Genomic DNA, 57671 nt, shown 5'->3' with positions numbered 1-57671 from the left:
ATCACAGTCACCCTTTCTGGAGATCTTTTGGATATCTTTCTCTTAAAAAGGATACACGTTCCCCGCCCAAATGAATCATTTCGTAAAACGAGATCGTCCGACGTTCACAAAAGAAGCATTTACGCCTTGCGAACGAGATCGCACGCGCTGCGCTTCGCGTTGGGGATACCCACTCTTGAAAACGTGAAAAAAGGAACGAAAACGAATGAAAACGGCCTCAATCGGAGATTGCTAATTGGCGGCGAAATCCTTAAAGTAAAGCGGTAGATTCGCGGAACATGCTTTTTCGCACTTCGGATCTCGACCAATCCATCAATCGAAAAAGGAAGTTAACCGACATGACAGGCAAAATCAAAAGATTTCTGATCGGCAGACCGATGAAATCGAACGAACTTGAGGGCGAAAGACTCGGTAAGCTCAAAGCGCTCGCCATCCTCTCGTCGGACGCGCTGTCGTCCGTCGCGTACGGCACCGAACAAATTCTGCTCGTCCTCATCCTGGCGGGAGCCGCCGCTTTATGGTTCTCGCTGCCTATCGCGCTTGCGGTATTGGCTCTGCTGGCCATCCTGATCGTGTCTTACCGTCAGACGATTTTCGCCTATCCGGCAGGGGGCGGCGCGTACGTCGTCGCCAAAGACAACATCGGCAAGTTCTCCAGCCTGATCGCCGGAGGCTCGCTGCTCGTCGATTACATCCTGACCGTGGCCGTCAGCTCCTCGGCGGGAACGGACGCCATCACGTCGGCGTTCCCGATCCTGCACGACGAACGCGTCCTGATCGCGCTGGCGATGATCGTGTTCCTGACGCTTATGAATCTGCGCGGCGTCACGGAATCCGCTTCGGTGCTCGCGATTCCGATCTATGCGTTCGTCGTCTCGATCTTCCTGCTGATCGTGATCGGCACGATCAATTACCTGACCGGCGGAGCGCCGGCAGCCGCGCCGCAGATGGAAGCGGCCGTCTCGAACGTCAGCTTGTTCCTGCTGCTCAAAGCGTTCAGTTCCGGCTGTTCGGCGCTGACCGGCGTCGAAGCCGTCTCGAACGCCATTCCGAACTTCCGCGATCCGGCTCCCAAAAACGCGGCGGCGACGCTCGTGATGATGGGATTGATCCTCGGCGCGATGTTCACCGGCATCACGCTGCTCGCCTACTGGTACGGCATCCGTCCGGACGAGAAAGCGACGGTCATCTCCCAGATCGCGGAAGCGACATTCGGACGGAACTGGATGTACTTCGTTATTCAGGGCGTCACCGCGCTGATCCTGTTCCTGGCGGCCAATACGGCGTACTCCGCGTTTCCGCTGCTGGCGTTCATGCTGGCCAAAGACAAATACCTGCCGCATATGTTCATGGTGCGCGGCGACCGCCTCGGATTCTCGAACGGCATCATTTTCCTGAGCATCATGTCCGCCGTGCTCGTCGTGGCGTTCAAAGGCAATACGGAAAGCCTGATCCCGCTCTACGCCGTAGGCGTGTTCATTCCGTTCACGCTGTCGCAGCTCGGCATGATGATCCGCTGGATCAAGCACAAGCCCAAAGGCTGGCAGGGCAAGCTTGTCATCAACACGGTCGGGATGCTGACGACGCTGTCGATTACGCTGATCTTTATTTTCACCAAATTCGCGCAGGTCTGGGTCATCTTCGTGTTCCTGCCGATCGTCGTCTACCTGTTCGCCAAGATCTACCGCCATTACGCGAATACGGCCGATCAGCTGCGTATCGATCTTGCGGTCGACAAGCCGTGTATCAAAGGCAACACGGTCATCATCCCGGTATCGGGCATTACGCAGGTCGTGCGCAATACGGTCAGCTACGCCAAGACGCTGTCCGACAGCGTGGTGGCCGTCTATATCGGCTTCGACGACGAGTCGATCCGCAAAATGGAAGAAAAGTGGGCCGAGTGGGACCCCGGCGTCCGCCTGATCGTGCTCAAATCCCGCTATCGCAGCATCATGCGTCCGCTGCGCAAGTTCATCGAGACGGTCGAATGGAAAAAAGGCGAACACGACAACATCACCGTGCTTATTCCGCAGTTCATTACGAAGCATTGGTGGGAAGCGGTGCTGCATAACCAGACCAGCCTGATGATGCGCACGTACCTGCTGAACCACAAAGACGTCATCGTGACGACGGTGCCTTTCCATCTGCACAAGTGATGTCTTCATAGGAATGACCTGATCGAACCCACGATTCGAACCCCGATCCGCCTGCAGCCGCCGAACGAAATTCGGCGGTTTTTTTGTGCGGAAAAGGCGATTGTTCGCTTGAAAAGGAACTTATGTTCGCATATAATCAAGGTAACGAACAAATGTTCTTATTGGGAGGGAATCATATGCCGGTGAAATATGTGGGAGAAGTCGTCGAGATCGTATATATGGACAAGAACGGCCATCTGTCGCAGCGCAGAATCGAAGTTCACGGCATACGCGGCGGACGGGTCTATTCGACCTGCCTGACCAGCGGAGAACGCCGGACGTTTCTGCAGGAGCGGATACTGGCCTGCCGTCCGTCGCCGTTCCGCAGACGCGAGATGCCCAAGAACAAGCGGCTGCCGACGGTAGCGGCGAAGAAATAGCAGGGACTTATGATGATGCAGGCAGACATGACAAAAGGCCGTCCCGGAGGACGGCCTTTCTACCCGTGGCGCTATTTGCTTAACTTCCGTATCCCGCGCCATCGGACAATCTCTCTTTAGAGAGCTGCACCGATTCGGGTAAGGGACACGTTCAGCATGTCGTTACAGATGTGAACGCACCTCCTTTCTTTATTGAGGTTATAGTAGCACAGGCCGTCGCCGCTGCCAACCCTTTTTCGCATAAAAATTCCCAAGTCTTTATTCTCTACATTTAATAGTAAAAAGGTGAAAAATTCACAACAAAGATCCTTAAAGAGATAAGCCCCGACTAAGGTCAAATGAAATGCAGATAATTTTTTTCTAAAAAATTTGCAATTTTTGTCGATAAATAAGTTTGAAGCAACCAGAGACAGGAGAGAACAAGAAAATGAAGATTTCGATTCAGACCAAACTGTTAAGCGGGTTTTTGGGCGTCATCCTGCTGCTCGTCCTGATCAGCCTTGTGTCGCTCAGCAATCTCGACGGCATGGGCAGACAGGCCAAGGAAGTCAACACGAAGTGGATGCCGAGCGTGACGCTGCTGGGCACGATGAACGGAGACGTCTCGGACGTCGAACGCCTCGTACTGAACATGATCGTCGAAAACCGGTCGAGCCAGTTCGCTTCGATTCAGGAGAGCTACACGGCTTTGACGGCCAAAATCGAACAGGAACGCGTGCAGTACCAGCAGCTGATCCGTACCGAAGAAGAACAGCAGCTGTACGATCAGTTTTCGCAAAACTATGATGCTTTTATCGCCGAGCTGCCTCCGCTTATTCAGGCTGCGCAAAACAACCAGGCGGAGAGCGCGCGCGAACTGCATCGTCAAGCATACGAGACATGGAATACGGCGAACAGCAGCATCATGCAGCTGATCGAGCTGGATAACCGCGAAGCGAGCCTCAAGTCCGACGAAGCGGTCGACAAAGCCGGCTTTGCCACGGCGCTCGTGATCGGGCTGAGCGCAACCGCTATCGTGCTGGCGGTGCTGATTGCCGTTCTGCTCGGCCGGATGATCGCGATTCCGCTCAAGCGCGTGCAGAAAGCCGCGGAACGTATCGCCGCCGGCGATCTGACCGGCGAAGCGATCCGGGTTCGCGGCCGCGACGAGATCGGCGGGTTGGCGGAGTCCTTCAACGTCATGACGCTGAGCCTGCGCGAACTGATCGAGTCGGTCGCCGCTTCTTCGGAGCTGGTCGCCGCCTCTTCCGAGGAATTGACGGCAAGCGCCGAACAGAACAAGCTGGCGTCGGAGCAAATCGCCGCCACGGTGCAGGAGACGGCTGCCGGCACGATCCGCCAGGTCGATATCGCCGAGACGTCCGCGCAGGCGATGCAGGAGATGTCGATCGGCGCCGACCAGATCGCGACGCGGGCCCAGACGGTGTCCGAATCCGCGGCCGAAGCGTCGAACAAATCGCAGAGCGGTAACGAAGCGATCCGCGAAGCGATCGTCCAGATGGATTCGATTCGCGATTCGGTCGCGTCGATGAGCGGCGTCGTCAAGGAACTGGGTACGCGTTCGGAAGAGATCGGCACGATCACGAACGATATTACGGCCATTTCGTCGCAGACGAACCTGCTGGCGCTGAACGCCGCTATCGAAGCGGCCCGCGCCGGGGAAGCCGGCCGCGGCTTCGCCGTCGTCGCGGACGAAGTGCGCAAGCTGGCCGAGCAGTCTTCGGAATCGGCGAAGCGTATTACGGAACTGGTGTCGCTGATCCAGTCCGATACGCACAGCGCGATCACGGCGGCCGAGTCCAACGACCGCGAAGTGTACAAAGGCATCGAGCTGGTGTCGGCGGCGGGCAGCGCGTTCGAGAACATTCTCGAAGCGGTCGGCCAGGTCGCGAGCGATATCGAAGAAGTGTCGGCGGGCGCCGAACAGATGTCGGCCAGCACGACGGAAATTTTGCATTACGTACAGCAGAGTTCGACGATTGCCGGCGAAGCTTCGTCGGGCATGACCGAAGTCTCGGCCGCGACGCAGGAGCAGCTCGCTTCCATGGAAGAGATCGCTTCGTCTTCCTCTTCGCTGTCGGAGACGGCGGAGCAGCTGTACCAGAACGTCAACCGGTTCAAGATTTAATACATTCGACAGATTTCAATCGGCCTGAACCAAGCCGATCCTACTCCAAGCCCCGTTCCTCTCCGGAACGGGGCTTTCGGCTGTCGATCGCCGGGGTCGGGCAGACCGGGATTCGGCTCGCCGAATTGGCGAGTCGGTTATCATTGACACGGCAAATAAGGCCGTGCTATGATCTTTGAAGTCGGCAATATTTGGCGACCTAAGCCGGGGTGGTGGAATGGCAGACACAGCAGACTTAAAATCTGCCGGGAGCAGTCCCGTACCGGTTCGAGTCCGGTTCTCGGCATTCTCAGTTTTCAGGCGGGCGCCGTTTTTTCCTTTTGGGGAAAAAGCGGCGTCTTTTTTTGGCCTATTCGGTTCAACGTCATACAGCGCTGAATATGCCACGGCCTGTAAGCGCTTCAAATTTGATTGAAAAGGGTTACGGGCTGGCCTATAATAAGGCGGAGACGCGATAAGCGGACAGAAGATCGTCGAGCCGGTTCCCGGCCGCTGCCGCAGCGGCCGTTCGGGCGAAGATCGGCCAGCAAACGAATGGAGGAACGGCATGAACAACAACGGGATCGTGGAGCACGCAAGCAGGGAGACGCTGATCGGGGCATTGGAACGGGTAACGGATCAACTGATGCATTTGCAGCGTCCGGGCAACGAGCAGGAACTTCGGGCGCTTGAAGGCGAGGCGGAGCGCAGAGGTTATTTTGCCCGCGATTTCGGCATGGACGAATGGGATTGGCCGCAGGGCGTCGGTCTGTACGGCCTGGCGAAGATCGGTGCCTACTTCGGCGACGAGCGCTTCGCGGAGTATGCGCGGCCGTGGATGGCGGCGCGCTTCGAGCAGGGGCTGCCGAGCCGCAACATCAATACGACGGCTCCGCTGCTGTCGCTCATGGAGCTGGAAGAAGCGGAGGAGCTGAGCCTGGAGTGGGCGGAATGGCTCGCAAGCGGTCTGCCGCGTACGGAAGAGAACGGCTATCAGCACGTGACGACCGGCAGCACGTCGTCGGAATTGACGCTGAACGAGAACGAGATCTGGATCGATACGCTGTTTATGGCGATTCTGTTCACGGCGAAGATGGGCATCAAGCATGACCGCGAAGATTGGCGGCAGGCTTCGCTGCACCAACTGCTGTTACATATCAAATATTTGTACGACCGCAAAACGGGGCTGTTCTACCACGGTTGGCACTTTACCGGCCGGCATAACTTCAGCGAAGCGTTCTGGTGCCGGGGCAACGGTTGGTTCACGCTGGGCCTGCCGGAATATATCGACCTGATGCGTCCGTATCTGGACGAAGGCGTGCTGCTCTTTTTGACGCAGACGTTTCGTTCCCAGAGCGATGCGCTGCTGAGCCTTCAGCAGCCGGGCGGCCTGTGGCCGACACTGCTGGACGAACCGGACAGCTACACCGAGACGTCCGGCTCCGCGGCGATCGCGGCCGGTCTGCTGCTCGGCGTGCGGCGCGGCCTGCTGCCGGAACAATATGCCGAACCGGCCATGCGGACCGTGTCCGCGGTGCTGGAGCGGATCGATGCGGCCGGCGTCGTCGAAGGCGTCTCGGCCGGCACGCCGATCGGCAAGCTGCGCGGCGATTACGCGCGCATCGTCACTGCGCCGATGGCCTACGGCCAGGCACTGGCGATCGTGCTGCTGGGCGAAGCGCTGCACCGCAGCTAAGCCCGATCCGCGGCCGGCCCGGTTCTTGTGCTATAATTGCGGGAAATCGTGGAAGCGGGCGCTTCAATCGATCGCTTCGATCGCCTGCGTTCCCGGTCTGCCAAGCTTTATCCATCATGCCAGGCAGAGGCGCGCGGTAACGCGGCCGACTGCCCGGCGAACAGCGAGGAGGGAGTCACCCATTGTCGCGAACCTGGTATCGACGGCTGCTGCTGTCTTATTTTCCGATTTTTCTGCTGACCGTCACGATCCTGATTTTCACTTCGTTTGTCTTCGTCAACGATATTTCAAGGCAGGAAACGCAAAAAGCCGACCGGGCGGCTTCCCGCTATCTGGTGGACGAGGTGGACCGCGCGGTGCGCGAGACCGAAATGTCGGTGCTGGATACGGTGGAGAGCACGTCGGCGTACAAAGCTTATTTCGGCGGTGCCGAGATCGGCGACACGACGGATGTGTACACGATCGCGCGCAGCCTGCGCAATCTGACCGACGGTTCGCCTTATCTCGAATCGGTGTATCTGTACGACCGTAGAAACGACAGCGTGCTGACCCAGAGCGGGCGGACCGGCACGGACGGATTTTTCGATGCGGACTGGCTGGCCAGGATCGACTCGGACAAGCTTGCGCCGGGCTGGCAGCCGCTGCGGGAATACAAGCCCGACCTTTCCGCGCGCAATCCGGTGCGGGTGCTGACGATCAACAAAGACATGCCGCTGCCGTTCGGGTCGGAAGGGACGCTGGTCATCAACGTGAAGATGAGCGCGATCGAGCGGCTCGTCGACACCCGGGTGAACGAGAAGCTGTCGTTCCTGAACATTACGGGGCCCGGCGGAGCAGGGATCTATCAGGCGCATTCGGAACCTCCGGGCGAAGGCCGGGCGCTCAACGAGCTCAAGCTGGATCGCCTGAACTGGACGTTCCTGAGCGGCATCAAGGCCGGAAGCCTGTTCGGCTGGGTCTCGGTCATCTCTTACCTGTGGGTGGCGATCGCGGTCGGGACGGTCCTGTGCGCGATCGTGTACCTGATCTATATCACGCGCCGCAATTACAAGCCGGTGCAGGTCATCATGAACCGGATCGAAGCGCACCAGATTCGCACGATGGATCAGGGCGAAGCCCGGACCGACGAGCTGAAGATGATCGACGGCGTGCTGGAGAGCCTGATCCATCATACGCAGGATTACGAACAGAAGAGCCGGGAGAACCAGCTGCTTCAGCGCAGCCGGCTGTTCACCGAACTGCTGCGCAGCGAACGCACCGAACAGGCAGTCGAACGCCTGACGGCGCTGTCGCCGCTTGAAGGCGTCTCCGAATCGTCCCTTTTTGCCGTCGTCGTGCACGAAATCGAGAAATACGAGAGCGTGTTCCGCGACCGGTACACGCGCGGCGATCAAAATGCGCTCAAGTTCGCGCTGATGAACGTGTTCCAGGAGCTTGTGCGCGGGTCCGGCCTGCGCGCCTGGGCGGAATGGACCGGGGGCGACCGCCTCGCCGTCGTCTTCCTCGTCGAGGAAGAAGGCCCCGAGACGGCGGAAGCGCTGCGCAGCCTGGCCGAGAGCTATCAGACATGGGTGACGAGCCATCTTCGTCTGTCGCTGCGGTGCGGCATCGGTCCGGTGGTGCAGGGTCCGGAACAGATCCGCGCTTCGTTCGAAGCCGCGGAGTCGGTCATGCGGCACAAGCTGCTCATGAGCGGCGATATCGTGCTGGCCGGCGCGGAAGAATCGTCGCCGCGGCTGCTGGAGACATACAAATACCTGCAGACGATTGCCGAGCTGGTCAAGCAGTTCCGGATGTCGAACGGGCAGTGGAGAGATCAGCTGGAACGGCTGTTCGAGGAATTCGAGCGCGATTTCGTCCAGGACGAAGCGATCCGCTCGCTGATTCGGGCGCTGCTCCAAATGCTTCGCCGCGAAGTCGCCGTCATGTCCGATTCGCTGCAGGAGGCGCTGTCCGAAGAACAGACGGTAGTGTTCGAGCAGCGTCTGCTGGAAGCGGACACGCTGGACGAAGTCGGCGGCCTGCTGTCCGATTATTTGACGGATTTGTTCCGCTTGTACATTTCGGCCAGCGAAACGAAAAGCTACCGCGCAATGGTCAGCGAGATGAAAGCCTATATCGAAGAACATTTTGCCAATCCGGATCTGTCCCTGAAGCATCTGAGCGACCGGTTCCAGGTGTCGGGCAAGTACGCGAGTTATTTGTTCAAAACGGAATTCGGCATGAAATTCGTCGACTTTGTCACGGAGCTGCGCATGAAGGAAGCCGAGCGGCTGCTGCTGGAGTCGGAATGCCCGCTGCAGGATATTGCCCTCAAGGTCGGATACGCCAACGCCATTACGTTCGGCCGCGTGTTCAAGCGGATCTCCGGCATCACGCCGGGCGATTACCGCAGGCAGAAGCGCAATCTGCCGCCGGTCGAGAATTAACAACCGGCGTATTCGCCGCCCGGGCTTGCCCGCGGCGGCATTCGTCCGCTTGGCCGAATGAGGCCGATCGTGCACGAAGAAGACCCGAACCTCAGCCGCAGGCGCACGGACTTTCCCGTTTTCGGGAAGGACCCGGACGTCTGCGGCTTTTTTTGCGGAGAATAACTTGGATTAGGAAGGTTTGAAGTCGTTTTTCGACTGTAAAAGACGTGTACGAATCGGGGAGGTTGCACGAAAATGGTTTATAAATCGGGGTTTTTTAGGTTTTGTAAGCGATTTCTTGGCACTTTTTTATACGAAAACAGTCTTTTTGACGAAAAAAGAAGGTCGGATAAACCGAAAGGCGGTTTTTGGCGTCCTTTTCCAATCCGAAAGAGGTTTATTGCCAGTTCTAACTGCGATATGGAATACTGAGGTCACTCCGAAACGAGCGTCCGACAGTTTCCGACATGCTCGTCAAGGTCTACCAACGCTACAGAAAAATTGTCTGAACTACCGCCTTTTTTCTATAGGAGAGCGCGTTCGACAGAACAGAGCGCTCGACGTCACGGAAGATCCGGCGGTACCGTCACACCACAGAAAAAGGAGATGGGAACATGACAGGCAAAGCACGCAGAGGGGTCATTAAAAAAGCAATGGGAGCCGCAATCGCTACCGTAATGGGGGTCGGGCTGCTCTCCGGCTGCGGAGGCGGAGACGCTTCTACCAATGAAGGAGCGGCAGCCGGCGCGAACGGCGAACGGGTCACGTTGAAAGTGGAAGTGTTCGACCGCGGCAACAGCCCGTCTCCGTACACGATCACGAACAACTGGCTGACGCAGTACGTACAAAAAGAATTCGGCGATCCGAACAACATCGACGTGGAATTCGTTCCTGTCCAGCGTTCCGAAGAAACGACCAAGCTGAACGTGCTCATGGCCAGCGCCAGCGACGTGCCGGATATCGTGTTCGTCTACGATTCCAGCGTATTCTACCGATATGCGCAGCAGGGCGGGTTGACCGACGTGGGCGAGTTGATCAAGGAACACGGACCGAACCTGCAAAAGTATCTGGGCGACGAGACGTTGAAGTTCGGCCAGCTCGAAGGCAAACAGTTCGCGATTCCGGGCAAAAGAGCGATCACGGCCCGTTACAACTCGTACATCCGCCAGGACTGGCTGGACAAGGTCGGCATGAAAGCGCCGACGACGACAGACGAGCTGTACGAAACGTTGAAAGCGTTTAAAGAAAAAGATCCGGCCGGTCTCGGCTCCAAAAATATCCCGATGGGCATGGCGCTCGCGCCGGCTCAATACGAAACGCTCATCTATTCCTTCATCAAGCCGGTCGAAGGCGACCTGACATACAGCCAGCGCTACGAGCTGCCGCTGCACGAAGGCTTCAAAGATTCGATGCAGTTCCTGAACAAACTGTACAACGAAGGGCTGATCAGCCCCGACTTCAGTCTCGACGAAGAGAAAGAACAGCTCGTCAAAGACTTCCAGAACGGCAACGTCGGCTACATGTCGGAAGACGTGGGGCAGATCCTGTACGCGGACGGCATGCTGGACAACCTGACCAAAAACGTGCCGGACAGCAAAGTCGTGGCGCTTGACGCTTACACGAACGCCAACGCGGACGGCAAGCATATCAAATCGCGCTACGGTCCGAACGGCATGTACATCATGATTCCCCAAAGCAGCAAACGTTCGGTCGAAGCCGTCAAGTACCTGGATTGGATGACGTCCGAGAACAATCTGCTCACGATGTCGACAGGCGTGGAAGGCGAAAACTACGATCTCGTGGACGGCATTCCGGTCGTCAAGGAAGATGCGCCGCAGGAAACGAAAGATCGCGTCTACAACGGCGGCGACATGGCGATCATGGCCAACGGCAAAGTGATCGGCGATCAGGAAATGAACGAAAAAGCATGGATTGCCGGCTTCCCGAAAAACAATCAGGAGCTGATGAGACAATCGATCGATATCGCGAACACCGATACGGTCGGCCCGATCGTGTTCGATCGTCCGATCGAAGCGGAATCGAAATACGGTACGGCGCTGAACGACAAGCTCAAAATCGTAATCGTGCAGTCCGCCATGGCGAAACCGGATCAATTCGAAGCGGTGTACGAACGCGAAATGAAAGATTACATGAATATCGGCGGTACCGCGCTCAAAGAAGAATTGGAACAAGCGATGCAGGAGAAGAAATAAGCAGCAGGCGCAAGCGACAGACCGGGGCGAAAAGCGTGAACGACGTACGGCTTAGCCCCGGTTTCATTTTGCAGACAGGATACGGCGTCCGCCCCGTGCGGGCGCCTCATCCCGATCTGTCCGCGAGGAGGAGACCCACTTGACGTTAACCAAAGCGAATCAAGCGACTAAATCGGGCGATTTCGGCAAAAGAAAGTCTTACATCAAACGCTATTGGCAGCTGTACGCGCTTCTCTCGCTGCCGCTGATCTACTTCCTCATTTTCCGCTATGGTCCGATGTACGGTGTGCAGATTGCGTTCAAAGATTTTAACTTGTTCCAGGGGATCAACGGAAGTGAATGGATCGGTTTGGAAGCGTTCCGCGAAGTATTCGCAATGAACGATTTCTACATTACGCTGCGCAACACGTTTATGCTCAATTTTCTTGATCTGCTCGTCTCGTTCCCGGCGCCGATCATTCTGGCGATCATGCTGTACGAGATCCGGAACGCCTGGTTCAAAAAAATCTCGCAGACCCTCCTGTATATCCCGCATTTTATCTCGTGGGTCATTATCGGCGGGATCGTGTATCAGCTGTTCGGCACCCAGTCGGGCATGGTGAACGCGATACTTCAGGGCATCGGCATGGATCCGCTTCCTTTCCTGACGGACAAAAATTCGTGGCTGATCACGTATCTGTTCACGGGCGTCTGGCAAAGCGCGGGTTGGGGCACGATTCTGTATCTGGCTGCGCTGACCGGCGTCAACAAGGAGCTGTTCGAAGCTGCGGACGTCGACGGGGCGTCGCGGATGAAGAAAATTTGGCATATCACGCTGCCGAGCATCAAGCCGACCATCGTCACGCTGCTGATTCTGAATCTCGGCAAAATGGTCAGCATCGGCTTTGACCGTCCGTACATTATCGGCAACACGGCCGTGCGCGAATATTCGGACGTGCTGAGCACGTTCGTCTACCGCATCGGCCTCGAATCGGGACAGTACACGCTCGCGACCGTCGTCGGTCTGTTCCAGGCTATAGTCGGGCTCGTGTTCATCCTGGGTTCCAATTACATTTCCAAAAAAGTGACCGGAGACGGCATCATGTAAAGCCGGTCCGTCGTCCCTTACACAGCCTGTATCCGCCGCCTGCGCGGCGGAACCCACTTCCGAACGAGGGAAAGGAGAGACTCCGAGATGAGCTCACGCACTTCCAACCGGATTTTCGATATCGTCAATATCACGTTCGTATCGTTGTTCGTCCTCTTCTGCCTGCTGCCTTTTGTGCATATGATCGCGGTCTCGCTCAGCTCCAACCGGGCGATCACGTCGGGCGAGGTGACGCTGCTGCCTGTCGAGTTTAACTGGAGCGCCTATACGCAGGTCTTTTCCGACCAATCGATGCTCACTTCGCTCGGCTTCACCATCCTGCTGACGCTCGCGACGACGCTGCTGTGCATGCTGTTCACGATCGCCGCGGCGTATCCGCTGACGAAAGGCAATCTCAAAGGGCGCAAATTTTTCATGTACCTGATCGTCATCACGATGTTCTTCAGCGGCGGCATCATTCCCGAGTACCTGCTGATCCGCGACCTGCACATGCTCAATTCCGTCTGGGCGCTTATCCTGCCGGGACTCGTCAGTCCGTTCAACCTGATCATCCTCATTACGTTCTTCAAAAACATTCCGCCGAGCCTGGAAGAATCCGCGGAAATCGACGGCAGTTCGTACATGCACACGCTGCTCAAAATCGTGCTGCCGCTGTCGATGCCGGTCATGGCGACGCTCGCCCTGTTCTACGCGGTCGGCCGCTGGAACGGGTTCCAGGACGCGCTCATGTACATCACCGATCCGCAAATCTATCCGCTGCAGCTCAAGCTGTTCCAGATGGTGCAGAACAATATGGTAACCGAGCTGACGCAGATGGAAGGCGCCAATCGCACCGCCTTGACGCCGGAAGCGCTCAAAGCGGCCACCGTCGTCTTCGCCACCGTTCCGATCCTGTGCGTCTATCCGTGGCTGCAAAAGTATTTTGTCAGCGGCGTGATGCTCGGAGCGGTCAAAGGCTGATTCCGAGCCGAAACGGGATAAGCGCAAGGAGGGAAGCGTTATGAACGATCATGGAGCAAGCCGAGGGGACACCAAAGGCAGTCCATTCGGCGACAAAGGGCCGTATTCGTTCTCGACCTGCTGGAATATTCGCCGCCAGCCGGGCGGACGGGCGATGCTCGAAGAGATCGCCGCGCTCGGCTTCCGCCGGGTGGAACTGAATTATAACGTGACGCGGGAGATGCTCGAAGAGATTGAACCGATGATCGAACGCGGGGAGATCGGCGTGTCCAGCGTGCACAATACGTTCCCGCATACGCCGGACCCCGATTACGGCACCGATTCGGTGCTGCTCGGCTTTGACGACGAAGCTCGCCGGCTCAAAGCGGTATCGCTGCTCGTCGAATCGGCGGAGTACGCACACCGTTACGGCGGCGAAGCGGTCGTCGTGCATCCCGGCGAAGTGCCGATCGACCCTGCCGACGTCAAGCGACTGGAGAAGCTGTACCACGAGGCCGGCCGGGAATCGCAAGCGTACCGCGCCGCCTGGGCCGTGTTCCTCGAACGCCGGGAAAGCGCCGCGGGCGGCTATCTGCAGCGGATCGTCGCAAGTCTCGACGAAGCGTGCAATCTCGCCGCTTCCAAAGGGCTGAACGTCCGTTTCGGGATCGAGACGCGTTCGCGTCCGAACCAGATGCCGACGCTCGCGGAAGCGAAGACGGTCATCGAAGCGCTTCGGGGAGCGCCGGTCGGCATCTGGTACGATACGGGCCATGCGATCATGATGGACCGGCTCGGTCTGTACGACAGCGTGGGCGAGATGGACGGGCTGATGGATCATATCGTCGGCGTCCATATCCACGAGACGATCGGATTGTCCGATCATTGGTGTCCGTATGTGCACAGCGGCGATCCGAACTTCTACGACGCGTATCTGCCGATGATCGAACGCGCCGCAGTGAAAGTATACGAACTGAAAGCGGCATGCCTGCCGGAAGAGATCGAAGCCGGCCACCGGCTGCTGACGGACAAGTTGGCGAAGCGGGCGGCGCAGGCCGGGCGCTGACGGAACCGCAGCCATACGGAAATACGGGGGAGGACGAGCTTATCCTTTATGAACGACTGGTCGTCAAAAACGACGAAAGTATCGAAAGCAGCCTGTCGAGGCAGGTCATGGAACCGGAAAGCCGGTATTACGGCGGCACCGTCGATCCGGGCACGGGCATCGCCTGGGTGAATCATACGTCCGGCACGCCGAGCGAGATGTGCAACTGGGGCACGGCGCTGGTGAGCCCGGATTCGGCTTACTACCGCAACGAAGCGCTGCTTCAGCGGCTGCGGCTGGCAGCGGAATTCGTGCTGCGCGCGCAGCATGACGACGGCTCGATCTCGCCGGGATGGACGAATTACCATTCCCCGCCGGATACGGCTTTTGTCGTCGTCGGCTATTCGCAGCTGTACGAACTGCTGGAACAGGCGCAGTGGGCTCCGCTTCAGCCCGTACTGGACAGCATGAAGCGGTTTCTGGAACGCGCGCTGCCGGCGCTCGTAACCGGCGGCTGCCATACGCCCAACCACCGGTGGGTGCTGTGCGCGGCGCTTGGCTGGCTGCACCGTCTGCTGGGCAGCGAAGACGCGGTCCGCCGGGCCGACGAATGGCTGGCCGAAGGCATGGACATTACGCCGGACGGCGAATGGACAGAGCGCAGCAACGGCATCTACAGCGCGGTCAGCGATATCATGCTGATCTACGCGGCGCGGCTGCTGGGCCGGCCGGAACTGCTGGAGCCGGTGCGGCTCAATCTGCGCATGATGGTGTATCTGGTCCATCCGTCGGGCGAGATCGTGACGGATTATTCGGGCCGGCAGGATCTCGGCCATTTCCACGATCTGTCGCCGTATTATTTGCCGTATGCGATGCTGGCGCTGGAAGATCGCGATCCGCTGCTCGCAGGCATGGCCGAGCTTGCGGGAGCCGCGCTCGACGGTCCCGGCGTCGCGTCCGTCAACGTGCTTGTCCGGATGCTGCTGGAGCCGGAACTGCGCGGGCCGTTCGGCGCCGCGGAAGGCGACGCGGCCGCCATCGTGCCGACGCGCTACGAGAAAGTGCTGAACGGCGAATTTTTGCGCGGCGGCTATTTGCGGGAGATGGAGGGAGCCGGCCATCACGGCCGGATCTTCCACAGCCGGCTGCATACGGACTTCGGCGCGCCGGTCGCCCGGATCCGCGACGGCGGCACCAGCGTCACGCTTATGACCGAGACGCCGTCGTTCTTCGCGCTGCGCCACGGCGCGGCGCGGCTGCTGGCGGTGCAGCTCTCTTCCTACTTCTCGCCGGGCTATGTGCCGATGCAGGAGATGGCTCTTGCGGAAGGCGGCGGCTATCGCCTGTCCGCCGAGCAGAGAAAAGGCTACTACGGCCCGGTTCGCGGCGAGCAGTTGCCGGCTTCGGCGGGCTCCAAGATCAGCCCGTGGTATCTGCTGCCGCACCATGCCCGGGAACTGACGCACGAGCAGGCGTTCCGCGTCGGGGTCGAGGCCCGGTCTGCGGAAGAAGGAAGCGTCTGGACGCTGCACCTGTCGGCCGACGAGCCGCAGGACGTCATGACGCAGCTGTCTTTCGTGTTCGGCGGCGAAGGCGAACTCGTCTCCGGCGAGCGGCTCGAAGCGGGTCCCGACCGCTGGTTGTGGAGCGGTGGAACCCTACGCTACGAATGCGGCGGAGACTGGATCGAGCTGGAAGGCGGCGAACTGTCGCATCTGTCGAAGTCGGTCCGCGACGCGAACCTGCCGAGCGGCTGCACCGTCGTCTCGGTCAACCTCATGACGCCGCTGGACAAAAGGATCACGATCCGTCTGTCCCCGAACGTCTCGGGCGGACTGGCGGAGCAGTTGGCGCAGTGAGCGAGCGTGTGAGCGCGGCTTGGATCGAATCGGAATATTGTCCAACACAAGCAGACCCGTGCTTTGTCCGAGCGCGGGTCTTTTGGCGTGCTTTTCACATCAACAGAGTTGGAGCATTCGCATAAAAAGCGGCATTTTTACCATTTGAATATAAAAAGCGGCGAGTCCGATCTTTTTTTGCGGTACGCTTACATACAGACAGGGCAATCGAAGGAGGAGACAGCATGGGCAAAAAAACGTACGTCCTGGTCGGCACCGGCGGCCGGGCGGAATTTTTCTACGGAGCGATCGCGAACCGGTTTCGGGAGACGGCGGAACTGCTCGCTTTTTGCGATATTAACCGGGTGCGGATGGACTATGCGAACAAGCGGCTGCGGGAAACCTACGACTACCCCGAAGTGGACACGTACCCGAGCGAACGCTTCGAAGACATGATCGCGCAAAAGAAACCGGACTGCGTGATCGTAACCAGCGTCGACCGCACGCATCACCGGTATATCGTGCGCGCGCTGGAACTCGGCTGCGACGTCATTACGGAGAAGCCGATGACGACCGACGCGGAGAAATGCCAGGAGATTCTGGACGCCGTCTCGCGCACCGGGCGCAAAGTGCGGGTGAGCTTCAACTATCGGTACGCGCCGCATCATACGAAAATTCGCGAGCTGATCGAAAACGGCACGATCGGCGACGTGACGTCGATCCATTTCGAATGGCTGCTCAACACGCGGCACGGCGCCGATTATTTCCGCAGATGGCATCGGGACAAGCGCAACGGCGGCGGCCTGCTCGTGCACAAATCGACGCACCATTTCGATCTCGTCAATTTCTGGATCGGTTCGCAGCCGGATACGGTGTTCGCGATGGGCGACCTGCTGTTCTACGGCCGGGAAAACGCGGAGAACCGCGGCGTGACCAAATTTTACGACCGGGCGACGGGGCATCCGAACGCCGAAGGCGATCCTTTTGCGCTCACGCTCGACGATAACGAACAGCTCAAAGGCATGTATCTCGACGCCGAAAGCGAAGACGGCTACCGCCGCGACCAGAGCGTGTTCGGCGACGGTATCTCGATCGAAGACACGATGAGCGTCATGGTCCGGTACAAAAACCGGGCGCTGCTGACGTATTCGCTGAACGCCTATCTGCCGTGGGAAGGCTACCGCATCGCGTTCAACGGGACGAAGGGACGGATCGAAGCGAACGTCGTCGAGCAGTCGTACGTCAACGCGGGCGGCGACAAAGCGCTTGAAGGCGCGCTGCAGGGCGCGAATATTCTCGTCTTCCCGATGTTCGGCGAACCTTACAAGGCAGACTTCGAAGAAGGCGAAGGCGGCCACGGCGGCGGCGATCCGGTGCTGCTGAACGATCTGTTCGGCGAACCGGTCGAAGACCGCTTCCGCCGGGCCGCCGACCACGTGGACGGCGCGCGCTCGATTCTCACCGGCATCGCCGCCAATCTGTCCATGGCGCAGGGGCGGGCAGTGAAGGTGGACGAGCTGGTACGCTTTTCCTAGACGATAAAAGAACAGACAGCAAACGAAAGACCGCAGCTTAGAGGAAAAAGAGCCGGTCCCGTCGGGACCGACTCTTTTTCCGTTTATCCGCGCCGCGAAGCTGCCGAGGCCTTCGCCTTACTCCCGCGACGTCGCCGCTCCGCCCTCAGCGCACCTCCGCGCGCTGAAGCTCGCGCAGTTCGCGCCAGCCGATCAGCTCGATACCTTCGTCCGCGAGGACGCGGCGTACTTCGGGATCGAGGAACAGCCGGTAATCGTACAGCCGGTAAGGCCAGCTGTCGGTAATGGCTTTGAGTTCGTCCGTCTCCAGCGACGGATGGAACAGCAGCTCGGTCACGCCGGGCTGCAGGTTGCGCAGCAGGGACCGCACATGTTCCCGGGCGAAGCCGTAATCTTCTTCGTCGGCGTAGGTGAACGGCAGGCCGATCACCCGGTCGGGATGCAGCACGCCGAGCTGCCGGCACAGCGCGGCGATCTCCGCTTCGTCGCCGCTCGCATAGTCGGGATATTCGGAGAAGCGAACCGGCAGCCCGTGCTCCGCACCAAGCTCGATCAGCAGCCGGTGATGGGCGCCGCGCAGGCTGCCCATATGATTGTCCAGATGCGTCGGATCGATGCCCATCGTCTTGGCGAACGCGATCTGGGCGTTCAGCTCGGCGCGAAGCGCGGCGGCGTCCACTTCCGGCATATGCCGGGTATCGGCAGGGAAATGGCCGAGGGCGTCCGTCAGCGTCTCCGCGCCCGGTTGGCGCAGAAGCGGTCCCCATTTGTACAGCTTCCACTCGCTGGTCGACGTCAGATGGACGCCGACGTCCAGCTGAGGGTCCCAAGAGACGGCGGTCGCCGCTTCGAGCGCCCAGGGGCAGTTCGCCATCAGCGTCGTCGAAGTGATGGCGCCGCGCTCCCACAGCTCGACGATGGCGCGATTGGTCGAATGGCACATGCCGAAATCGTCGGCGTGCACGATCAGGAAGCGGTGTTGGTACCGGTTTTCTAACGTAAGCATAATCATCCCTCCAGGTCTGATGAATAGTCGATTTCGGGCCGAAGCCGGTGGCACGTTGGCGGGAACAGGGAAGTCCGCCGTCTAAGCGCCTTCCCGGGCGGCGAACTGCTTGTCATGCAGCTCTTTGTACAGTCCTCCGAGCGATAGCAGTTCGTCGTGCCGGCCGCGCTCCGCGATCGTTCCGTTGTCCACGACGAGAATCTGGTCCGCGCCGCGTACGGTGGACAGCCGGTGCGCGATCACGATGCCGGTCTTGCCGCGCAGCAGCGACTGCATCGCCTGCTGCACGTAATGCTCGGAGCGGGTATCGAGCGCCGACGTCGCTTCGTCGAGAATGACGACCGGCGGGTTTTTGAGCAGTACCCGCGCGATAGCGATCCGCTGCTTTTCGCCGCCGGACAGCTTGATGCCGCGATTGCCGACAAGCGTATCGTAGCCGTCCGGCAGTCCCTCGATAAAATCGTGGATGTAGGCGGCCCGGCAGGCGGCGATCAGTCGCTGCTCGTCCGCACTGTCGTCCGCGTACAGCAGGTTCTCGCGGATCGAACCGTTGAACAGATACGTATCCTGCGTCACGAGCCCGATATTCGAGCGCAGCGATTCCAGCGTCAGCGACCGCACATCGGCGCCGCCGATCAAGACGCTGCCTTCGCCCACGTCGTACAGGCGCGGAATGAGCTGCGTGATCGTCGTCTTGCCCGCGCCGCTCGGACCGACCAGAGCCGTAATCGTACCGGGCTCGGCGACAAAAGAAATGCCGCGCAGCGCAGCCTTGTCCGGCCGATAGGCGAAGCCGACGCCGCGGAATTCGATGCCGCCGGCTGCGGCTTCGGGCAGGTTCGCCGAGCCGTTGTCCGCATGGCGCGGCAGAGCGTCCGGGCCGTCCGCGATATCCGGCACGATATCGAAATATTCGAAAATGCGCTGGAACAGCGCGACAGAGCGCTTGATATCGACGTACAGGTTGGTCAGTTGGCCGACCGGACCGTACAGGCGGCCGAGCAGCGCCACGAAAGCGATGATCGCGCCGACCGTGAGCTCGCCCTGAATAAACAGGTAGCCGCCGTACAGATAGATCAGCATCGGGCCGATCGAACCGAAGGTGCCGACGAGCATCATGAACCAGCGTCCGGCCGTCGCTTCGCGGATTTGCAACCGGGTCGTCTCCGCGTTCGCTTCGCGGAAACTTTCGTATTCGCGCGATTCGCGGGCGAACAGCTTCATGAGCAGATAGCCGCTGATCCCGAGCGTTTCTTCGACGATCCGGTTTTGCTGGGCGAGCTTCTCCTGCGTCTGCTTGGCGAATTTCCAGCGGACGCGTCCCATGCGGCGGGTGGGCGCGGCGAACAGCGGAAGTACGCACAGGCTGAGCAGGGCCAGTTTCCAATTCATGATGAACAGCGTCACCGCCGTCGAACCGAGAATGAGCACGTTGCTGGCGAAGCTGACGAGCGTTCCGCTGAACACGCCCTGAATGCCCGCGATATCGCTCGTCATGCGGGTAATGACTTCGCCCTGCTTGACGTTGGAAAAAAACGACAGCGGCAGGCTTTGCAGATGGCGGTACATTTTGTTCTTCATGTCGTACACGATATGCTGCGAAATATACGTGTTCAGATAGCTTTGCAGCACGCCGAGCGTGCCCGACGCGATCGTCGCTCCGAGCGAAGCCAGCACGAGCCAGGAGAGCAGCCGCATGTCTTTGCCGGGCAGCGCCCGGTCGACGATCTGCTGGATGAGCAGAGGCGGCAGCAGACCGAGCAGCGAAGTGACGACGAGCACAGCGAGTACAGCAAGCGTCCGTTTGCGGTAAGGAATAAAATAAGCCGCGATCCGGCGCAGCATGGCGGGCGACAGATCGGGTTTTTCGAGGTTTTCGTCGAATTTCATGCGTCCCATGGCGGGCGTTCCCATTTTGGACATAGGCATGAACCAGCTCCTTTGCGGTAAAATAAACAGATCATTATGTAAATAGGTTAACATAAGGAGTTAGTGTATACAAGTGTATACAAGGATAAAAACGTAAAAGCCGAACGCGTTTTTCAGCCTTTTTTTCCAGCGCCATATTTCCGGTCCGCCGTCTTCTTCTCCGGTTGCATTTGGACGAAAACATCCCTTATAATGAAGTGTTTCACAAAAACGGGCCGACAGAGGCTGGAGGTGCGCATGGGCAAGTCAAAGTTTTACGTCGTCTGGACAGGCAAGCAGCCCGGCATTTATGCGACCTGGGCGGAATGCAAAGCGCAGGTGGACGGATATCCGGGCGCCCGGTATAAGTCGTTCGAATCGAAAAGCGCGGCCGAAGCCGCTTACGCAGGCGGCGCCAAGCCGTACATAAGGTCCGGCGCCGCCGGAGCCGCGAAGAAAACGGCAGGTCCGAGAGCCGGCGCCGTCCCGAAAAGCGAGATCGACTACAACAGCATCTCGGTCGACGTGGGCACGCGGGGCAATCCCGGGCCGGTCGAATACAAAGGCGTCGACACCGCGACGGGAGAAGTGATTTTCTCGCACGGGCCGGTTGCCAAAGGAACGAACAATCTCGGCGAATTTCTGGCGATCGTGCACGCGTTGGCCCATATCGAGCGCGAAGGCAGCGGCAAGTCCGTCTACAGCGACTCGGTCAACGCGATCAAATGGGTCAAGCAGCGCCGGGTAGCGTCCACGCTTCCGCGCGACAAATCGACCGAAGAGATCTGGACGCTCGTCGATCGGGCGGTCGAATGGCTGGAGACGCATCCGTACCGGACCAAAATCATGAAATGGGAAACGCGGGACTGGGGCGAAATCAAAGCCGATTACGGCCGCAAGTAGGCGCCGCGCCGCACGGTTCAAATTGCGCCTTACCGCCAAACGTGCTAGTATAATTGCTAACGTTTACCGGATCGCCAGGCCGGCTCTTGTTCGCGCGAGAGTCGGCTTTTTGAACGTTTTGAGGCGTCCGAAGCGTCGGAAACGTTTTGGGGTAATGAAGGCCGGACGCATTTCTTTCGGGCCGTCATAGAAAATTTTGGAAAGGAGCGAAACGAATGTTTGGCAACGATTGGGACGAGGTATTGAAAGAAGAGATTCATCAACCGTATTTCGGGGAGTTGATGCAGCGGGTCGAGGAAGAATATCGGACCCATACCGTGTATCCGCCGGAGCCGCTTTTGTTTCAGGCCTTGAAATTGACCCCGTTTGCCGCTGTCAAGGCCGTCATTCTCGGTCAGGACCCTTACCACGGGCAGGGGCAGGCCCACGGGTTGAGTTTTTCCGTTCTGCCGGGGGTCAAGATCCCTCCTTCGCTGAGAAATATGTACAAAGAACTATCTTCGGATCTCGGTGTCCCGGTCCCGGACCACGGATACCTGATTCATTGGGCCGAAGAAGGCGTGCTGCTGCTCAACACCGTGCTGACGGTGCGGGAAGGGCAAGCCGCTTCGCATCAAAAGCTGGGATGGCAGCGTTTCACCGACGCGGTGATTCGGGCGATCGGCGAACGGGAACAGCCGGCCGTCTTTATTTTGTGGGGCGCCCACGCGCAGAAAAAAGAAGCTTTGATCGACGCGTCGCGTCATCACGTGCTCAAATCGGTTCATCCGAGCCCGCTCTCGGCCCGCGGCGGATTTTTCGGCAGCCGGCCTTTTTCGCAAACGAACGCCTATTTGGAAACACACGGCATCCAGCCGATAAATTGGGAAATACCGCCGCTGTAAAGCGGCTGCCCGGAGGTGCGCGCTTTGAAACATTGGGTAGGCAAAAAAGTCGTGGTCGACAACGGAGGACCGTATCAGACGAAGCGCTACGGGACCCTGATTCGCTGGAACGACAAAGAGCAGTACGTGGTCCTCAGCCCCGGAGGCGTACGAATCGGTATGAAAGATATCATGTCGATCCGGGAAATCGCCGTTCTTCCGCAGGAGATCCGCCAGGCCGCGGGGCGCCCGAACGCGATCGGCTACGTCATGAAGACGATGCGCCAGTTCGAGCACGCGATCCTGTTCAACTCCGCCGTGATGGTGTGGCATGGAGACAAACTGCTGGCTTCGAGCGCCCGCCTGGTCAAGCACAACGACCAGACGGTGACGCTCGAAGACGGCGCCGTGCTCGACAAGCGCGAGCATCGCTTTATCGTTCGTTCCTTCCGGGGATAGACCGCAAGCAACGAACGGTACGTTCGTTCCTTCCGGGGATAATCCGGGAGCGGCGAACGACAAAAAGGCCGGGACGCCAAGTCCCGGCCTTTTTTTGCGTTGGCGCCCGGTTCGCGCCGAACAGACCATGCGGTCGGCAGGCGGGGGAAGCAGAACCCGCTGCCGCTGCCGGTGTTCCGGCGCTACAGCGCCTTCTCCATCCGCACGTGCAGAATGCCGGCGTCGTAGAACGGTTCGCCGGAAACGGTAACGTAGCCGAGCGATGTGTAAAAGCCTTCGGCGTGACATTGGCTGTCCAGCACGACGCTGCGGAAGCCGGCGCGGCGGGCGGCCTGTTCCAGCGCCTCCATCAGTACCCGCCCGAGACCCCGGCCGCGGTACGCGGAACGAACAGCCACGCGCTGCATTTTGGCCGCTCCGTCGCGGTAAGGCGTGAAGCGTCCGGCGGCCGCATCGTCGTCTCCGGCCGTCAGCAGGACGTGCCCGGCCGACGAGCCGATCCGGTCGTATTCGTCGATTTCCAGTTCTTCCGGCACGTTCTGTTCTTCGATGAAGACTTCCCGCCGCACGGCGAGGCAGCGCCGCAGCTGGTCTTCGTTTTCGATCGATAAGGCGTTCAGTTGTTCCAAAGGGAAGTCCTCCTTCTATAGTTCGCGGTTCGGTCCGCGATTCGAATCTTAATTATAACCAAGCCGGCGTCGAATATCTATGCGCGGAGCGGGACGGACCGGGTCTCAAGTCGGAAAGTCGGTTAACATGGCCCGGATTCGGTTAATAGGAAAAAGAGAAGGAAGCCAAGCGGACTTCCATCAAGACCAGGACAACACAGGAGGATTCTAATATGACTAACCGAACGATTGTTGGCGTATTTTCGACCGAACAGGCGGCACTTGATGCCATCCACCAGCTCAAAGCGCAGGGAATCGGAAACGATCGCATTACCGTAATCGGCCGCGACCCTCAAAATATCGAAGAAATCAGCGAGGATACCAACCTCAAATCGCCGGAATCCAACACGAAGCCCGAAGAGTCCAAAGGATTCCTGCACAGCATTCGCGACACGTTCAGCGGATCGGAAGGCAGCGAGTTCACGAACGTCGGCCCTTACGTGGCGGCAGGCCAGCTGGCGCACAAGTTTATCGGATCGGACACGTATTACGGCGGCAACGGCTGGAGCGAAGACTTCACGGCCCTCGGTTTTAGCGAGGAAGAAGCCAAGAAGTACGACGCAGCCGTACAATCCGGTTCGCTGCTGCTTCTGCTGGAAGAAAGCGCCGGCGACCTGGGCGCGATCCGCAGCATTCTGGGCACAAGCGCCAACACGAGCGAGTAAGACCCTGCAACTTCAGCATCAGATCCATCAAGGCCTTTTTCCGGATTTCCGGGAAAAGGCCTTTTTTGCTGCCGTTCGCGATCCCTCATTGATTCCGTATCGAATGCGCTTCGCTTGCGGCTGGAGTTCGTAGGCGGTGTCCATTGTGGGGTGTATCTTGTCCCGCCTGCCGATTTGCGCCACACGGGACTTTCCCGCTCCCCACGCCCGCTTATTCCGCCACGCTAACGAATCCTGATCCCGCTATTTGCGCTCCAGCTCGCTTTTTCACATTTTAACGAATCGTCATCACGCTATTTGCTCCAAATCCGCCTTAAACCGCCTTCCAGCGCTCAATAAGGATATATCGATTCGTTAGATAGGCCAAAAAAGCGAAAAACGGGCAAATAGCGATACTACAATTCTTCAAACAGCAAACAATTTATGCGCCTTTTTTAGCGATATGGATCTATTGACAAATAAATGAATGGTGTATATTGTATAATCGTAATCATTACGAAAAAGGAGGGGGACAAGTATGGCGCATTTATTGATGATCGAGAGTTGGGTCGGAGCGAGCGGCAGGCTGCTGCCTGTGCTGCTTGAAGAAAGAGGCCACACGTACACGTTCGTCACCCGCAGGCCGGGCCATTACGGGGAAGAGGGCAGCGAATCGCCGCATCCGGTCCTCGCGCATGCGCAGGAAGTGCTGATCGCCGAGACGAACGATACGGCCGAACTGATCGAGAAGCTGCGGCCTTACACGTTCGACGGCGTCATTACGGTGTGCGATTACTACATCGATACGGTCAAGGACGTGGCGCAGGCGTTGTCGCTTCCGTGTCCGTTTCCCGCCGCGGTGGGGCAGGTCAGGAACAAATACCGGATGCGCGAAGCGCTTGATCGGGCGGGGCTTGCCAATCCGTCGTACCGCATCGTGCGCGGATGGGAAGAAGCGCGGGCCGCGGCCGAAGAGATCGGCTATCCGCTCGTCGCCAAGCCTGTCGATCTGGCGTCCAGCGCGTTCGTCAATCTTATTCGGGACGCGCAGGAATTACATATGGCCTATGCGGCCCTCGAGAACTTCCCGCTTAACTTCCGGGATCAGGAACGCGATCGCCGCATGCTGCTGGAAGCGTTTATGGAAGGCCGCGAAGTCAGCGTGGAGAGCGTCTGCTGCGAAGGACAGATTCATACGCTGGGCATTACCGACAAATCGGTCACCGGCACGCCTTATTTTATCGAGAACGGACATATGTTCCCGGCGCAGTTGAGCGAAGAGATGGCCGGGGAAGTGCGGCAGTTCGTCGAAAGCGCGCTTGAAGCGGTCGGCTTCGACCACGGCATCGCGCATACCGAAGTGATGCTGACGGCGGACGGTCCGCGCATCGTCGAGATCAATCCGAGAACGGCCGGCAATTACATCGTCGAACTCGTGCATCACGTCACCGGACTCGATCTGCTGGACGTGTTCGTCGATCTGGCGCTTGGCCTCAAGCCTGCGCTTGATACGCAGGACCGGGGCGTTCGCAGCGCCGCGATCGCGTTCCTCGTTCCGCCGAAGTCGGGCCTGATCGCCCGCCTGGAAGGAACGGAAGAACTGGCGAACGACGCCCGCCTCGCCCGGTTCCAGTTCGCGGACTGCGAGTCCCGCTTCGTGGAAGCGCCGATCGACAACGCGTGCTATCTGGGCCACGTCGTCGCGATCGATCGCGAAGGGCGGCAGGCCAGAAGCTACGCGGAAGACGCGCTGTCGCGTACCCGGCTTCTTTACGCGGCAGAGAGCGAAGTCTCGCCATGAACCTGAACCTGAACGGATTGCGCGAAGCGATTCTGCGGGGAGAACTCGGCGCCGATCCCGAATCGGTGTCCGCGACCGGCGCGGTAAGTATATACCAGACGACGCAGTTTCCCGGTTCTGCCGTGAAATACCGGAATCATTATTTGCTGCTGCGGGTAGGAGAAGCTTTTGGCGCATGCTCGCATACGCCCGGGCAGCTCTCCGCGGACGCGGCCGGGGAATGCTCCGGCCGTTCCGTGGCGGAGCTGCTGCGCGATGAGCGTCTGCCGGTGCGCGTGGCGGCGATAGACGCCTATCTGGCCGCAATGCGGCCGCATCGCGGCGCCTGCCGGGAAGTGGCGGATATTCCCGCCGGTACTCCGCTGGAGAAGGCGCTGCTGCGCGACGCCTGCGTCGCCGATACGGCCCGGATCGTTCCCGGCAGCCGCGTTGCGCTGATCGGCGTCGTCAATCCGCTGATCGAAGCGATCGAGCGGCGCGGAGGCATCTGCCTGCCCTGCGATTTGCAGCTGGAACGGACGCAGAGCGGACAGCGCGTGGAACCGGATATGAATGTGGTGCTGGAGCAGGCGGACAGCGTCATCTGTACGGGCATGACGCTGAGCAACGGCAGCTTCGACCTGATCGTGCACAAGGTCAAGGAACGCGGAATACCGCTCACCGTCTATGCCCAGACCGGCAGCGCCATCGCCGCACGGTTCGTGGGCGAAGGCGTGCGGGGCGTCGTGGCCGAACCGTTTCCGTTTACGCAGTTTAGCGGCGGGACTTCCGAACTGTTTATCTATCATTGATTTTTGAAGGAGGAGCAACTTCATGCCGGCGCCACTCAATCCGGATCGCGACAATTTTTTGCACACCCGTCCGTCGCTGTACCTCACTTTTAACGGAGAAGAAGATTTCGGCATGGCGCAGTTTATCGACAAGCTGCTGCGCGAATACGACTCGGGACCGAAAGTGCTGGACGTCGGCTGCGGTCCGGGCCGGGAAGTGGACTGGCTCAGCGAAGCCGGGTACGACGTCACGGGGCTGGACCAGTCGGAAGAGATGCTGCGCTGGGCCAGGGAGAAGTATCCCGAACGGTCTTTCGTGCGCGGAGACCAGGAACGTTTCGAGCTGAACGAGAAATTCGATGCGCTGACCTGCGTGGGCAGCACGTTTTTGTACAATTTTACGAACGACGACGTACGCGCTGCTCTTGGCTGCTTCCGCAACCATTTGAAGGAAGGCGGCCTGCTGTATCTCGATATGCGCAACGCGGCGTTTTTCCTTACCCGCGAAGGGCAGCGCTGGCTGGAGGAAGAACTGATCGACCGGCGCGTGCACGGGGAGCAGGGAGTGACGCTGCGCACGCGTTTTTCGATCGACCTGCCGAATCAGCTGCTGCTGCGCGATTACAGCTGGGAATTCGACGGGCAGGAGCCGATCGCGGAACATCTGAAGCATCGGCTGTTGTTTCCGCAGGAACTTGTCCGCTATGTGACCGAGTCCGGCTTCCGCTTGATCGAGTTGTTCGATCAGCCTGCGCCGCATATCGGAGCGTTCGAACAAGATCAACCGCTCGTTTTTGGGAAAAGCATGCAGGGCAGACGGCTTCAACTGCTTGCGCAGGCCATATGAATCAAGTTGGGGGTTAGCGATATGCATAGAAAAAAGGTTTTTTACCCACTGCTGTTAATAGGGGTTATCCTGCTGGGAGGGTGCGGCGCGCCGGCGGCGAACGAGCAGGCCGCCCCCAATCGGGCCGAAGCGGCAGGCGGCGAAGCTTCCGATACCGGGGACAAAGTTCCGCAGGAGCTGATCATCGCCGATCAGGAAATCGCGGCCGCGCTCGATCCGGTACAGCCGCTCACGTCCAGCTATCTGATCGCGATCGGCGCGGGCGAGACGCTGTTCAAAGCCGATCCCGAAGGGAAGATCCAGCCCGTGCTGGCAGAAAGCGCCGAAGCGGTCGATGCGAAGACGTGGAAAATCAAGCTCAAGCCGGAAGCGAAATTCTGGAGCGGGAAAAAGGTCGATGCCGCGGCGGTCGTCGCTTCGCTGGAACGTTCGCGCAAGCTAGACAAGCAGGTCATGCCGTACATTCAGGATTTGACGTTCTCCGTCACGGACGACGCCGCGCTGCAGGTCAAGACGGCGCATCCGAACATGGACGTGCCGCTGAGTCTGTCTTCGTACCAGACGCTGATCCATAACGCGGAAGCCGCTTACGACGCCGTAGGCACGATGGACTTGTCCGGTATGTACAAAGTGACCGCTTTCGAACCGCAGAAGCGGATGGAACTTGAAGTCAACGGCGATTACTGGGGCAAAAAGCCGGCGATTGCGCGCGTCGTGCACGAGCAGATTGCCGACGAGCAGACGCGGATGCTGTCCGTATTGAGCGGCAGCAGCCATATCGCGCAGAAGATGCCGGTATCCGCGATCGAACAGCTGCAGGCGGAAGACAAGGTGAAGCTTTCGACCGTGCCCGCTTCCAATACGCAGACCGTGTACCTGAATTTGAAGCAGGACAAATTCCGGGACGTCCGCGTCCGGCAGGCGCTGTCGTGGGGGATCGATCGCGAAGAACTGATTCTGCAGGCGGCGGAAGGGCAAAGCTTCCCCGTGACGACGTGGCTCAGTTCCAATCCGGCGTTTGCCGAAGCGCGGGACGCGGTATACGCCAAGTTCGATCTTGAGCGTGCGGGGAAGCTGCTCGACGAAGCCGGTTGGAAGCTCGACGGCTCGGGCGTGCGCACCAAAAACGGCGAACCGTTCACCCTGTCGCTGATGACGTGGGGCGGCGATCGCGCGCTCGGCGAGACGCTGCAGTACCAGTGGACGCAGCTCGGGATTCAGGCCGATATCCGGCACGGCGATTACAGCCTGATCGAGAGTGCACGCGAGACGGGCCAATGGGACGCTTTTATCGAAGCGTGGAGCACGTTCGGCGAGCCGCATACGCTTCTGAGCGGCCAATACGCGCCCGAAGGCAGCGGCAATTACGGAGGCTTCGACGACGCCAAGGCAAACGAACTGCTGGAGCGGCTGGAAGCGGCGACCGACGCAGCGTCGCGCCAGGCGCGGGCGCTCGAAGCCAACGCCTATATCGCCGAACAGGCTCCGGTCATCAGCTTGTATCCGCGTCCGCAGGTGACGGCCGTCAGCCGGAATCTGGAAGGATTCGTCGACCATTTCCGTCCGTTCGAAAATTTGGTGAACGAAAACCTGAAGTTTGTGTCGCCGTAACGGCAAAGGAGGCGGACGCTGATGAGACGGCGATTGCTGCTTACGCTGCTGCAGACGTGTATCACCGTTTTTGCCGCTTCGATCTTGTTGTTCGCGCTGATCCGCCTCGCGCCGGGCGATCCGGCCAAGCTGTTGATCGGCCGAACGCTGGATATCGCGGTGGACGCCGATACGTACGCCAAGATGGTGGGCGACCTGCGCGGCGAGCTGGGCTTGAACGGAAGTCTGTTCAGTCAATACGTATCGTGGGCGGGCAGCCTGCTGCGCATGGATCTGGGCACTTCGTTCTATACGCAGCGGCCGGTGTCTGTCGAGATCGGCGAACGCTGGCCGGCGACGCTGCTGCTGGCGTGCACGGCGCTTGCGATCCAGGTCGGGATCGGGCTGCTGGTCGGCATGCTGTCGGCGCTGCGCGCCGGGACGCTGACCGATACGGTGGTCCGGCTGCTGTGCGTGCTGCTGGCTTCCGTGCCGGGATTCGTGATCGCCCTGCTGCTGCTCCTGCTGCTGTCCGTCAAGCTTGAGCTGTACGAAATCGGCAGCGGGGCCGGATGGTCGCGGCTGTGGCTGCCCGCGCTGACGATGGGGCTGCTCGGAGCGCCGCAGATGATCCGCGTCGTGCGCGCCAACCTGCTCAGCGAGCTGGGGCAGGTCTATGTGCAGTCCGCGCTGTCGCGGGGACTCGGCACGCGCCGCGTCGTCGGTCACGCGATGCGCAACGTGCTGCTCTCGACGATTACGCTGATCGGTCTGTCGCTCACCACTTACGTCAGCGGGGCCGTCGTGATCGAGAGCCTGTTCGCGTGGCCGGGACTTGGCGAATACGCCTTGAACGGCATTCTGAACAAAGACTACCCGGCTCTGCAAGGCTACGCGCTGGTCACGGTGTTGTCGGTCGTCGGGATTCACCTGATCGTGGAAGGGCTGTACGCCTGGCTCGATCCGCGCGTCGCACGTCCGCACAAGGAGGGAGCGCATGAATAGCCGGCGAGCGTCTTATACGCTGATCTTCGGCCTGCTTCTATTGGCTCTGCTGATTGTCCCGATCTTCGCCGCTTCGTGGCTGCCGCTGGGCGATCCGCTGGCGATGAACGCGGGGGCGCGCCTGGAGCAGCCGAGTCCGGAACATCCGCTCGGGACCGACCGGTTCGGGCGCGACCTGCTGGCCCGTACGCTGCACGGCGGTCAGACGACGTTGGTCTCGTGCGGGCTTGCGCTCGGTTCGGCGCTGCTGATCGGCCTGGTGCTCGGCGCCGTGGCCGGCCTGCTTCACGGTTCGCTGCTGGATATTATATTGATGCGGATCATCGACGTGCTGCTCGCTTTTCCGTTCATGGTGTTCGCGATGGTAATCGCGGCTTTGTTCGGCACGGGCCTTGCGCATCTGCTGCTGGCCGTCGTGATCCTGTGGTGGGTCGGCTTTGCGCGCCTGACGCGCAGCATCGTGATCCAAGCGAAGAAAAGCACGGCTGTCGAAGCCGCCCGGGTGTTGGGCGCTTCGCCTGTTCGTATCCTGCGTACGGAGCTGCTGCCGCAGGCGCTCGGTCCGGTGCTCGTGCTGGCCACGTTCGAACTGGGCAGCCTGATTTTGGGCATTGCGGCGCTGTCTTTTCTCGGACTGGGCTCGCAGCCGCCTTCGCCGGAATGGGGCAGCATGCTGGCCGACGGGCGCGCGCATTTTATGACGACTCCGCATGTGCTGCTCGGCCCGGCGTTGTTCATCGTACTGACGGTGCTGGCGTTCAACTGTATCGGCGAAGGACTGCGGGACGTGATCGATCCTTACGAGAAACACCGGATATGAGCGAAAAAGAAAACGGGCATATGAACAGGAGAAGCCGGAGGAGGCATGGAGATCGCGGACAAGCAGGAGAAGCTTCGAATCGACAATCTGGAAATTTCGTACCGGTCTGAGAAAAGCGTGCAGACGGTACTGCAAGCGATTTCGTTCACGCTGTACGAAGGCGAAATCGTGTCCCTGCTCGGCGAGAGCGGATCGGGCAAATCGACGATCGCCAAAACGCTGCTCGGCCTGCTTCCGCCTTCCGCGTCCGTCGCGTCCGGCACGCTGGTTCTGGAAGGGCATGCGGCGGTCTGCCTCGCGCGGCCGGAACGGGCCTGGGCCAAGCTTCGCGGGCGCGGCATCGCCATGCTGTTTCAGGATGCGCGATTGGCGCTGAATCCGATGATGGCGATCGGCGAACATTTTCGCGAGACGCTGCGGGCGCACCGGCTCGCCGAAAAAGAAGAGATCTCGGCGATCGGCGCGGATTGGTTGTCGCGTCTCGGCTTCGCGGACCCGGCCAAAGTGCTGCGGTCGTATCCGCACGAGCTGAGCGGAGGCATGTGCCAGCGCGTCTGTCTGGCGCTTGCGCTCTGCCTGCGTCCGCAGGTGCTGATCGCGGACGAGCCGACTTCGGCGCTGGATACGGTGAACCAGCGGGAAGTGCTGGACCTGCTGCACAGCCTGCAGCGGGAACTGGATCTGACGGTGCTGCTGATCACGCATGACCTTGCGCTTGCGCAGGCGCTGAGCCATCGCGTCCTCGTCCTGCACGAAGGCCGCATCGTGGAACGGGGCGAGACGGCCGAAGTGCTGGCGCGGCCGCAGCATGCATACACGCGGCAGCTGCTGGATGCCCGTACACCGACCGCGCAGCCGGAAGCGGACGGTTCTGGTGCTCCCGCATACGGAGAGACCCCGCTGCTGGACGTGCACGATTTGGCCAAATCGTACGGATCGGGGCAGCGGGTGTTGAGCGGGGTGCGCCTGCGGCTGCACGAGCGGGAAATTGTCGGCATCCTCGGCCAAAGCGGCTGCGGCAAGTCGACGCTCGTCCGCTGCATCGTCGGACTGGATTCGGCGGATGCCGGCACCGTCCGGCTGCGCGGCGAAGACATTACCCACGCGACAGGGCAGGCCAGGCGCCGTCTGGCCCGGCATGTCCAGCTCGTGTTCCAGGATGCGCGGGCGAGCCTGAATCCGCGCGTCAGCGCGCTGGAACTTGTGCAGACCTCGCTGCACGTCTTCCGCGTCGGCAGCCGCGCGGAGCGGCTTGAGCGGGCCCGCTTTCTGCTGGACGCAGTCGGCATTCCGGAGTCCGCCCAGCGGCGCAGGCCGCCGCAGCTCAGCACGGGGCAGTGCCAGCGTATCGCGATTGCGCGCGCTTTGGCGCTGCAGCCGGAGATTCTGATCTGCGACGAAGCCGTCTCGGCGCTAGACATGAGCGTGCAGGCGCAAATTTTGGAACTGCTGCAGCGCCTGCATCGCCAGTTCGGGTTTTCGATCCTGATGATTTCCCACGACGTTAAGGTACTGCGAGCGTTTTGTCATCAGATTGCCGTTATGCACGAAGGACGTTTTATCGAGCAGCTGCCGGGCCGCCGCTTGCTGCCCGGCGAGCATGAACATACGCGCCTGCTGCTGCGCGGCGCCGATTTCCCGGCAGAAGAAGAGCGGCCGATTTCGGCCGACGGGAAGTAGAGCTTTGACGTACCGTTCCGTTCGCGCCGGATTTTGCATCAAGGCTGCACCGGTTTTTGCTTCAGAGTTCGCACCCGAGGAGGATACGCCCATGAGCTCCACGATTTTGGGAACGATCGGACAGACCCCGCTGATTTCGCTTGCCCGCCTGAACCGTCCCGAAGAAGCGCAGGTTCTGTTCAAGTACGAACGCTACAATCCCGGAGGCAGCATCAAGGACCGCGCGGCGCTCTATCTGGTCGAGACAGCCGAGCAAAGAGGCTGGCTCAAGCCGGGCGGCACGTTGATCGAATCGTCCAGCGGCAATTTCGGCATTTCGCTGGCCATGATCGGAGCCGCCAAAGGGTACCGTGTGCTCATCTTGGTAGACCCCAAAACGACCGAAGCCAATCTCGCCCTGATCAAGGGGTTCGGCGCGGAAGTGATCGTCGTCACGGAGCAGGACGACAGCGGCAGCTACCACAAAACGCGGATCGCGCTGGCGAACAAGCTGGCCCGCGAGATCGAAGGCGCTTACCGGCCGGATCAATGCTTCAACCGGCTGAATCAGGAAGCGCATTACCGCAGCACGGCCCGGGAGATTCTGGAACAGTGTCCGGGAGAGCTGAGCGCGTTCGTCGCGGCGGTCAGCACGGGCGGCCAGCTCGGCGGTATCTCGCGTTTTCTCAAAACGTACGCGCCGCAGGCGCAAATCTGCGGCGTGGACGCGGTCGGTTCGACGATCTTCGGCGGGCAGGCCAACGCGTATCGCACGCCCGGCGTCGGGCTTAGCTGGACGCCGCTCAACCTGACCTTGTCGAACCTCGATTATGCCTATAAAATTTCGGACGAGCACGCTTTCGTCGCCGCCCGGGCGTTCGCCCGCCATGAAGGCATCCTGATGGGGCCGTCCAGCGGAGCCTGCGCGCTGGTCGCGCTCAAGCTGGCCCAGCAGTGGGGGCCGGAACGCCGGATCGTCAGCATGGTATCCGACGGAGGGGACCGGTACATCGGGACGCTGTTTAATGACGAGTGGATGCGAAGCCAGGGATTTTCGACGACGGCGAGCCTTGAAGACGTGCGCGAGATCGCCCGGCAGCTGAAGCCGTGGAGCGAATCGCCGGGCGAATGCGCCAACGAGCAGATGGGGTTGATCGAGACGCTGGACGTTCCGCAGGCGACTTTGCTTGCGAACGCCGAACTGCATGTGCACGACATGATCCGGGCCAGACGCTCGCCCGCGGCCGCTTTTCTGGATTGACGAAATGGAGGGTGTGACCTTTTGAAGTCTTCGCGCGCGATGTCCTGGACGTTTATCCGTCTGTACGGCCTGGCGTTTTTGTTTTTCAGCGCCAATTCGATTCTGGCCGTTATCGTGCCGCTGCGAAGCGAGGCGATCGGAGCCAGCAACGCGGCGATCGGTTGGATCATGGGCGCTTACATGCTGACCTGCATGTTTTTTCGCCCGCTGGCGGGAAAAATCATTCAGCGCCACGGAGCGTCCCGGGTGCTGCGCGTGCTGCTGCTGGTCAACGGCTTCGCGCTGCTGCTCTATCCGCTGACGGGCCTTTTGGGATTTCTCGCGGCGCGTCTGCTGCAAGGAATCGCCACAGCGTTTTTTTCGATGGCGCTGCAAATCGCGATCATCGATTCGCTGTCCGACGAAGAGCGGTCGCAGGGCATCTCGCTCTACTCGCTGTTCACGTACATGCCGGGCATTATCGGACCGGTACTGGCGCTTGCCTTGTGGAACGGGGGAGACACGAACGCCTTTTTCGCGGTGATGGTCTTGATCGCGGTCGGGACGGGAATCTTCGGCTTCACGACGCCGATCCGCTCGCACGTCCATCCCGCCGACGGAGAAGCCACGCAAGCGGAACCCGGCGGCTTCTGGCACTCTTTTGGCCAAGTGTTCACGATCCCGCCGCTTGCGCTCTGCACCCTGCTGATGCTCGGCACTTCCGTCGTGTTCGGAGCCGTGACGGTATTCGTTCCGCTGTATGCGGCAGAGATCGCCTACGGCAATGCGGGCCTCTACATGATGATCCAGGCCGCGGTCATCGTCGCCGCCCGGTTTGCGCTGCGCAAACGGATTCCTTCGGACGGCATCTGGCGGCCCCGGTTCATTCAGGGCGTCGTAGGTCTTGCGGGGATTGCCGTTCTGCTGCTGGCCGCCGCCGAATCGGCCGGCCCGGCCGCGTTCTACGCCGCCGCAGTCTTGATGGGGGCCGCCCAGGCGCTGCTGTATCCTTCGCTGACGACGTACCTCACTTTTGCGCTTCCGCAAGCTTCGCGCAATATGCTGCTCGGGTTGTTTATCGCTTCGGCGGATCTGGGCATTTCGCTGGGGGGACTGGCGATGGGGCCGGTCGCGGACCGGCTGTCGTACTCCGGCATGTACGGCGCGTGCGCCGTACTGCTGCTTGTTCTGCTCGGCGCCGAAAAAGGATACCGGAGCCGCGTGCGGTAACGAACGTCTTTTCCAGGCAAAGTGAGTTCAGGTCGGCAGACCGTTCGGCTTGCATTGGACACAGAAAGGCCCGGCAGCGCTGCCGGGCCTTTTTGGGCGCGAAGAAATGGATACAGAAAATAATTTATTACATAAAAAGTAAAAATGACTAAGCGACTGTTAGCTGGCTACCGATATAAAGGATATCTTTATTATCGCCTCGGAGGCCGCAGACATGAAATTCAAACGAATCTTTTATGCAATAGCTGCGGGATACCTCGTTCTGCACTTTCTCTTGTCGAGCTTCTACGGAGAGAACGAGACCGCGCTAACGTGGATCGGACATTTAAATATTTTACCTATCTTGGCCTGCATGCTGCTGCTGCTGCGGGTCACGCGTCATCCGCAGGCCAAAAACCGGTTGTTTTGGGGTTTCGTCCTGTGCAGCGGGTTGTGTTACCTGATCTCGCTTCTGCTGCTGCTCGCCGATACGCTGCTCGACCGGATGACGCTGCCTTCGCCGGGGATCACCGATTTGTTCTGGGCGGCCCAGGGCGTTCTGCTGTTCGCCGGCCTGCTCGTTCTCGTCCATCAGCGGCTCAAAAGCCTGCGCCTGATGCAGTATTTCCTGGACGCGTCGATCTTTATGTCGACGACGGCCGTATTCAGCTGGAGCCTCATTATCACGCCGCTGTTTCATACGTCGATGCGACAGGAGCATTGGCTTCCGGCCTTTTTGAACCTGTGCTATCCGATTATGGATCTCGGCATTTTGTTCCTGCTCAGTCTGCTGCTGTTCGCCAACCAGTCGATGGGCAGCAGCCGCACGGATACGACTTTTCTGGCCGGCGTGCTGCTGCTTGCGCTCGGCGATTCGACGTATCTGTACATGCAGCTGAACGGGAACTATTGGCTCGGCAGCCCGGTCGACGCGACGTGGACCGCTTCGATCCTGCTGCTGACGGCGGCAGGGCTCGAATCGCTCACCGGACGGCAGACGAGAAGACCGCGCCGGATGTCGGCGCGGCTCGCAAGCCGCCTGGGCTGGATGCGCCGGCTGCTGCCTTACGTCAGCCTCGTGGCGCTGTTTGCGATCATTCTCGACGAGCTGTCCGAATTCAACGTCATGGTCATGGGCAGCGCGTTTGCGGTGCTGCTCATTATCGCCCGGCTGATCCTGACGTTTGTCGAGAACGATTATTTGCTTAACCGCCTGACCCACACCGTGGAGATCAAAGAGCACGAAGCGAGCCACGACCCGCTGACCGGACTGCCCAACCGCCGCAAATTCGATGCCGAACTGAACGAAGCGGTAGAGCGGGCCGAACGGGAAGGCGGCCAGTTGGCGCTGCTGTTCTTCGATCTGGACCGCTTCAAGCACGTCAATGACAGTATGGGCCATACGGTCGGCGACCTGCTGCTGCAGATCGTGGCGGATCGGCTGCGCGAATACATTCCGTCTTCCCGCCTGCTGGCCCGCCAGGGCGGCGACGAATTCACCGTACTGGTCGATCCGCTGGAAGGCGAAGTGGAAGCGTACCGGACGATCGCCGCGATCGAGGAAGTGTTCAAGAAGCCGCTCGCGCTGAACGGCACGATGCTCTACGTGTCGGCCAGCATCGGCGCGGCACTGTATCCCCGCGACGGATCGACGGCCGACGAGCTGATGCGCAGCGCGGATATGGCCATGCACGAAGCGAAGAAAAACCGGCATCAGAAAAGTCTGTTCTTCGAACCGTGCTTCGGCGAACGGCTGGCGTACAAAGTCGAGCTGGAACACGAACTGCGCGGCGCGATCGAACGCGGCGAGATCTCGCTGCATTACCAGCTTCAGCAAAATATTCAGACCTACGGCATCGTGGGCGTCGAAGCGCTGATCCGCTGGAACCATCCGGTGCTGGGCAGCGTGTCCCCGGTCGAGTTTATTCCGGTGGCGGAAGAGACGGGCATGATCATCGCGATCGGCGAATGGGTGATGAAGACGGCGTGCCGGCAGCAGGTGTCCTGGGTCGAAGCGGGCTTCGGTTCGCTGCGCATGAGCATCAACGTCTCGCCGTATCAGTTCCAGGACGAATTGTTTGTGGAGAAAATACTGCACACGCTGCGCGAGACAGGCGTCGACGCCCGGCAGATCACGCTTGAAGTGACCGAGTCGCTTGCGATCCGGGACGTGGAGAAAGTGTCTTCCCAGCTGCGGCTGCTGCGTCAATGGGGCATCAAGCTCGCGATCGACGACTTCGGCACGGGCTACGCTTCGCTGAAATATCTGCGCACGTTCGAACCGCATCTGCTCAAGATCGACCGCTTTTTCGTCGACGGCATCGACGTCGAAGCCGAGCGCGGAGACATGGTGCGGGCGATCATCGCGATCGGCCGCAGCTTGAACATGGAAGTGCTGGCCGAAGGCGTGGAGACGGAGAACCAGCTCCAATTCCTGCGCGCGGCAGGCTGCGACGAAGTGCAGGGTTACTACCTCAGCCGTCCGCTGCCCGCGGAAGCACTGGAGCAGCGGCTGAGGCTCAAAGGCTATCCGCTGACGACAGGGGCGGACTGAGGCTTGGCCTGCTGCCGCGCAATTCCGGCTCTGTCCGGCCCAAAAAGACCGCTCCCCCCGGGGAGCGGTCTTTGGCGTTGGCGCGAATACAGAGCGTGCGGTGCGTCAGCGTCCGATCTTCGCTTTGTAGGCGAGCGAATATTGATCGGCCGCGAGGATGGCGTCGAGCACGTCGCCCGCGGTGACCGGGAACGGCAGATTGTGCGCCGTCTCGCCTTCCTTCGTGGCGGCTTCGGCAACGCGGTACAGATCTTCGTTCGACACGTCTTTGAGGTGCAGATCTTCGAGCGTGACCGGCAGATCGAGCTTGAGATAGAAATCGATGTAGCGCTCGATTTCCTGCAGCGACCGGCGTTCGAGCGCGAGCTGCACGAGCGTGCCGAACGTCACTTTCTGGCCGTGCGTCATATGGTGGATATCGCCTTCCAGCACGGTGAAGCCGTTGTGGATCGCGTGCGCGCCGGCGAGTCCGCCGCTTTCGAAGCCGAGTCCGCTGAGAAGCGTGTTCGCTTCGATGACCGCGTCCAGCGCCGGCGTCACGACTTTGCGTTTGACCGACTCGTAGGCGAGCAGCCCGTAGTCGAACAGCGTCTCTTCGCATTTGCGCGCGATCGCTTCCGCCGCGAGCGTCGTCAGGCCGCCGGCCATCGTGGTCGCTCTCGCTTCGATAACGGCGCGGCATTCCACCCACGTGGCGAGCGCGTCGGCGATGCCCGAAGTGAGGAACAGCGGCGGAGCGCCGGCGATGACCCGCGTATCGACGAGGATCAGGTCGGGGTTTTTCTTATAGAACGAATACGCGTCAAAAGCGCCTTCGTCGGTATACAGCACGGACAGAGCGCTGGTCGGCGCGTCGGTGGAAGCGGTCGTCGGCACGATCACGCAGGCGGCGCCGAGCACGTCGTTGACCGCTTTGGCCGTATCGAGCGTTTTGCCGCCGCCTACGCCGACGACGAGATCGACGCCTTCGCCGAGCTCGGCGATCCGCTTGATCTCGCCGCGCGAAGCTTCGCCCTGGAATTCGGCCCGCTTGGTCGAAATGCCGGCTGCTTCAAGACTGTTCACGACGCGGTCGCCGGCGATCGGCCAGACGATTTGGTCCGCGATGACGAGCGCCGATTGGCCCAGCGCTTTGGCATATTCGCCCGCTTTGTCTACGACGTCTTTGCCCTGTACGTATTTGCCGGGGCTAATAAATACTTTTTCGCTCATTGATGTCCAGCTCCTTTCGAATAGCGGCTGCCTCGGATGGACAACCTTACCCGACACCATTACCCGAAAAAACCCCCTCGCGACTCGACAAACCTTTTCCAAAAAAAGGTGCGCCCATTGCAAACTTTTGCGCTTCTTCGTGCGTCTTAGGGAGGTGTGCAAGAGAGACAAACGAGCGAACAGCCAAATCGGAGGGATTTTGGAATGAAAAACAAAGCGTATAAATGGATTGTGGGACTGCTGGCAGGCAGCCTGCTGATCTCGCCGCTGCTGCCGGTCGAAGTCGAAGCGGCGTCGCAGACGGCACCTTCGCTGTCGATCAACGGAGGAACGGCGCAGGGCGGAGAAGTGGAGATCCGCGGCGGACGGACTTATATAGCGGCCCAGGCGGCGTCGGAGCGGCTCGGCTTCCGGGTCGATTACAACCGCGGTTCGAAACTCGTCACGCTGCTGCGCCCGGATACGACGCTAAAGATGACGCTGGGCCGGGCGGAAGCGGACATCGACGGAAAACGCGTCAAAATCGGAGCCGCGGCGTTTGTCGAGAACGGACAGGTATACGTGCCGGTTCAGGCGCTTGCGTCGGCTCTCAAAAGCAAAAGCGGCTGGAAAGCCGAAGCCAAAACGGTGACGCTGAGCGACCCCGGCCGGTACACGATCCACTCGGAAGGCGGACAGACGGTCTGGGTGTCTTTTGCCAAGGGAGAGGTCTATTCGCTGGAAGCCGGCGCTCCGAAAAAGCTCGCGGGCGCCAACGTCCCGGGGCTCGACTGGGGAACGGTCGACGTGCGGGCGCTGGGCAGCGGTTCCTACCTGCTCTCGGTCGGACGCGAATACGTCGCTTCGTCGCAGACGGTGCATAACCGGTTCCAGTTCGTCGTGCAAAAAGGGAAAGTGACGAAGCAGGCGCATTATCGGTATTCCGGCATGTACAACACCGACGTCTTCGGACCGAAAACGCTCCCGGCACAGCGCGCCTACGTAAGCGACGGCCGGACGGTGCAGGTCGTGGGCGCCGGCGGCCGGGCCGCGGCGGATTACGATCTGGCGAAGCTGACGAAGCAGACCGGACCTTTTATCGTCGAATCGGTCACGGCCGATTATTTGCTCGTGCGAGCGTTCGACACGCTTCAGCCGACCGTAATCGACCTGAACACGGGCCGCTCGTCGCTACTGTACAAAACGCTGCTCGGACAAGGTGAGCGGGCGGAATGGGACGAAGTGACGACAGACGTCGGCGAGCGGGTGCTGCTGCAAGCCAGACTCCGCTTCGTGAAGCAGGAAGGCAATCGACTGGATTTCACGTATAAAAAGATCTCTTCCGGACCGGACCAGTTCGGCCGCGAATTCAAAGTCAGTTATACGTTGAAGCCGTCGTAAGCGAAATGGAAAACGGGGGGCGGTATAGGGACGCATACGGACGCCTAGCCTCCATGCCGTATGCGCGGCAGGCAGAAGTGCCGAAGCCTCCCGCTCGCTTGAGCACTTGAATACAAGCCCGGATAGGCCGGTATTCGTTCCGAAAAGGGACGGTTACCGGCTTTTTGATCTGTCCAAAACGGAAGCGGGCCGCGGCCACGACGAAAAAGCCTCCCCGCAAGGAGGAGGCCGATTGTAATTCGGATGCAGGAAAAGAAGGCCGGATCAATCGCCGTCCGGATCGGAGACCCGGGAGTCCGCAGCCGGCTTCCGATCCGCACAGGACAGCTGCCCGGAAAGATCTGCGGGGGCTTCTTCCGGGACGGTTCCATCCCGAGGTTGGGCGCTTCGCATCCGGGCAAACAGCCCGAGTACCGGCAGCAGCAGAACGCCGGAAGCCAGCAGGGCGGCCCGGATCGAGAAGCGGCTGCCGATCCAGCCGACGAACGGCCCGCCGGCCGTCTGGCCGAGCGCGTCGGCCTGGCTGACCATCGACAATACGGTGGCCCGGGTCCGGCTCTCCAACTGGCTGTTCAGCCAGGCCGCATAAAGCGGCGAGAATACGGCCGATGCCGTTCCGGCCAGCAGAAGCGCCGCGAAAGCCCAGCCGAAGCTTGACGCAAGCGCCAAAGCGATTACGGCCGCGACGCGCAGCGCCATGGTCAACAGCAGCGCGGCCGAGACCGCACGCCGGCTGCGCATGTCTACCCGGCGCTCCGCCAGCCGTACGCCGGCCAGACTCAGCAGCGTGATCGAGGCTGCGATCGCGCCAAACCAGACGGCCGGCGGCCAACCGACGTCCGGCAGGCCGGTCCCGCCGCCGCTCAGCAGCAGCGTCGGCCAGAGACGGTCGTAGCCTTCGGATGCCGCGCCCGACAGCAGCGTGACGGCGACCAGACCGAGCAGCAGCGGGCTGCGGCGTACGACCTTGGCGCCCGCTGTCCAGGTGCCGGCCATGTCACGCAGCGGATTGGAGCGTGCCGCGGCTGCGCGCTGCGGACGGACGAATCCGGTCTCGCGCATCAGGCGAGACAGCAGCAGGCCAAGCAGCAGATAGAGGACGCCGCCGACCAGAAACGGCAGGTTGGGCGAGAGCTGCGACAGCAGGACACTGCAGAGGATGCCGATCAGGGAGGCGGCCAGCGCGAACCGCTGGCCGCGCAGCATGACGGCGCCTGCGGCCGCTTCGCCGGTCTCGTCGACGAGCCAGGCCGTATTGGCGCCGCTGACAAACGTCCAGCCGAAGCCGTACAGCATTTGGGACATCAGCAGCCAGCCGAAAGCGGGGAGAATCGAGCTCCAATCGAGAATCCAGACAATGCTGCCTTCGAACAGAAAAGCCGCCCCGAGAATGAACATCCCGATCACGATCGAACGTTTGCGGCTGTAAGTGTCGGCGACAACACCGGTGATCCCTTCGAACAGCAGGACAGTCAATTCCAAAGCCGTGCCGATCAGCACGAGCTGCAGCGGAGTCAGTCCAAGCTGCGTGATGTAATAAATGCTGTACGTGGTGAAGATGAGGCTTGAAGCCAAGGAAGTTACGGTGTTCATCAATAAATAAACGGTAGATGCCCGGTTGTTCGACAATTCGTTGTCCGCCTTTCGGGCGGCGGACGCGCATGTCCGGCACCGGACGAGGAGCCTGTGCACGACCTGACGGCGGATTTCCCGGATTGTTCACCGAAATTCTTGGCAAACTGCAGAAAAATTGCCGAAGCCGCTGTCAGGATTCAAGGCGGTGCAAGATGAAGGAAAACCTGTAAGGGTTACCGTACCGTCGTCCCTGCCGGAACCGGCGCGCCTGAGCCGCCGATCATGAATGATTGGGAGTGGAATAGCGACTGGGTTTTCGGTTGAAACATTAACACGTGCAGCACCTCCGTGAGATAAGCCGGTTCCGGAAGCGGAGTCCGCCGCTCTGCGGCGGCCGTCCTCCGGATACGGCCGATTCGCCCTTGGCGAATCAAAGATGGGAACATCATACGAAGATTACAGGTAGATGTCCAGCACGAATGCCGGATATCGTCGGTCTGCCGCATCCGTACTCTCAGTACAGGGTTCATTCTTTTTCAAAATTCTGCAGAAGCAAGCGAAAAGGTATCGAATGCCCGCCCTAAAAGAACTTTCTCTAATAATAGACGCCGCAACCTAGAACGCGTATACTGATATTTATGATTCTACTTTCGACAAGTATTATCAAAAGTTGCATTCAGCAAAGGAGGACTCTTCATGCAGCCTGCTGCGCACAGTTCGATCAAGGTCAAGAAAATGAACGAAGAAGCTGTTCGTCAGGCGCTGCGGAATGCGGGGTCCGGCACCAAGACGCAGATCGCGCAGATAACCGGGCTGAGCATAGCTACCTGCGGCACGCTGCTGGGCGAGATGCTGGAGAGCGGGGAAGCGCTGGAAGACGAACCGGAACAGTCAAGCGGAGGACGCCGGGCGCGCCGCTACGTTTATAACGCGGATCATACGCATGCGGCCTGTATCTGTGCGGTGTATGAAAAAGAAAAACCGACGCTTCTCTACGCGGTCGCCGATTCGTTCGGCCGCATTCTGGAACGCCGCGCCGAAGAAGTGGACGCGCTCGACGAAGCGGCTATCGATACGCTCATCGGCGCGCTGCTATCGAGGTACGCCCAGATCAAAGCGGTAGGCATCGGTATCCCGGGGTTGGTGCACGAAGGCGTGATCAATATTTGCGACGCGGCCGAACTGATCGGCGTTCCGTTGGGGCAGCGCATCGAACAGAAATACGGCGTCAAAGTCACGGTGGAAAACGATATGAATTTGACCGTGTACGGTCTGTACGGACAGCAGCCGTGGGCAGAACCGGAAACGGCTGCGGCGATGATCTTCGTACCGGGTTGTTTTCCCGGCGCGGGCTTGATGATCGACGGACGGATTCACCGCGGCGCGAGTCGTTTCGCGGGGGAAATCTCTTTTCTGCCGTTCGGCATGTCGCGCGACGAACAGTTTGAACGCTTGAACGTCAAAGAAACGTTCGTGCCGCTTGCCGCGCATGCCGTAGCGAGTCTAGCGGCGATCGTGAATCCGCGGCTGATTGCCTTGATGGGCGATCAGGTCGACGCGGCGGATATGCCGGCGATCCGGGAACGCTGCCTGACCGTCATTCCGGCCGAACATATGCCGGAGCTGACGTTTGTGAAAACGCCGGAAGATCCGTATATGCAGGGACTGATCGCGATGACGCTGGAGAGTCTGTCGTATTCGTTCAAGCTGGTAGAAAACAAACATTAAGATCACGGAAAGCGGAAAGGAAGTATGAAGATGACGCAGCGTACGGAAAAACAAAAAATGCTGGCGGGAGAACTGTACAAAGCCTGGGACGAGGAACTGACGAACGAACGCAATCGCGCCCGCCGGCTCGTGCGGCAGTATAACGCGACAACCGAGGAAGAAGAAGCGCTTCGAGCCGAAATCATCCGTGAACTATTCGGTTCGACAGGCGCCAATTTCGGCATCGAGCCCAATCTGCGCGTCGATTACGGGTCCAACATTCACGTCGGCGAAAATTTCTACGCCAACTTCGACTGCACCATTCTCGACGTGTGCGAAGTCCGTATCGGAGACAACTGCATGCTCGCGCCGGGGGTCAGCCTGTACACGGCGACCCATCCGATCGATCCGTACGAGCGGATCGCGGGACCGGAGCTGGGCAAGCCGATCACGATCGGGCATAACGTCTGGATCGGAGGCCGCGCGGTGATCAATCCCGGCGTTACGATCGGGGATAACGCGGTCATTGCGTCGGGAGCCGTCGTAACGAAGGACGTGCCGGCGAACGTGATCGTCGGCGGCAATCCGGCGCGGGTTATCCGCGAGATTCCAGTCGGCGAGCGCCCGGCTTAAAGCATCCGTAGGCAGAATCGGGCAGAGGGGACCAGGCGAACCGTTAAAAAGAATAAACGAAACAGGCACGCGGGATTTCCGCGCGCCTGTTTCGTCTGCGACAAGTCCGGGAGAGCCGTCTCTCCCGCGCCGCCAAGCGGGACCGGCGCTTTGGCATTCCCTTAGCGGTCCAGCGGCCAGCACCGCAGCGACAAGAGCTTCGCCTCGCCGCCCTCGGCGAAAAACGCGATGCCGGTCGAAGCGGCATCGGGATAGATCCGGGCCGTCATCGTCAGCTCGCCGTCCCCGGCAAACACCTCGACCGAAGACCGGTCGACGAAGATCCTCAGCCGCAGGCGTTCCTCCCGCAGCGCAAGCGGCGCCCGGCGTACCCCGCCGGGCCCGGCGCCGGAGCGCTCCCGATCGAGGATCAACCGCTCCTCGTCCCGGGCGTACGCCAGCACCGTGTGCTCGCCGCGGTCTTCGCCGGTCCGCAGCGCAATGCCGAACACAGACGCCGTGCCCGCCTCGAATTCGACTTCCAGTTCGACGCATTCGCCGGAGACGCCGGGGAATTCGCGGCCGCGCAGCAGGCCGTCCGCGGCCACGGACGCGATCGTCTCTTCCGCGTACCGCGTTTCTGCGCCGCGCAGCGACTCACGTTCCGGCGCCGGCGTGACCGCAATCCGCCCGTGTTCGAGCGTCAGCACGCGCGGCAGCGTCATTGCGCCCGCCCAGCCGCGCGCCTGCTCCGGCATGCCGCTTTCCCACATCGCCATCCAGGCGATCAGAATGCGGCGGCCGCGATCGTCGAGCGTCGTCTGCGGCGCGTAGAAGTCGAAGCCGTAATCGAGCGTTCGGAATTCGCCGTGTTCCAGCGTGCCGGTCCCGTAATCCAGCTTGCCCAGCACGTAACCGGCCTGATGCAGATTAAGGTACGATTCCCCGTCCGGGGCGACGCCCTGCGGCGAGAACGCCAGCACGTGGACGCCGCCAAGCTCGAACAGATCCGGGCATTCCCACATATAGCCCAGTTTGTCTGCCGGTTCCCGGCCGCCTGCCATGATTCCGACGAACGACCAGTCTGTCAGAGTGTCCGAACGGTAGAGCAGCACCTGTCCGAGATGGTCCTGCGTCCGCGAACCGAGCACGCAGTAGTAAGCGTCTTCATGTTCCCATACTTTCGGATCGCGGAAATGGAAAGGGTGAATATTCCCGGCCGGCGCTTCCGCGATGACGGGATTGCCCGCGTATTTTTCAAAAGTCGTTCCGTCGTCGCTGACCGCCAACGCCTGTACCTGAAGCAGGTCCGCTTCCCGATCCGGGCCGGTCCAGCGGTTGCCCGTATACATCAGCCACAGCCGGCCGTCTTTTTCGATCGCGCTGCCCGAGAAGCAGCCGTCGGCATCGTAGTCTTCGGAAGGCGCGAGCGCGATCGGCAGATGTTCCCAATGCGCCAGGTCGGCGCTTTTGGCGTGACCCCAATACATCGGACCCCACTGCGGCGAAAACGGATGATGCTGGTAGAACAGATGGTACTCGCCCCGGAAAAAGCAAAAGCCGTTCGGATCGTTGATCCAGTAAGCGGGCGCCGCGATATGGTAGCGCAATCTCCACGGATCTGCGGCGGCTGCCGCCTGCTGCTCCGCGATTGAAAGTTCCGCGCGCTCAAGCGCCCGGCGATGCGACTGCTGCGACTCGGTCATCGGGATGTCCTCCTTTTTCGCTTAAAAGTCGTTCCAGTTCCGCGCGCCCTGGCTCGATTGGCTGCGTTCGCTCGACTGCATGTCTTCCAGCATCTCGATCGCTTTGAGCGTGCCGTACAGCGAATCGAACAGATGCAGCGAATATTCGTTTTTTTCGATAACGAGATGTTTGAATTTGTCTTTTTCCGCAATAAACGAAGCCGTTTCTTTCAAGCCTTTGTGCCGGGCTTCCAAATAGACGGCGGCGCTCGACAGCCACAGCGTGATGCTCCGGAAGTCTTCGGCGGCGGCTACCTTTTCGCGAATGTCTTCGCCCTGACGCGTCAGTTGATTCAGTTTCATGGGAATCCTCCTTAAGAATCGAAGCTGATACCAGTCTAACAGAAGCGTTCGGCATTCCCCAAATCGATTCCCTTTTCCGGGGAAGCTGCGCTATAATAAAAGATAGTTTTTCCGATAAAAAGAAAAAAAGGGAAAAGGAGCGGAATCTTATCACACGCACACCTCGAACACGCGCCCCGCAAGACATAACGCCCGGATTCATGTCCGGACTCAGACTTCAATTCCGACCAAAGCTCAGGCTTCGACGCACGGCGGTCTACGCAGGAGCACTGCTTCTGCTGCTTCTGCTCGGCGGCTGCGGAGCAGGCGGGCAAGCCGAGGACGTCTACGTTACGCCGCCGGCGGAATCCGAAGCGGCCGTGCAGCTGCCGGCGGAGCAGGCCGGCGCGGACACGGGAGGAGGCTTGCCGGATGCCGATCTCTCCGACGAAGGCTCCAAACCGTCCGCAGACGCCGAAGTTTCCGCAGACGTTCCGGTTTCCGGACAGGCGCAGCCGAGTGCCGACATGCCGGAGCAGCTGTCCGAACCGGACGATCCGGACGAGCCGGACGCTCAGGCTGCCCGCCCGGTCGAAGAGACGGCGGCCGAAAGCGCCGCCGCGTACTGGAGAATCGACGGCGGCGACGCGAATATCCGCACCGCGCCCGATTACGGGTCCAAGTCGATCCGGATCGGCCGGGAAGGGCGGGACCTTGAATATTTGCACCGCAAAATGTTCGATCCCCGCGACTCCCGAATCTGGTACAACGTCCAGACGAATAACGGCGACATCGGCTGGATCAGCCGCGCCGTCGTCATCCAGTCGGACGGCCGTTACTTCGCGGAAGGACCGGAAGCGCCGGAAGATTTCTCCGGGGACAGTTCGACGACGGCGGCGGCCGATTCGGGTTCCGGCTCGGCGGTCCGCTATTACGCGATCCGCGAAGCGAATATCCGGCAGTCGCCTTCGATCAACGCCGCCACGGTCGGCCAGACGGCCGGCGGCTCGGCGCTCGACAGCCTGAACGACCAATGGTACGACCCGTCGGACGGCCGCACATGGTATTACGTGCGGACACCGTCCGGTCTGGACGGCTGGATCAGCAGCAAAATGGTGAGCGGATACGCGCCGTCCGCCGATCCGGCAGACGCGGAAGACGCCGCGCAAGTCGAGACCGGCGGCGTGTATTACGAGAACTGCGACGCCGCGGAAGCGGCGGGAGCCGCACCTGTCTACGCAGGCGAGGCGGGTTACGCCGGTCATCTGGACCGCGACAGCGACGGGATCGGCTGCGAGATCAGCGATTGGGACGGCTACGACGGCGGTTCGTCGGATTACGCCGACGTACCGGTCTCGTCCGCAGGCAGCGTCGTGTACTTCCGCAACTGCAGCGTCGCCCGGGCGGCCGGAGCGGCGCCCGTCTACGCGGGCGACCCCGGCTATTCGCGCAAACTGGATCGCGACGGCGACGGCGTCGGCTGCGAATGACGGGCCCCGTGCAAAAGTTGCCGAGCGGGGGCCGGACAGGTTAAGGTGTAGAAGTACGTAATCGAACGAACAGGAGGCGTGTGCGATGGAAGAAACGACTGTGATCGCGATTCATTTTACCGACGGAGAAGTGCTGGAACTGGGGATTACCGAAGAAGAGTTCGAACGTCTGGACGGCGAGATCACCTCGAATCCGTGGGTCGAGATCGACGGCAACACCATCAACACGGCGACGATCAAGTATTTCTGGTTCTACGAAATTCCGGCGGACGAAGAAGCAGGGGAAGAAGCGCTCTAACCTGAGCTTCGGGTTCCCGTTCCCGGAATCGACAGCAGCAGGAAGGAGGCGGACACCATCGCGAACGTTTTTGTGCACTCGCGCGCAGCGTCATGGGATCAATGGAAAAGAGAGACCCTGACCTTCGACCGTGTTCCGAACGAAGACGACTTCGTCACGCTGAACGTGGCGGAAGAATGGTACCAGGTCGGCATCGTGCTGCACACCCCGCTCGACCCCGAAGTCGACGCGGAGATCTATATCCAAAAAGTCGACCGCAGCGCCGTGTATGCAAACATATTCAAGTTTTGAGGAACGAGCATCAAGCATTGAGCAGCCTTCGGGCTGCTTTTTGTTTTGCATCGGTTTGTTTTATTTTTTTGATATTCATTAATATATAAGCATAACCGTTGAAAAAGCGCAAAGCTATAGCTGTATCCTTCTTCTGAAATGCTCTCTTGTTTGAGATCTCTTATTTCATCATTCACATCTCTACTTGAAACTTCCAATACTCTAATCTACAAAGATCAGATTTGATTGTTAGGAAGTACTATATTTCTATTGATCCAGAGACCGGGGACGGCAAAGAAGAGTATCAGAAACAGTATGAACCCAAACACATCAATGAGCTGCTTGCAGATAGGCAGAATATCCTTTTCAACGAGACCGAGATCTTCGGCAATTTTGACTCGGAGACGTTGAGATTGATTGAGGAAGGTAACTATATGCTATTCATGGATGATATCTACACAATGGGACCATACTTGCCCGTTAGTGAATGTAATCGTGAGATGCTCTTAGAGACAGCTAGAGTAAGCGTACATCAACGTAGAAAGCTAGTTCCGGGCAAAGGATTGGATTCTTTAGATGTCTTCCAGGATGTGGTGAACGGAATTAAGGACTCGCTGCTCTATCAGGCTAAGGATGGAGAATGGCTATGGTCGATGCCGAAAGAAGTGTTGGAGAAGTTTTAAATGGTCGTTTTGTTATACTCTAGTGATTTTAGAGCCAGTGCAGCGCAGGAATTCTATGAAAGGAATGGTATAGCGTACGAGTTGAGATAAGCAAAAGTTTGGCCGTTTGGTTTCCGTATAGTAGAGACTGAACTTTTATGGCTGAATACAAATGTGAGAAATTGAGAATTTGAAGGGGGTACGCAAACCGTAAACTCCTTCATCAGCGCAAAAGATGTAGCTACGGTGTTGGAGTATAAGGGGACTTCAGCAACTGCGCAAGTTTTGAAGTTCTGCAAAGAGAAACATGTGTACCTAGTAAAAAATTTGAACACTTCGATTCAAAGTGTTCGAAAACTCCATAATATAGGCGAAAAATTCATCTCTTTAGACGGGTTTATACAAGTAGTTGCTTCATCAAAGCTTCCAATAGCCTGTGGCATCTCAGAAAAATTAGGACTCGTCATGCATAGAAGTCGTTTAGAAATTGAGTTTATTAAAATGATTGAAAAAATACTTAAAGGTATATGCGATTTTGTTCCACAGTATCAGTGTTGCAACGGTAAATACAAAATCGATATATTTGAATACAAATATGGAATTGCTATTGAATATGATGAAAAGCACCATATATCAAAAAAGTTAGAAGATGAAAACAGACAAAGAGAAATTGAAAGCGAGCTTGGCTGTGTATTTATTAGAGTTAAAGAGGGAAGAGAGGTAGAGGGAATCAATGAAATTCTTCAGTTGATACATAAGAAAGGAGCTTAGTTAAAGCAACAAAAGAGACCACTGAAAAGGTCTCTTTTATTTGTGCGACGGGATTCGAATGCAAATTTCTGTTTAGGATCGTTTATTTGAGAGCCACGTGGAGCTTTTGCTAAGTAGTATTTTAAGCTCGGATTTCCTTATGTACTGTGTAGAATCAGAAGGTTTTTGATTAAATTAAAATAGCGACTCGCTTTCACTGATGTAGATCATGAAGGGCGGGTCGCTATTTTAATTTAATTAAATAAAACTTGCTCTAACTCGGCAATTGACTTTTTAGAAAGATCAAATGCATTATCCTTTCCTTCTTTTAAAATGAATCCAGTGTCTGTTTCAAAATCCAAGTATAAATCTACTTTTTCTGAAGAAGAGTTCTTAGAAGAGAAGATTAATTGATAATCTGCTTTATTTGCATCTACAATTTTGTTTGTTGATTTTGCAGAATCAATGGTTTTTTCAATTTTATTAATTTTAGATAATTCTGTAAATACAGTCTTCTCCTTTAAATGTATCAATGTTACGCTCTCTGTATCACTGGTCGATTTAGAGCAGCCACTGGCAATCAATGTGCATGCAATAATAAGCATGAAAATATTTCTTTTTTGCAAAGCTCTTCCCCCTTTTTAAGTAGTTGAGAAGCCCAATTGAGAAGAAAAAATTGGGCGAGACCATTAATTAGTCAAAAAACTTCTGGCGAATTTCAAGCTCTAACTTTTCTTTAAGAAGTGGGTTGTCTTCTTCGGTAGAATGAATATTCTCTTCCGTTGAGAAGCTATTTACTGAGAAAGGTTGTGAATAAACATTGTCAGTAACTGTTGGTTGAGCATTAGTGATTTCTTCAACAGCGAACTTTCCATTGTCCATATTTATTATACTATATTGGCCAGCATCGTTTTTTCCTAAAAACACAATGTATTCTTTGCCTTGCTCTAGCTCCTGATAACCTTCTATATTAATCTTATATTTTCCTTTTAGCGTTTGAATCATGCTAATTGGCTCAATAAATTTTAAGTTACTGAGTTGTTCAATATCTCCTTTGAAAACTTCGTTAACTTTTGTCTCAGTTAAAGTATAAAAATCTTGAACTGCACCATCGTCATAATTTGTGATAACATGCTCTCTATCCCAAAAGTTAGAGGTAGGAGTGACCTTTAACACTAGATCTGCTGACTCCGTTAGGTCTTCTACGTTACTATATCCCATAAAAGAAGCACTGGCGCTAACGTATTTAACACTATTATAAACAGCAAAATAATAGTAAGTCGACAAAGAGATAAGTCCAATTAAAAAGAAAACAGTAAGTTTTTTCATCCATCGTTTTTGCTTCAAAGTAAAAGCCTCCTCAATATTTAGTTCTAAGCTGGTTTTTATCATAAGCAGAAGGTGTATTTATATCACGATTTAATTTTGGATCGTCTCCTTTTGTCATTACAGAAGTTGATTTTTTTGCCTCATCTTCAGTATGTGCTAAACCTAAACTATGTCCCAATTCATGGGTAGTAGTGTGTCTAATATTTGTAGGATTTTTTAAGCCATCATCTTTCAGATTGTTATCGTATATGGAAATTGTAGAAAACTTCCATGGAGCAGCATTCGGTACTGCTGGTATTCCTACACCAAATACATCGTTATAAAGTAATGTCATTCCGTAAAGACCTTTAGTTGAAGAGTTACCAACATAGTATTTATCCATGTACCCTGATGCTACGGTCGGAGACTTATAAGTCGTGCTTTTTGCAATTGATACGTTGGGACTGATGCCAGCCCAGGCATTTCTTGCGAAATCAAGATGATCAGTATAACCATATGAAGCAACTGAGCTATCATAAAAAGCTGTAAATTTTGCACCAGTGCTACGAGCATATTTAAATACTGTGGCATCCGCAGAAGAAGACAAAACGATAAAGGAAACAAGAGCTAATAAAACAACAAATTTTTTCATAGTATGAACCCCTTTAAAATAATTTTTTTCTGCTATCCTCCTCTATTAGTATTAGCTAGTTCTTCAATGCAAAATGTTTAATTCAAATTAAGCTTTGCATACGGTGAAGACTTTAAACTAGTACCATGACCGATAATGATGTTGGGTTACGCGCCTCGAAAACCCGCTTGAACCATGCGTGTTTCCGATGAACGCAAACCTCAGATTTGATTCGGTCAAGCTACTAGTTAATAAATCAAAAACATCCTTTTACTAAGTTGCTTTTTCTTAATGAGCTTAACTTGTCAAAACAAATTATATGAAGAACCTGTTAATATTTTATTTGGTATTAATATTTATAAACAGAGGATAACATCTTAGTTTCCTAAGTCGAAAGTTGATTCTAATCTCTCTATCTATATAATAATTTGAATATAAATACCTAATTAGTATGATTAAATTTAAATATTCGACATTATATCTCTTATTTCGCATATATCAACTTTAAAAATATTTAGTTAAGTAGTATGCTTTTTATACACTGCTTAGAATATAAGGCTAACTATCAGACAAAAGGTACAGAATGTCCTCCAGAGCTTATAAATGAGTTTGCTGAGGCTTTGCAAGTTGCAGCTAGACAAGCTATATACTGGTTTGCACAGCAACATGAGAATAGCCGGATCTTCAAATAGAGAGATATGGTTTTTATGGCATGCTAAATCAGGATATAGATATAAAGCAGAAAGAGCCTTGTTTAGGATGCAAGGCTCTTTGATGTGGATGTTGTTGGGTAGGGGATTGATTCTAAAGTGAAAATCTATTCATTGCTGTGTGATTTCCATAGCCTTGGATTATACCGAGTATGTCGATAAGGACAAGAAGAGTGATTTTGTTGTTAATAAGCCGGAATCCAGAGGGGGATGCACCCGTTACATAGACTGCTTGATCCCGTTCTTTTCCATTATCGCGTCCATCAAAAGCTTCAAAATAGAGGAACATCTCTCTTTTATACGCTCAGAGATGGTCCGATCAAGCTGGATATCATGATATGTGCCTAAGAACACACCATGACTTTCTCTTTTTAATTCATGTCCTTCTTCGGTTTTAAGCGAATCATATAAAGATTTATGTTGTTTTGAAATTACAGAGTGAACATATCCGGCACTGTGTGCAATACGATTTCTAATTTTGATATAGAAGAGAATATCGCTCCAAACATCTGATTTAGTTAGGTTTGAGAGATCTAATACTTTAGAAAAGCTATTAATAAGTCGAGCGATTCCCAAGTCCTCGGAAGATACTTGTCTTTTCTTGTTATTTGGATTGTTTTCTTCAGAATTTAAATCAATAATTCCTTGCTTCTCAAACTGGATGTGAATACCTCTTAATGTGTGTTCCAGTTGAGCGATGTACATTGATAAGAGTGAGTGACGTAACATAGTTGGAGAGTCATTTAAAAGTTGTCGTGTTCTTAGGCTCGATTCATCATAGTAAGAAGGAACAGGAGTTTCTCCATATTGAGATTGAACTTCTAAGTCCATGGCCGATATTCCTTTTATATGTTCGTAAAGATAGTTATCTATAGAACGTTCCATGTCCTTTGAGTAATTATTAAGAAACGCTAATCTGTTTTGCGCAGCTGAATAGAAAGATTGAATAGTCAACAAATCCATGATGTACCGCTCCTTTTATGAAGATGTTGTTAGTTATAGTCTAGCAAATCAAGAAGGACGAAAGTATGGCAGCTTATAAAAGAATAAACACCGAGTAAGCATTGAATATGTCTTACTTCTAATGACAAGATAAAATTACAGTAATCATAAGTAGTGGAGATAGATGGATAATGAAAGGGTACTTTTTGATATGGTTGCTTGGGATGGGCATGAAGCCATAACAAGAATAAGAGGGTCTAAGGACGAAGGCTTGTGTATAGATTTTAAAGACAAGGCTGATAAGAATAAAGAAGAATTAGATGAGTCTGAATAAACAAAATTATGCGAAGGCGTTATCAGCATTTTCAAACTCGTCAGGTGGTGTGATCATATGGGAAGTCAAGGCAAAAAAAGATAAGAAGTATGATGATACAGATTTAGCAGGAGAAGGGCTTCCCATTAAGCCACTTCGAACATGTCTAACGAATTTAAATTCCTTTATAGGAAAAGGTTTATCTCCAGCAAATTTTAAAAGCATAAAAAATAACCACCATCCTATAGTTTTTTTCAAACTACAAGATAATGGTTATCATTTTTGAAACCGTGTCTGAGGTTGACCACTAATCAAGTGATGACCTCTAAACCCTTACCGTTATTGAAAGTATAGGACGGATGGGGATCGAACCCATGACCCCTACCCTGTCAAGATAGTGCTCTCCCGCTGAGCTACCGTCCTTCATGTGGGTCGTTCAAGTTATTTTCTCTTGCCGACAAGAAAGATCATATCATGAAACCTAGAAGTATAGCAAGCGATTTTACGAAAAAACTTTAATTTTTTTTCGGAACGCGTTTGCGGTACGTGCCGGGGGTGACGCCGACCCACGTTTTGAACACCTGCGTGAAGTGGCTTTGATCGCTCCAGCGCAGCAGCGCGCAGATCTCGGACAGCGTGTGTTCGCCGATTTCCAGCAGCCGTTTGGCTTCTTCGACTTTTTCGCGGCGGACGTAGGCGGAGAGGGAGAGTCCGGTTTCTTTTTTGCACAGCCGCGACAGATAAGCCGGGTTCAGCCGCATGGCCTGTCCGAGCCGATCCAGCGACAATTCTTCGTACAGGTGATTGAACACGTACAGCCGGCACGCTTCGAACGTGCCGCTGCCGGTGTGCTCGCGCGCCTGCCGCACGCGGTCCGTGAATTCGCGGATCGCGGACGTCGACAGGAGATCGACTTCTTCGGGCGTGTGGGCTTCTTCGACGCGCTGGATCAGCAGGTCGCTCAGCGTAAACGCGACTTCCGCGTACAGCCCGCCTTCGATCGCGGCCCGCGTGTACAGCGTGATGCCGCAGATCGTCAGGTTTTTGCGGTGGCGCAGCAGGCTGCTGCGGGACAGAATGCCGAAGTCCTGCCTGAGGTTCCAGTCGACGAGCAGACGCTCCAGTTCCTCGCGGCGGCCTTCCCGCACGAGCTGGAGCAGCTTGCGCTCGGTCGCCAGATCGTGGTGCAGCCGCTCGTTCTGCCGGCTCAGCGCCAGGCTGCGCAGCAGTTCGCGGTCGTCCGCGTAATCCGGCACGTACGCCGCTTGTTCGCCCGGCTGCTCCGCTGCGCCCGCGGCTTGTTCGCCCGACCGCCCCGCTGCGCCTGCCACTCTCACGCCCGACCGCTCCGCTTCGTCCGCCGCTCCTTCGCGCAGCCGTCCCGCTGCGCCTTCCGCTTCCCCTGCGCCCGCCGCCTTCGCCGTCATGCCTTTACGTTCCCGTGCCGTCTTTTCCATCCGCCGCGCTCCTGTCCGTGTTCTTTTCCCTATTGTAACGAACCGGTACGAAATCTACAAAAAAGGTCCGTTTTTTCATAGAATCTCACCATGTAAACGCTCTACAATGGACGGGAAACGATTATTTGACGTCATTGCCCATACGGAGAGGAGCACCAACATGACTCAATCGAGCCACACTTCCGGTACGCCGGATATCCAACATCTCATTTCGCAAATGACGCTGGAAGAGAAAGCAAGCCTCTGTTCCGGCAAAGACTTTTGGCATACGCAGGGCATTGAACGTCTCGGCATTCCGTCCGTGATGGTGACCGACGGTCCGCACGGACTGCGCAAGCAGGCGGAAGGCGCGGATCATCTGGGGCTGCACGACAGCGTGCCCGCGACCTGTTTCCCGTCGGCGGCGGGCATCGCGTCTTCGTGGGACCGCGACCTCATTCAGGGCATGGGCGAAGCGCTCGGCGAAGAATGCCAGGCGGAGAACGTGGCCGTGCTGCTCGGACCGGGGGCGAATATCAAGCGCTCGCCGCTGTGCGGCCGGAATTTCGAATATTTCTCGGAAGATCCGTATTTGTCGTCGGAGATCGCGGCCAGCCATATCCGGGGCGTGCAGAGCCGGGGCGTCGGCACGTCGCTGAAGCATTTTGCCGTCAATAACCAGGAGCATCGCCGCATGTCGGTCGATGCCGTGGTGGACGAGCGCACGCTGCGTGAGATTTATTTGGCGAGCTTCGAAGGAGCGGTCAAAAAAGGACAGCCGTGGACGGTCATGAGCTCGTACAACCGGGTGAACGGCACGTACGCTTCGGAACACGACGAACTGCTCAATGGAATTCTCAAGGAAGAATGGGGGCTGGAAGGCTTCGTCATGTCCGACTGGGGCGCCGTTAACGAGCGGGCAGCCGGTCTTGCGGCCGGACTGGAACTGGAAATGCCGTCAAGCGGCGGGATCGGCGCGAAGAAGATCGTGGACGCGATTCAGGACGGCTCGCTGCCGGAACACAAGCTGGACGCGGCGGTCGGGCGCATCCTGCGCGTCGTGCTGCGCGCCGCGGCGGAGAAAGTGGAGAATGCTTCGTACGATCGGGACGAACACCACGCGCTCGCCCGCAAAATCGCCCGCGAAAGTATGGTCCTGCTCAAGAATGAAGCCGGCATCCTGCCGCTGAAGCGGTCGGGCCGCATCGCGGTCATCGGCGAGCTCTCCAAACGTCCGCGCTACCAGGGCGGCGGCAGTTCGCACATTATCCCGACGCAGCTCGACCGGATCTATGACGAATTCGTCAAGGAAGCGGGCGAGGCGCAGGTGAATTACGCTCGCGGCTACAATCTCAAAAAAGACGAAACGGACGAAGCGCTGATCGCGGAAGCCGCCAAGGCTGCGGGCGAAGCGGACGTCGCGGTGCTGTTCGCCGGGCTGCCGGACGCGTACGAGTCGGAAGGTTACGACCGTACCCATCTGCGTCTGCCGGAGAACCAACTGCGGCTGATCGAGGAATTGTCGCAAGTCCAGCCCAATCTGGTCGTCGTGCTCAGCAACGGTTCGCCGGTCGAAATGCCGTGGCTTGGCGGGGTCAAAGGGCTGCTGGAAGCGTATCTCGGCGGGCAGGCGCTGGGCGGAGCGATTGCGGATCTGCTGTTCGGCACGGTCAGCCCGTCGGGCAAACTGGCGGAGACGTTCCCGGTACGCCTGGAAGATACGCCGGCGTTTCTGAACTTTCCGGGCACCGGCGACCGCGTGGAGTACCGGGAAGGGCTGTACGTCGGTTACCGGTATTACGACAAGAAGGCGATCGAACCGCTGTTTCCGTTCGGCTTCGGTCTGTCGTATACGACGTTCGACTATTCCGACCTGCGGGTGAGTTCGGCGCAGGCGTCGGCCGATCAGGATCTCGAAGTGAGCGTGAACGTGACCAATACCGGCAGCGTCTCGGGCAAGGAAGTGGTGCAGCTGTATGTGCGCGATATCGAGAGTACGGTGGACCGGCCGGAACGCGAATTGAAAGGGTTTGGAAAAGTAGAGCTCCAGCCGGGCGAGACGGCGACCGTATCCTTCGCGCTCGACCGCAGAGCATTCGCCTACTACGACGTGGAAGCGGCGGATTGGCGCGTCGAGAGCGGCGTGTTCGAGCTTGGCGTCGGATCTTCTTCGCGTGATATCAAGCAGACGGCCGAAGTCGACATCGAAGGCGACGCGCCGATCGTGGAGCCGGTCCATCGCAATTCGCTGATCGGCGACCTGATGCAGCCGGGCCGACTGACGCCGGACCAAAAAGCGCTGCTGGACGATTTCCTGCAGGGCGGACTGTTCACGCCGCCGGCGGAAGAGGCGGCCGATACGCCGGCGAATGAAGAAGACGACGAGCACGGCAGCGCGGACATGATGGCCGCCGTCGGCCGCTACCTGCCGCTCCGAGCGGCGGTCGGCTTTGCGGGCGACCCGGACGGCGAGAACAAGCTGAACGAACTGCTGGAGCGCATTAACCGCTGATGCCGCGGTCAAGCCGCGGGTAATTTGGGCCGGGGACGCGCGCGGCTGAGAGAAGGCGGCCCGAATCGTGTAATAGAGAGTGAGGGCTTTCGTTGGGAGCGCGAGCGATAAGCCCCGCGATCCACACACGAAGGAGGAGAAGTCTTTGGAACGCATGGGACAATTCAACCGCCGCCGCGGGCTTCGGCGCGAAGTGTTGGGCAGGCTGTACGACAGTTGGTTCGAGCTGGCCGGCGAGCCGGCCATACTGACCGGGGACGAGATCAACGGCGAGATCGAGCGCAAGCTCGCGTACCGTTATCTCGCGGAGAAAGGGCTGCTGCGCATGAGTCCTGTCGGTGATGGCAGCTTCGAAGTCTCGATTACCGTGCAGGGCATCGACCGGATCGAAATGACGACAGGCGAGAACGAATAGCCGGTCGGACAACGCGCAGGGTGCAGGGC

The 57671-nt window shown here is 57.9% G+C and carries 50 protein-coding genes and 2 tRNA genes (1 of these 52 running past the window's edge); 38 read left to right on the top strand and 14 right to left on the bottom strand.

Going from position 1 to position 57671, the window contains the following annotated elements; translation table 11 throughout:
- Positions 1–2 carry a 2-nt sliver of a hypothetical protein gene (locus FTE24_RS13695; RefSeq protein WP_141446240.1) on the bottom strand. It extends 181 nt beyond the left edge of the window, so a 2-nt sliver of its 183-nt coding sequence is all that appears in the window; its start codon straddles the left edge of the window (only 2 of its three bases are visible, at positions 1–2); the stop codon falls past the left edge of the window.
- A gap of 336 nt (positions 3–338) precedes the next feature.
- On the opposite strand from FTE24_RS13695, the gene FTE24_RS13690 reads away from it, so the two are divergent.
- From FTE24_RS13690 to FTE24_RS13640, 12 genes are all read left to right on the top strand, one after another.
- On the top strand, positions 339–2156 hold the full coding sequence (locus FTE24_RS13690) for an APC family permease (RefSeq protein WP_141446239.1): 1818 nt from the start codon (positions 339–341) through the stop codon (positions 2154–2156).
- A 176-nt stretch (positions 2157–2332) separates the two neighbouring features.
- Positions 2333–2575 (top strand): hypothetical protein, encoded by a 243-nt coding sequence (locus tag FTE24_RS23060; RefSeq protein WP_150230204.1) that lies wholly within the window; start codon positions 2333–2335, stop codon positions 2573–2575.
- Positions 2576–3002: 427 nt separating this feature from the next.
- Positions 3003–4703, top strand: a complete 1701-nt coding sequence (locus FTE24_RS13685; RefSeq protein WP_150230201.1) for a methyl-accepting chemotaxis protein — start codon at positions 3003–3005, stop codon at positions 4701–4703.
- A 203-nt stretch (positions 4704–4906) separates the two neighbouring features.
- Positions 4907–4989, top strand: a tRNA-Leu gene (locus tag FTE24_RS13680).
- A 261-nt stretch (positions 4990–5250) separates the two neighbouring features.
- Entirely contained in the window at positions 5251–6378 is a 1128-nt protein-coding gene (locus FTE24_RS13675; RefSeq protein WP_150230199.1) for a glycoside hydrolase family 88/105 protein, read from the top strand.
- Between the two features lie 182 nt (positions 6379–6560).
- Entirely contained in the window at positions 6561–8807 is a 2247-nt protein-coding gene (locus tag FTE24_RS13670; RefSeq protein WP_150230196.1) for a helix-turn-helix domain-containing protein, read from the top strand.
- Positions 8808–9403: 596 nt separating this feature from the next.
- Positions 9404–11002, top strand: a complete 1599-nt coding sequence (locus FTE24_RS13665) for an extracellular solute-binding protein (protein ID WP_150230193.1) — start codon at positions 9404–9406, stop codon at positions 11000–11002.
- Between the two features lie 139 nt (positions 11003–11141).
- Positions 11142–12089: an ABC transporter permease gene (locus FTE24_RS13660; protein ID WP_415663129.1), complete on the top strand. Its 948-nt coding sequence runs from the start codon at positions 11142–11144 to the stop codon at positions 12087–12089.
- An 87-nt stretch (positions 12090–12176) separates the two neighbouring features.
- A complete protein-coding gene (locus FTE24_RS13655) occupies positions 12177–13049 on the top strand; it encodes a carbohydrate ABC transporter permease (RefSeq protein ID WP_150230189.1) in 873 nt (290 codons plus the stop codon).
- 40 nt (positions 13050–13089) lie between these two features.
- Positions 13090–14094: a sugar phosphate isomerase/epimerase family protein gene (locus tag FTE24_RS13650; RefSeq protein ID WP_150230186.1), complete on the top strand. Its 1005-nt coding sequence runs from the start codon at positions 13090–13092 to the stop codon at positions 14092–14094.
- 107 nt (positions 14095–14201) lie between these two features.
- Complete coding sequence (locus FTE24_RS13645; RefSeq protein WP_237401760.1) at positions 14202–15932, top strand: hypothetical protein; 1731 nt, start codon at positions 14202–14204, stop codon at positions 15930–15932.
- Positions 15933–16156: 224 nt separating this feature from the next.
- A complete protein-coding gene (locus FTE24_RS13640) occupies positions 16157–17446 on the top strand; it encodes a Gfo/Idh/MocA family oxidoreductase (protein WP_150230183.1) in 1290 nt (429 codons plus the stop codon).
- Positions 17447–17591: 145 nt separating this feature from the next.
- On the opposite strand, the gene FTE24_RS13635 is transcribed toward FTE24_RS13640, so the two are convergent.
- Together FTE24_RS13635 and FTE24_RS13630 are read right to left on the bottom strand one after the other, a co-directional pair.
- A complete protein-coding gene (locus FTE24_RS13635; RefSeq protein WP_160441761.1) occupies positions 17592–18452 on the bottom strand; it encodes a polysaccharide deacetylase family protein in 861 nt (286 codons plus the stop codon).
- Positions 18453–18533: 81 nt separating this feature from the next.
- Positions 18534–20381, bottom strand: coding sequence for an ABC transporter ATP-binding protein (locus FTE24_RS13630; RefSeq protein WP_237401759.1), 1848 nt, complete (start codon positions 20379–20381; stop codon positions 18534–18536).
- Between the two features lie 237 nt (positions 20382–20618).
- On the opposite strand from FTE24_RS13630, the gene rnhA reads away from it, so the two are divergent.
- The 3 genes from rnhA (at position 20619) to FTE24_RS13615 (ending at position 22585) form a co-directional block, all read left to right on the top strand.
- On the top strand, positions 20619–21263 hold the full coding sequence (rnhA, locus tag FTE24_RS13625) for a ribonuclease H (RefSeq protein ID WP_150230179.1): 645 nt from the start codon (positions 20619–20621) through the stop codon (positions 21261–21263).
- Positions 21264–21478: 215 nt separating this feature from the next.
- Positions 21479–22147, top strand: a complete 669-nt coding sequence (gene ung, locus FTE24_RS13620) for a uracil-DNA glycosylase (RefSeq protein ID WP_141446228.1) — start codon at positions 21479–21481, stop codon at positions 22145–22147.
- A gap of 24 nt (positions 22148–22171) precedes the next feature.
- The gene (locus FTE24_RS13615; protein ID WP_150230176.1) at positions 22172–22585 is read left to right on the top strand and encodes a hypothetical protein; all 414 of its coding nucleotides are present in this window, start codon (positions 22172–22174) and stop codon (positions 22583–22585) included.
- 182 nt (positions 22586–22767) lie between these two features.
- Here FTE24_RS13615 and FTE24_RS13610 read toward each other — a convergent pair whose 3' ends face one another.
- Entirely contained in the window at positions 22768–23214 is a 447-nt protein-coding gene (locus FTE24_RS13610) for a GNAT family N-acetyltransferase (RefSeq protein ID WP_150230173.1), read from the bottom strand.
- Positions 23215–23426: 212 nt separating this feature from the next.
- Here FTE24_RS13610 and FTE24_RS13605 point away from each other — a divergent pair, with 212 nt between their 5' ends.
- The 11 genes from FTE24_RS13605 to FTE24_RS13555 all read left to right on the top strand — a co-directional run bounded on the left by FTE24_RS13605 (position 23427) and on the right by FTE24_RS13555 (position 37392).
- On the top strand, positions 23427–23918 hold the full coding sequence (locus FTE24_RS13605) for a general stress protein (RefSeq protein WP_150230170.1): 492 nt from the start codon (positions 23427–23429) through the stop codon (positions 23916–23918).
- A 517-nt stretch (positions 23919–24435) separates the two neighbouring features.
- Positions 24436–25698 carry an ATP-grasp domain-containing protein gene (locus FTE24_RS13600; RefSeq protein ID WP_150230167.1) on the top strand — a complete coding sequence of 421 codons (1263 nt, stop codon included), beginning with the start codon at positions 24436–24438 and terminating at the stop codon, positions 25696–25698.
- Entirely contained in the window at positions 25695–26489 is a 795-nt protein-coding gene (locus tag FTE24_RS13595; protein ID WP_150230163.1) for a Rossmann-like domain-containing protein, read from the top strand. The genes FTE24_RS13600 and FTE24_RS13595 overlap by 4 nt, the downstream gene beginning before the upstream one ends.
- Positions 26490–26511: 22 nt before the next feature.
- Positions 26512–27315 (top strand): class I SAM-dependent methyltransferase, encoded by an 804-nt coding sequence (locus FTE24_RS13590; RefSeq protein ID WP_150230161.1) that lies wholly within the window; start codon positions 26512–26514, stop codon positions 27313–27315.
- Positions 27316–27336: 21 nt separating this feature from the next.
- The gene (locus FTE24_RS13585; protein ID WP_150230158.1) at positions 27337–28926 is read left to right on the top strand and encodes an ABC transporter substrate-binding protein; all 1590 of its coding nucleotides are present in this window, start codon (positions 27337–27339) and stop codon (positions 28924–28926) included.
- A 21-nt stretch (positions 28927–28947) separates the two neighbouring features.
- Complete coding sequence (locus tag FTE24_RS13580) at positions 28948–29910, top strand: ABC transporter permease (RefSeq protein WP_150230155.1); 963 nt, start codon at positions 28948–28950, stop codon at positions 29908–29910.
- A complete protein-coding gene (locus FTE24_RS13575; RefSeq protein ID WP_150230153.1) occupies positions 29903–30730 on the top strand; it encodes an ABC transporter permease in 828 nt (275 codons plus the stop codon). Before FTE24_RS13580 ends, FTE24_RS13575 begins: the two co-directional genes overlap by 8 nt.
- A gap of 45 nt (positions 30731–30775) precedes the next feature.
- Positions 30776–32410: a nickel ABC transporter ATP-binding protein NikE gene (gene nikE / locus FTE24_RS13570; RefSeq protein ID WP_150230150.1), complete on the top strand. Its 1635-nt coding sequence runs from the start codon at positions 30776–30778 to the stop codon at positions 32408–32410.
- 91 nt (positions 32411–32501) lie between these two features.
- Positions 32502–33650 carry a PLP-dependent cysteine synthase family protein gene (locus tag FTE24_RS13565; RefSeq protein ID WP_150230147.1) on the top strand — a complete coding sequence of 383 codons (1149 nt, stop codon included), beginning with the start codon at positions 32502–32504 and terminating at the stop codon, positions 33648–33650.
- A 39-nt stretch (positions 33651–33689) separates the two neighbouring features.
- Positions 33690–34859 (top strand): staphylopine family metallophore export MFS transporter CntE, encoded by a 1170-nt coding sequence (gene cntE / locus FTE24_RS13560; RefSeq protein WP_150230733.1) that lies wholly within the window; start codon positions 33690–33692, stop codon positions 34857–34859.
- Positions 34860–35073: 214 nt separating this feature from the next.
- Positions 35074–37392, top strand: a complete 2319-nt coding sequence (locus FTE24_RS13555; protein WP_150230144.1) for a putative bifunctional diguanylate cyclase/phosphodiesterase — start codon at positions 35074–35076, stop codon at positions 37390–37392.
- A gap of 105 nt (positions 37393–37497) precedes the next feature.
- Here the strand turns inward: FTE24_RS13555 and FTE24_RS13550 are convergent, their stop codons facing one another.
- On the bottom strand, positions 37498–38604 hold the full coding sequence (locus FTE24_RS13550; RefSeq protein WP_150230141.1) for a glycerol dehydrogenase: 1107 nt from the start codon (positions 38602–38604) through the stop codon (positions 37498–37500).
- A gap of 204 nt (positions 38605–38808) precedes the next feature.
- On the opposite strand from FTE24_RS13550, the gene FTE24_RS13545 reads away from it, so the two are divergent.
- On the top strand, positions 38809–39984 hold the full coding sequence (locus FTE24_RS13545) for a stalk domain-containing protein (protein WP_150230138.1): 1176 nt from the start codon (positions 38809–38811) through the stop codon (positions 39982–39984).
- Between the two features lie 264 nt (positions 39985–40248).
- Here the strand turns inward: FTE24_RS13545 and FTE24_RS13540 are convergent, their stop codons facing one another.
- A complete protein-coding gene (locus FTE24_RS13540) occupies positions 40249–41613 on the bottom strand; it encodes an MFS transporter (protein ID WP_237401757.1) in 1365 nt (454 codons plus the stop codon).
- 642 nt (positions 41614–42255) lie between these two features.
- On the opposite strand from FTE24_RS13540, the gene FTE24_RS13535 reads away from it, so the two are divergent.
- Both FTE24_RS13535 and FTE24_RS13530 read left to right on the top strand, forming a co-directional pair.
- Positions 42256–43287: an ROK family protein gene (locus FTE24_RS13535; RefSeq protein ID WP_150230135.1), complete on the top strand. Its 1032-nt coding sequence runs from the start codon at positions 42256–42258 to the stop codon at positions 43285–43287.
- Positions 43288–43317: 30 nt separating this feature from the next.
- Positions 43318–43899 (top strand): sugar O-acetyltransferase, encoded by a 582-nt coding sequence (locus tag FTE24_RS13530; protein WP_150230131.1) that lies wholly within the window; start codon positions 43318–43320, stop codon positions 43897–43899.
- Positions 43900–44060: 161 nt separating this feature from the next.
- On the opposite strand, the gene FTE24_RS13525 is transcribed toward FTE24_RS13530, so the two are convergent.
- Together FTE24_RS13525 and FTE24_RS13520 are read right to left on the bottom strand one after the other, a co-directional pair.
- The gene (locus tag FTE24_RS13525) at positions 44061–45584 is read right to left on the bottom strand and encodes a glycoside hydrolase family 32 protein (RefSeq protein WP_150230129.1); all 1524 of its coding nucleotides are present in this window, start codon (positions 45582–45584) and stop codon (positions 44061–44063) included.
- Between the two features lie 21 nt (positions 45585–45605).
- On the bottom strand, positions 45606–45926 hold the full coding sequence (locus FTE24_RS13520; RefSeq protein ID WP_141446209.1) for a hypothetical protein: 321 nt from the start codon (positions 45924–45926) through the stop codon (positions 45606–45608).
- A gap of 200 nt (positions 45927–46126) precedes the next feature.
- On the opposite strand from FTE24_RS13520, the gene FTE24_RS13515 reads away from it, so the two are divergent.
- The 5 genes from FTE24_RS13515 to FTE24_RS13495 all read left to right on the top strand — a co-directional run bounded on the left by FTE24_RS13515 (position 46127) and on the right by FTE24_RS13495 (position 49396).
- Positions 46127–47395, top strand: coding sequence for an excalibur calcium-binding domain-containing protein (locus FTE24_RS13515; protein ID WP_150230126.1), 1269 nt, complete (start codon positions 46127–46129; stop codon positions 47393–47395).
- 85 nt (positions 47396–47480) lie between these two features.
- Positions 47481–47693, top strand: coding sequence for a hypothetical protein (locus FTE24_RS13510; protein ID WP_141446208.1), 213 nt, complete (start codon positions 47481–47483; stop codon positions 47691–47693).
- A 72-nt stretch (positions 47694–47765) separates the two neighbouring features.
- The gene (locus FTE24_RS13505) at positions 47766–47984 is read left to right on the top strand and encodes a hypothetical protein (RefSeq protein ID WP_150230123.1); all 219 of its coding nucleotides are present in this window, start codon (positions 47766–47768) and stop codon (positions 47982–47984) included.
- A 392-nt stretch (positions 47985–48376) separates the two neighbouring features.
- Complete coding sequence (locus FTE24_RS13500; protein ID WP_150230120.1) at positions 48377–48646, top strand: hypothetical protein; 270 nt, start codon at positions 48377–48379, stop codon at positions 48644–48646.
- 225 nt (positions 48647–48871) lie between these two features.
- Positions 48872–49396, top strand: a complete 525-nt coding sequence (locus FTE24_RS13495; protein ID WP_150230118.1) for a hypothetical protein — start codon at positions 48872–48874, stop codon at positions 49394–49396.
- Positions 49397–49629: 233 nt separating this feature from the next.
- Here FTE24_RS13495 and FTE24_RS13490 read toward each other — a convergent pair whose 3' ends face one another.
- The 4 genes from FTE24_RS13490 to FTE24_RS13475 form a co-directional block, all read right to left on the bottom strand.
- Entirely contained in the window at positions 49630–50001 is a 372-nt protein-coding gene (locus tag FTE24_RS13490) for a hypothetical protein (RefSeq protein ID WP_150230115.1), read from the bottom strand.
- A gap of 67 nt (positions 50002–50068) precedes the next feature.
- Positions 50069–50722 (bottom strand): hypothetical protein, encoded by a 654-nt coding sequence (locus tag FTE24_RS13485; protein ID WP_150230112.1) that lies wholly within the window; start codon positions 50720–50722, stop codon positions 50069–50071.
- A gap of 13 nt (positions 50723–50735) precedes the next feature.
- The gene (locus FTE24_RS13480) at positions 50736–51335 is read right to left on the bottom strand and encodes a matrixin family metalloprotease (RefSeq protein ID WP_150230110.1); all 600 of its coding nucleotides are present in this window, start codon (positions 51333–51335) and stop codon (positions 50736–50738) included.
- Between the two features lie 908 nt (positions 51336–52243).
- The gene (locus FTE24_RS13475) at positions 52244–52987 is read right to left on the bottom strand and encodes a hypothetical protein (protein WP_150230107.1); all 744 of its coding nucleotides are present in this window, start codon (positions 52985–52987) and stop codon (positions 52244–52246) included.
- Positions 52988–53150: 163 nt separating this feature from the next.
- On the opposite strand from FTE24_RS13475, the gene FTE24_RS13470 reads away from it, so the two are divergent.
- A complete protein-coding gene (locus FTE24_RS13470) occupies positions 53151–53300 on the top strand; it encodes a hypothetical protein (protein ID WP_160441760.1) in 150 nt (49 codons plus the stop codon).
- Entirely contained in the window at positions 53287–53565 is a 279-nt protein-coding gene (locus tag FTE24_RS13465) for a hypothetical protein (protein ID WP_150230105.1), read from the top strand. The genes FTE24_RS13470 and FTE24_RS13465 overlap by 14 nt, the downstream gene beginning before the upstream one ends.
- 65 nt (positions 53566–53630) lie before the next feature.
- On the opposite strand, the gene FTE24_RS13460 is transcribed toward FTE24_RS13465, so the two are convergent.
- Positions 53631–53702 (bottom strand) — tRNA-Val (locus FTE24_RS13460).
- A 92-nt stretch (positions 53703–53794) separates the two neighbouring features.
- Positions 53795–54736: a helix-turn-helix domain-containing protein gene (locus FTE24_RS13455; RefSeq protein WP_150230102.1), complete on the bottom strand. Its 942-nt coding sequence runs from the start codon at positions 54734–54736 to the stop codon at positions 53795–53797.
- Between the two features lie 160 nt (positions 54737–54896).
- On the opposite strand from FTE24_RS13455, the gene FTE24_RS13450 reads away from it, so the two are divergent.
- Both FTE24_RS13450 and FTE24_RS13445 read left to right on the top strand, forming a co-directional pair.
- Positions 54897–57227, top strand: coding sequence for a beta-glucosidase (locus FTE24_RS13450; RefSeq protein ID WP_150230100.1), 2331 nt, complete (start codon positions 54897–54899; stop codon positions 57225–57227).
- 145 nt (positions 57228–57372) lie between these two features.
- On the top strand, positions 57373–57642 hold the full coding sequence (locus tag FTE24_RS13445; RefSeq protein ID WP_150230098.1) for a hypothetical protein: 270 nt from the start codon (positions 57373–57375) through the stop codon (positions 57640–57642).
- The last annotated feature ends 29 nt before the right edge of the window (positions 57643–57671 follow it).

The sequence above is a fragment of the Saccharibacillus sp. WB 17 genome, from assembly GCF_008634075.2.
GTDB classification, from domain to species: domain Bacteria; phylum Bacillota; class Bacilli; order Paenibacillales; family Paenibacillaceae; genus Saccharibacillus; species Saccharibacillus brassicae.
Note: the sequence above shows the minus strand (reverse complement) of the source record. Positions and strands in the feature narration are given on the sequence as shown.

Bases quoted from the DNA above. Each gene is read 5' to 3' on its own strand.
- FTE24_RS13690 (WP_141446239.1), top strand. From the start codon at position 339: ATGACAGGCAAAATCAAAAGATTTCTGATCGGCAGACCGATGAAATCG.
- FTE24_RS23060 (WP_150230204.1), top strand. From the start codon at position 2,333: ATGCCGGTGAAATATGTGGGAGAAGTCGTCGAGATCGTATATATGGAC.
- FTE24_RS13685 (WP_150230201.1), top strand. From the start codon at position 3,003: ATGAAGATTTCGATTCAGACCAAACTGTTAAGCGGGTTTTTGGGCGTC.
- FTE24_RS13675 (WP_150230199.1), top strand. From the start codon at position 5,251: ATGAACAACAACGGGATCGTGGAGCACGCAAGCAGGGAGACGCTGATC.
- FTE24_RS13665 (WP_150230193.1), top strand. From the start codon at position 9,404: ATGACAGGCAAAGCACGCAGAGGGGTCATTAAAAAAGCAATGGGAGCC.
- FTE24_RS13655 (WP_150230189.1), top strand. From the start codon at position 12,177: ATGAGCTCACGCACTTCCAACCGGATTTTCGATATCGTCAATATCACG.
- FTE24_RS13650 (WP_150230186.1), top strand. From the start codon at position 13,090: ATGAACGATCATGGAGCAAGCCGAGGGGACACCAAAGGCAGTCCATTC.
- FTE24_RS13645 (WP_237401760.1), top strand. From the start codon at position 14,202: ATGGAACCGGAAAGCCGGTATTACGGCGGCACCGTCGATCCGGGCACG.
- FTE24_RS13640 (WP_150230183.1), top strand. From the start codon at position 16,157: ATGGGCAAAAAAACGTACGTCCTGGTCGGCACCGGCGGCCGGGCGGAA.
- FTE24_RS13635 (WP_160441761.1), bottom strand. From the start codon at position 18,452: ATGCTTACGTTAGAAAACCGGTACCAACACCGCTTCCTGATCGTGCAC.
- FTE24_RS13630 (WP_237401759.1), bottom strand. From the start codon at position 20,381: ATGCCTATGTCCAAAATGGGAACGCCCGCCATGGGACGCATGAAATTC.
- rnhA (WP_150230179.1), top strand. From the start codon at position 20,619: ATGGGCAAGTCAAAGTTTTACGTCGTCTGGACAGGCAAGCAGCCCGGC.
- ung (WP_141446228.1), top strand. From the start codon at position 21,479: ATGTTTGGCAACGATTGGGACGAGGTATTGAAAGAAGAGATTCATCAA.
- FTE24_RS13605 (WP_150230170.1), top strand. From the start codon at position 23,427: ATGACTAACCGAACGATTGTTGGCGTATTTTCGACCGAACAGGCGGCA.
- FTE24_RS13600 (WP_150230167.1), top strand. From the start codon at position 24,436: ATGGCGCATTTATTGATGATCGAGAGTTGGGTCGGAGCGAGCGGCAGG.
- FTE24_RS13595 (WP_150230163.1), top strand. From the start codon at position 25,695: ATGAACCTGAACCTGAACGGATTGCGCGAAGCGATTCTGCGGGGAGAA.
- FTE24_RS13590 (WP_150230161.1), top strand. From the start codon at position 26,512: ATGCCGGCGCCACTCAATCCGGATCGCGACAATTTTTTGCACACCCGT.
- FTE24_RS13585 (WP_150230158.1), top strand. From the start codon at position 27,337: ATGCATAGAAAAAAGGTTTTTTACCCACTGCTGTTAATAGGGGTTATC.
- FTE24_RS13580 (WP_150230155.1), top strand. From the start codon at position 28,948: ATGAGACGGCGATTGCTGCTTACGCTGCTGCAGACGTGTATCACCGTT.
- FTE24_RS13575 (WP_150230153.1), top strand. From the start codon at position 29,903: ATGAATAGCCGGCGAGCGTCTTATACGCTGATCTTCGGCCTGCTTCTA.
- nikE (WP_150230150.1), top strand. From the start codon at position 30,776: ATGGAGATCGCGGACAAGCAGGAGAAGCTTCGAATCGACAATCTGGAA.
- FTE24_RS13565 (WP_150230147.1), top strand. From the start codon at position 32,502: ATGAGCTCCACGATTTTGGGAACGATCGGACAGACCCCGCTGATTTCG.
- cntE (WP_150230733.1), top strand. From the start codon at position 33,690: ATGTCCTGGACGTTTATCCGTCTGTACGGCCTGGCGTTTTTGTTTTTC.
- FTE24_RS13555 (WP_150230144.1), top strand. From the start codon at position 35,074: ATGAAATTCAAACGAATCTTTTATGCAATAGCTGCGGGATACCTCGTT.
- FTE24_RS13550 (WP_150230141.1), bottom strand. From the start codon at position 38,604: ATGAGCGAAAAAGTATTTATTAGCCCCGGCAAATACGTACAGGGCAAA.
- FTE24_RS13545 (WP_150230138.1), top strand. From the start codon at position 38,809: ATGAAAAACAAAGCGTATAAATGGATTGTGGGACTGCTGGCAGGCAGC.
- FTE24_RS13535 (WP_150230135.1), top strand. From the start codon at position 42,256: ATGCAGCCTGCTGCGCACAGTTCGATCAAGGTCAAGAAAATGAACGAA.
- FTE24_RS13530 (WP_150230131.1), top strand. From the start codon at position 43,318: ATGACGCAGCGTACGGAAAAACAAAAAATGCTGGCGGGAGAACTGTAC.
- FTE24_RS13525 (WP_150230129.1), bottom strand. From the start codon at position 45,584: ATGACCGAGTCGCAGCAGTCGCATCGCCGGGCGCTTGAGCGCGCGGAA.
- FTE24_RS13520 (WP_141446209.1), bottom strand. From the start codon at position 45,926: ATGAAACTGAATCAACTGACGCGTCAGGGCGAAGACATTCGCGAAAAG.
- FTE24_RS13515 (WP_150230126.1), top strand. From the start codon at position 46,127: ATGTCCGGACTCAGACTTCAATTCCGACCAAAGCTCAGGCTTCGACGC.
- FTE24_RS13510 (WP_141446208.1), top strand. From the start codon at position 47,481: ATGGAAGAAACGACTGTGATCGCGATTCATTTTACCGACGGAGAAGTG.
- FTE24_RS13480 (WP_150230110.1), bottom strand. From the start codon at position 51,335: ATGAAAAAATTTGTTGTTTTATTAGCTCTTGTTTCCTTTATCGTTTTG.
- FTE24_RS13475 (WP_150230107.1), bottom strand. From the start codon at position 52,987: ATGGATTTGTTGACTATTCAATCTTTCTATTCAGCTGCGCAAAACAGA.
- FTE24_RS13470 (WP_160441760.1), top strand. From the start codon at position 53,151: ATGGATAATGAAAGGGTACTTTTTGATATGGTTGCTTGGGATGGGCAT.
- FTE24_RS13465 (WP_150230105.1), top strand. From the start codon at position 53,287: ATGAGTCTGAATAAACAAAATTATGCGAAGGCGTTATCAGCATTTTCA.
- FTE24_RS13455 (WP_150230102.1), bottom strand. From the start codon at position 54,736: ATGGAAAAGACGGCACGGGAACGTAAAGGCATGACGGCGAAGGCGGCG.
- FTE24_RS13450 (WP_150230100.1), top strand. From the start codon at position 54,897: ATGACTCAATCGAGCCACACTTCCGGTACGCCGGATATCCAACATCTC.